Here is a 57,671-nt window from a genome sequence, read left to right as displayed (position 1 = left end):
TTACAAACGGCATTTGAGGCTTTTAAAAAAAACAGTGACGTTTGTCAGAAAGCGGAACTGGATATGCAAATTCAAGCGGTCGAAGTCTTTTGTTTAGGGTGTGGTGAAACTACCCTGCTGTCGGAGCACCATTATGTCTGTCCGGCTTGCCAGAGTGATCGGGTGACGATAACGGACGGTAAAGAGATGTTTTTAATGCAGCTGGAAATGGCGTAGTATTTATTTCAGGTGAGTTGAGTTTTTAAAAGGCGTCATCATTACGAGGGGAGAATCATGCGAATTGTCATTATTGGCGGCGGGATCGCAGCGGATTATTTAGCCAACCAGATTTTGGAAAAAGATCCAGCCACGGAAGTGCTGATTCTGTCCAAAGAATCTTACGCGCCTTATGATCGTATTCATCTATGTGATTTGGTTTCGGGAACGTCTTGCATTCAAGACATTACGCTGGAACTGAACCCAAATGTGACAGTGAAGCTGAATCAGGAAGTCACCGCCATTGATCGGCAAGCCAAGCAAGTCATTACTGAACAAAGCCGATTTGAGTATGATTATCTGATCATTGCCAGTGGTTCCAAGCCCAAAACCCTGTTTGATATTGAGCATATTGATAACGCCGTTACCTTCCGCAGTGCGGATGACAGTTTTAAAATCGCTAAAAATTTGCAGGACCGCAATGTGGTAATTGTTGGTGCCGGTCCAATCGGCTTGGAACTGTTGGACACACTGATGGACATGCCCGCACCGAAACGTATTTATCTGATCGTACGGGACGAATCCCTCTATTCCGGCGATTTGGACCCTTCCAGCGTCGCATTGATGCAAAAAACTTTTGAAGAAGATCCCCGAATTGTTCTGTCGTTCAATGATGAAATCGTCGATAAAACGGTTGAAAAAGGGCATATGACGGTGCTGCAAACCAAGCACCACCAGATTGAAGATCCGTTGCTGGTCTTTGGCATTGGTATTCGACCCAACATCGACTTTGCTCGCTCTTCGTTGGAATGTGATCGGGGCGTTTTGGTGGATCGAACAATGCGCACCTCAGATTTGTTTATTTACGCCGTTGGTGAAGCGGCACAAATTGATGAAAGTGGTTTCAGTGCCGGGCATGCCAAAGAATGTCGACTGGAAGCCGATGTGGCCGTCAGTAATATTTTCAAAACTGAGGTTGCAGCGTTTCATCGCGAAGTGGCGATAGATGGTTTGAAAGTCGGCGCGTTTGAATTTATCGACGTGGTGTCTCCTCGTTACAATATGCACGATGAAGACAATGAAGTGGTGTTGTTGCGTTCTAAAAAAGAAGGCCGCATCGACCAATACATTCTCAATAATGAGAAGCTGATGCGCTTTATTGGCGTCAATTCCAATGTCGATGCGTTGTATCTCAAACAGCTCATCATTGAAAATGAAAATGTCGATGCTTCCTATTTGTACAACAATCGTCATGAAAATGAACGAGGACGCTTGGTGTGTAGTTGCACTGGCAGTTATCAAAAAGACCTGATTGATATCATCGAAACGCAAGCGGTGACCAGCTTTGCGGAACTGAAACCCTATTCCGAAGCGGGCCGTGTTTGCGGGCGTTGTAAAAAAGATGTCGCTAACCTAATTGCACATGCCCATGTTGATAAAGCCGAAGTCGAACGCAAGAGAGCTGAGCGTGAAGAAGTGGCAAAAGCGGCGCAAATCGAGAAAGTAGAAAAAAGACTGGAAAAGTTCAATCGTTTACACCCGTCGAACCAGATTGATATGGCGGATTTTGAGGCGGCTTTACAGTCGTTTGATAAAGCCCAGGATTTCAATGGCTGGGTGTCAATGATGACGCTGAACTTACAGTTGCCTCCAGAGTATGACAATCTGGTCTATCGAAGTATTCAGCATTTGAATAAGGTGCCGGTCATTTGGCTTGAGTTGGCGGACTGTACCGGTAACTCCGAAGCCTTTATCAAAACGGTCAACCCGACGATTGACGAATTAATTTTGAAATTCATCTCACTCGATTATCATGAATTGTTAATGGCCGCTTCCGGCCCACAGTCCGAAAACAGATTGGATCAATTGATTGAAGAAGATCAGGGTGACTATATTTTGATTGTAGAAGGCGCAGTACCGTTAGGCATGGGCGGAAACTTTCTGCGAATCGGCCCGCAAGGCGAAACGGGGGAGGCTTTGTTAAAACGTGTCGCGCAACATGCCTCCGCGGTCATGGCGGTCGGCTCCTGTGCGTTTGACGGGGGCGTGGTCGCGGCGGCTCCAAACCCTACCGGCGCGGTTGGAGTGTCCGAAGCTTTAGGCCGTGAGGATATTATTAATTTACCCGGCTGTCCGGTGAATCCGATCAATGTGGTCGGAACCTTATTGCATTACATTATGTTTGCAGAAATGCCCGAATTGGGCGAAAACAACAAACCGGTTTGGGCGTATGCGCCGCGCGTGCATGACAATTGTGAGCGCCGTGGTCATTATGATGCTGGAGAATTTGTCAAAGAGTGGGGTGATGAAGGTGCCAAAAAAGGCTGGTGTCTTTTTGAAATGGGCTGTAAAGGGCCTTATGCTGATATGAATTGTGCTCAAATGAAGTTTAATGAAGGAACGTCCTGGCCGGTGCAAGTCGGTCACGGCTGTATCGCCTGTGGTAAAGGTAAAGTCGCCTTCGATGAATTTGCCAATAACCGTAAAGTAATCAATGTGCCAAAAGAGTTGACGTCATGACAGAATCCACTAAAAAACAGAAAATCGTAATCGATCCAGTTACCCGAATTGAAGGCCATTTAAGGGTTGAAATTGAAGTGGATGAACACAATACCGTGACCGAAGCCTGGGCGTCTGGTCAATTATTTCGGGGTATTGAAACCATTCTGAAAGGTCGGGATCCGCGGGATACCGGTTTGATTGCTCAGCGTATCTGCGGCGTCTGTACTAATTCGCATTATCGTGCGTCGATCAGTGCGGTGGAAAACGCTTATGAAATCGTTCCGCCGCGTAATGCTGAAATCGTCCGGAATTTGGTTTCTCTGGCATTGTTTGTACAGGATCATCTGGTGCATTATTACCATCTGCACTCTTTGGATTATGTTGATGTTACCAGCGCATTGGAAGCTGATTGTCACAAAGCCAGTGAAATAGCTCATCAATGGCATAAACACCCGTATAACTGTTCACAGGGCGATTTGGCCGCGGTGCAGGAAAAGTTGGCGAACTTTGTTAACGCAGGGCGTTTAGGGCTTTTCGCTAATGGGTATTGGGGTCATGCCCAGTACAAATTGTCACCGGAAGAAAATCTGATTCATATGAATCATTATCTGGAAGCGCTGCGGATTCAACGGGAAGTGAGCAAGGCCATCGCCATTTTCGGAGGCAAAACACCGCATCCGCAAAATTTGGTGGTCGGGGGTGTCACCAGTGTGATGGACATGTTGAACCCTCAGCGTTTGAATGACTATCTTTTCATTATTAAAGACACACAAGAATTCTTGAAACGTGCCTATTTGCCGGATATGAAAATGGTCGTGGCCGCCTATGGCGACAATATCAAAGCCGGCGAAGGTCGTGGTCATGGTAATTTTATGTGTTCGGGCGGCTATCAATTGTCAGATGACGAACCGTTATTTGCCAGCGGCATTATTTGGGGGCATGATTTCTCGACAATAGAGCCGTTTGATGACACTCAAATCACGGAAGAGGCCTCTCGTTCCTGGTATGCCGATGAAGCGCCGACCAATCCGTATGATGAAACCACGGAACCGGACTACACCGATATGAATGCGGACGGCACCCTGAAAACCGAAGGCAAATACAGCTGGATCAAAGCACCGCGTTATCAAGGTCAACCCATGGAGGTGGGGCCCGCCGCACGAATGATCATTGGTTATGTCAAAAATGCCAAGACGGTGCGCCCGTATATGCAACATTTTATGAATGATACCGGCTTGGAACTGATCGATTTTTCTTCATCCATTGGTCGAAATGCGGCGCGCGCCGTTGAAGCTGAAGTGGTGTGTGATCTGATTTTTGCATTTGTCAGTGAGCTGATTGAAAACATCAAATATTACGATGAAACCACTTGGACGAAATATGAGTTTGAGGCCTTGCCTCTTGAAACCAAAGGGCGAGCGGTTTTGGAAGTGCCTCGCGGGATGTTAAGTCATTTTATCCGTATTCAGGATGCGAAGGTCAAGAACTATCAGGCGGTCGTGCCCACGACTTGGAATGCGTCTCCTAAGGATGGTCAAGGGATTCGAGGGCCCTATGAAGAAGCCATTGTTGGCCTCAAGTTGGCCGACCCACAACAACCTTTGGAAGTGCTTCGTGCGGTGCATTCTTTTGATCCGTGTTTAGCCTGTGCGGTACATGTCATTGATGCACAAGGGCAAACCTTATCGGAACATCGCGTGAATCCCATCGGAACCTTTTAGGGCTTTTATGGCATTTTCCGAAGTTTCTTCCAGTCATCCGCGCATTGCTGTCATGGGGGTGGGTAATATTTTGTTCACCGATGAGGGTATCGGTATCTATGCCACAGAGTTTTTAAAGCAGAATTATCAGTTTTCGCCCGCCATTGATTTGATTGATGGCGGCACGCTTGGCATGAATTTGATTCATTATTATCAAAGTTATGATTATCTATTGTTGCTGGATACCATCAGTGTTGGGGATGCCAAAATCCCGGGAGAAGTGTATTCCTTAAGTTCTGACATACTACAAGGCATGGGGCAATATCGACAGACTGCACATGAAGTAGAAGTTTTGCAAACTTTGGAATTAGGCGCTTTGGCAGGTGAAATCGCCCAAGTACAAATTATTGCGATGGTGCCGCAAGACATCGAAACCGTTGCGTTTGAATTGACCCGACCCGTTCGGCAAAATATTGGGTTGTTGATTAACAGCGTGATTCAGCAATTGAAAACCCTAGGCGTGACGGTCACGCCGAGCACCACTGCTGCGACTTTGGATGCGATTATCGAACAGTTTAGCCAAGTCTCAGCCAGCGCCTAAGGAGGATGGTTTGACTCTTGAAGAGACTATCCAACTTCGATTACACATCTTTGGCCGTGTCCAGGGTGTGGGATTTCGTCCGTTTATTTTTCAGCTGGCGCAGTCGTTAGGGCTGTTTGGCTCGGTCGCCAATAATACGCAAGGTGTTGTGGTACTGTTACAGGGAACGCCGCAAGCCATTAAACAATTTCAACAATATCTCACCACTCAGAAACCCGATTTTTTTCCTAAGCAAGCGGTGATTGACTGCATTGAAACCGACTCTGTGCCACTGGTAGATCAGGCGATGTTTGAGGCTTTCTCCATTATTGACAGTAAGTCAAATAACGAGGGCGCTCAGGCCATTCAAATTTCGCCAGACCTGGCGGTGTGTGATCGCTGTCTTGAGGAATTTCATGACCCGAATAGCCGGCGTTATCATGATCCTTTTATCAATTGTTCTGACTGTGGGCCTCGTTATTCTATTTTGTCACACTCGCCTTATGATCGATCGCATTCCAGCATGCGGCCTTATAAGATGTGTGAAGCCTGTGCGACAGAATATTATGACCCAAACAATCGTCGTTTTCACACCCAAGGCATTTGCTGCCCAGACTGTGGTCCGACAATACAGTTGTTTGATGCTATGCGACAGCCAATTGCCGAAGGTGAAACGGCGATTCAAAAGGTGGCACAGCGTTTGAAAGCGTCAGGCCTGGTCGCTTTTAAAGGGGTAGGTGGGTTTCATCTTTTATGTGATGCGACCGAACCTGAAGCTGTGGTTAAGCTTCGCCAGAGAAAACATCGCGCCGCCAAACCGTTTGCGGTTTTATGTGCCGATGTGGAAATGGCACACCAAATAGCGCACCTGACGCCACATGAAGTCGACTTGCTGACATCTGATACTAAGCCGATTGTTCTGGTTGAAAAAAAGTCAGGTTCCTCTCTTTGTGGTGAGGTCGCGCCCAATATAAATCGGCTGGGCGTGTTCTTAGCCAATACGCCTTTGCAACATTTGTTGTTTCAATATATCGATTTTCCAGTGGTGGCTACCAGTGCCAACCTGAGTGGCGAGCCCATTTTGTATGAGACGTCTACTGTTTTCGATGCACTTTGCCAAATAGACCGCGCCATTGTCGATGTGGTGCTTGATGTTGACCGAGAAATCGTAAACCCTTGTGATGACAGCATTATGCAAAGTATCAATGGCAAACCAATGGTGTTGCGGTTGGGGCGAGGCTTAGCACCTTACTACCAATCCTTCTTGCATACCGATACAGATGGTTCTCAAATGGTTTTAGCAGTAGGCGCACAACAAAAAAGTGCCATGGCCTATGCGAATGATGCGCGAATGGTGTTGTCTCCGTATCTCGGAGACTTAGGGTCTTTAGCTGCTTATCAACGTTTTCAACAAACCATTCAACGCTTCGAAACCTTGCATCATCTATATCCTAATCACGTGGTGAGTGACTTTCATTCGGATTATGCCAGTAGCCAATGGGCAAGGGCGTTTGCTCAGCAAAACCAATTGCCTCATACAACCGTTCAGCATCATTATGCCCATGCATTGGCCTGTATGGCGGAACATCAGTTGGACTCGCCGGTGTTGGCCTTTTGTTGGGATGGCACCGGGCTGGGAGACGATCATACTAGCTGGGGCGGGGAAGTATTGGTGGCAGACACAACAAGTTATGAACGCGCTTTTTATGTGAAGCCTTTTAAACTGTTGGGGGGCGACCAAGCCAGCCGACAGCCGCGACGAGTTGCTTTAGCCATGTTGTTCGATCATTATTCGTTAGAAACGGTTTTAGGGTTAGCGTTGCCGACCGTCCAAGCGTTTACTGAGCAAGAAATAGAACAGTTTTATCATATGTATCAACAAAATTTAAACAGTCCTTTTTCCAGTTCAATGGGGCGTGTGTTTGATGCCGTTGCCAGCTTGTGTGGCGTTATTCAAACACTGAATTATGAAGGACAAAGCGGTCTTTGGCTGGAAGCCCTCTATGACGAGGTGGTTACTGATGCCTATGACTATCGAATCAAACAGAACCAGATTGATTTTGAGCCGATGATTAAACAACTTATCCTCGATCACCAACAAGACGTGTCAACCTCCGTGCGAGTCAGTCGATTCTTGAATGGCTTGGTGAATATCATCGACGACATTGCCGATCAATTTAAAGCGCTCCCTGTCATCGTCACGGGAGGCGTGTTCCAAAATAAAACCCTTATGGTATTACTTGAAAAACGTTTTGCTCATAAGTCGCAACCGCTCTATTTTCAACAGCAAACACCGGTGAATGATGGTTCGATTGCTTTGGGTCAACTTATTGCGAGCAGAAAAACGTCTAATTTATAGCCAGGCCTGATCATTTTTCTATGATTTTGCGTATTTATCTGTAAAATCGAAAGTGAGAATCTGATTTCAGCTAAGAGGAAAAGAATCATGTCCGAAGAAGAAACAGTTAAGTCTTACAAGGATCGTAGTGTGTGGATGCGTGGGTTGTATATGGTGATATTTATGGTTTTTTGGTGGGTAGCCGAATTCGTTGCTGTATTTGTCGTGTTAGTACAGTTTCTGACCGTGCTGTTTACTGCCAAGACCAATGATAATTTGCTCAGGTTTGGTAAAAGTTTGAGCCTTTATCAATATGAAGTTCTGTTGTTCCTCACCTATAACAGTGAAGAACACCCTTATCCGATGGGTGAGTGGCCCCAAGCACCTGAAGTTGAAAAAGCAACTGATGAAAAGGAATCTACTCAGAAAAGCGATGTTTCTGAAAAGTAATCATGTGCATTAACGTGTTATCAGTCAATTAAGATGGCCTTTAAATGGCTTAGACATCTTCACACGCGTTATATTCTACGACGCCATCCGATTTCGCATGAAATCTGGCATCGTTTAATGCAGGATAATGCCTTATTTTATGACCTGACTTCAGTAGAAAAAGCGCATTTACGTGAACTGACCACCTTGTTCCTCCATCAAAAATACTTCAAAGGCACCCAAGGGCTTGAAGTAACGCTCGACATTGGCGTCGCAATCTCTGCTCAGGCCTGTTTGTTGGTTTTAAACTTGGGGTTGGATTATTACGATGAGTGTGTCGATATCATTGTTTATCCTGGCGCATTTAAAGTGGTAAGACAGGCGCCAGACGAAATGGGCTTGGTCGCACATGAAGACAGGGTGTTGGCGGGAGAATCCTGGTTACAAGGACCGGTGATCATCTCTTGGGATGTGTCTCAAGCAGAAATGGGCGAGCTGATTCCAGGTCACAATGTCGTGTTACACGAATTTGCACACAAGTTGGATATGTTAAATGGCCGTGCCAATGGCATGCCGCCTTTGCATCAAAATATGGTGCGAGAAGTCTGGACAGAAGTATTTACCGAAGCATTTGAGCATTTACAAAGACGTTTGGAGCACCAACACCACACTGAAATTAGTGAATATGCGGCAACTTCCCCGGCAGAGTTTTTTGCTGTGACCACCGAGTATTTTTTCACCGCACCGAAAAAGCTGCATCGTCATTTTCCGAAAGTGTTTACTCAGTTGTCTTTGTTTTACCGACAAAACCCCGCCAAACGGAAATCAGCTTAATTGATTAAGCGTTTCAGCCATTTTGTCGTATACCGCTTGGCTACGTTCTTTGAGTTCATGGTTAAGAATATGGTCATTTTCACTGTAATCCACCGGCACTTCCACTAGATGGACACCACCGGCTTCAAAACAAGCCTCCATTTTTGGGATTAAATCGTCTGCTTTTGTGATGCGGTGTCCATGTGCGCCATAACTTTGGGCATACATAACAAAGTCGGCATTGCCGACATCCAGCCCGAAATCGTCAAAGCCCATATTCGCTTGTTTCCATTTAATCATGCCGAACGCATTATCGTTGAGCAGTAGAACAACCAAATCCAATTTTAGGCGGACAGCGGTTTCCATTTCCTGTGAATTCATCATAAAGCCTCCATCGCCACAAATAGCCATTACGCGGCGTTCGGGGTGAACCAGTTTGGCTGCAATAGCCGAAGGCAAGCCTGCTCCCATGGTTGCAAGGGCGTTGTCGAGCAAAATGGTGTTGTGATGAAAAGCGAGATAATTGCGTGCAAACCAGATTTTGTAGATACCGTTATCCAATGCAATCATGCCCGTATCCGGCATTATTTTTCGAATGTCCGCCACCACGCGTTGCGGATACATCGGAAATCGCCCGTCGTGGGCACCCTCCATAATTTGTTTATCAATCAGACGTTTGGCTTGTATAAAACAATCAAAATCCCACGTTTCCTGGCGTTCAATCCGTTCTTTGATTTGATAAATGCCATTTCCGATGTCTCCAACTACTTCGGTTTGTGGAAAATACACCGGGTCAATTACCGCGTTGGTGAAATTGACGTGAATGACTTTAAAGCCATCTGGTTTCATGAAAAAAGGTGGTTTTTCGACGACATCGTGTCCGATATTAATAATAAGATCGGTGTAGCGAATGGCACAATGCACAAAGTCATGATCGGATAAGGCGGCGCAACCTAAGTAGAGGTGATGGCGCTCATCCACCACACCTTTGCCCATTTGCGTGGTGAAAAAAGGAATACCGGTTTTATCGATAAACTGGCGCAGCATTTTCCCGGCTGTTTTTCGATTGGCAGCGGCGCCCACTAAAATAAGGGGGCGTTTGGCTTTTTGAATCATGTCGACCGCGGTTCTGACGGCCTTTTCTTCTGCCAAAGGGCGTCGATGCATGCCTTTTTGAATGACGACCGAATTGGTTTCTTCCGCAGCGATATCCTCAGGTAATTCTAAATGACTGGTGCCGGGACGTTCGGCATGGGCGGAACGGAAAGCTTCACGAATACGTGCAGGAATGTTATGCCCGCTTTGAATCTGGCAACTGTACTTCGTGATGGGATGCATCATATCCACCACATCGATAATCTGGAACTGGCCTTGTTTGCTGGTTTTAATCGGTTTTTGACCCGTAATCATTACCATTGGCATGGCGCCAAGTTGTGCGTAAGCGGCAGCGGTGACTAAGTTAGTGGCCCCCGGCCCGAGAGTAGATAGACACACGCCTGCATTACCGGTAAGACGGCCATAGGTTGCAGCCATAAAGCCGGCAGCCTGCTCATGACGGGTGACGATGAGTTTGATTTTGGAGTCTTTCAAGGAATTGAGAAGATCGAGATTCTCCTCACCAGGAATACCGAAAACATATTCGACTCCTTCCGCTTCAAGGGCTTTGACAAATAAATCAGAAGCTTTCATAGACCTAACTCCCTTCAGGTTCTTTTAACTCGAATCATAGCATTACTTGAAGAGAATGTAAGTATTTTGCCCTTTGTCGAGGAGGTGAAGCTAGTTAAAAAGCGTTCTAATTTTGGTGAATTAAAAGGCCTAAGAGCATTAAAAAAAGTATGAAACTGGTTGATTTCCAAAATAGAACAGGGTGCCTTTCCATCAGAGGGGCGCGAGTTTTGTTAAGAAATGTGCGGTTAGGGTGACGTAAATCAAAAATGAGCTCGGACAACTCACCATAACGGCGATAAGGGTCAGGATGAAGTGCTTTTTTTAAAGCGTCATCTATCCATGCCGGGATTTCCTGATCGTCATTCAATACGCTTCGGTAAGTGAGGTTGCGTTGCGCGGTTTTGGTTCTGGCTTTGGCAACCTCTGTTCCGTAAGGTAGTTTTCCTGAAAGCATTTGATAAGTAATGACTGCCAAAGAAAACAGGTCGGACTTCGAAGTGCCTGCTTGTCCCAGAAAATATTCCGGCGCGGTGTAGGCTGCAGTACCAAGTATTTCGGGCTGAGTGTTGTTTATTTCTGCCAGGCCTGCTACATGCGTTGCACCAAAATCAATGATTTTAACGGTTCCCTTTTGATCGATCATAATATTATTGGGTCGAAGATCTTGATGAATCATTTCCTGACGATGAAAGGCATTGAGACCTTTAGAAATTTGCTCGACAATATCCCGTACGGTTTCAATGTCCGGTTTCGGGTGATCGCGCATCCATTGATCCAGTGTTTGGCCTTCAATAAATTCTGTGGTGATGTAGAAATAATGACGTTTTCGGGTGGGGGCATAAGCCTTTAAAACATGGGGGTTATTAAGTCGTCTTGCAATCCATTCTTCCATTAAAAAACGTTCAAGATAGTGTGTATCAGAACGTTTTTCAACCGAGGGCAATTTAATAATGACTTGTTGTTGTGTATCGATATCTTCTGCTAAGTAGACATGGCTGCGGCTACTGATATAGATTTCTCGCAAGATGTGATAACCATCCATTTCAGTGCGTGGGGCAATCTGCTGAGGAAAGGGCAAGTGGTTAATTTGTTGATAAAGTTCGCTTTTATTACGACTTGGTAAGCTGTCGATCCGGACGATTTGAATGGTTAAATTATCATCGCTACCATGCTCATAGGCCGTATCTAAAATCAGTTTTGCTGCTTTGTCCAGGTCGTTCGAATGGTGGTTAATGATTTTGATGATTTGGTTTTCTTCCACAAACTCATAAATGCCGTCGGTGGCTAAGATGAATAAGTCGTTAACCTCAATGAGAAAGCTTTGGTAATCAATTTCGCAATAGTCATGAACCCCGAGCGCTCGGCTCAAATAGCTTTTATTCTCCGAAACGACCATACGATGGTCTTCGGTCAGTTGTTCCAAGTTTTGCTCGTTCAATCGATAAATACGACTGTCACCGGCATGAAATAGGTGGGCAGTATTGGATTTCAAAATTAGGGCACTGAAGGTACAAACGTAGCCTTTGTTTTTGTCGAAACGATATTGGCTGCTGCGTGTCTGAGCGTGTAACCAAGCATTAATGGCTAAAAGAACTTTATAGGCTGACGTTTTGACTGACCAGGCATCTGATGTGCAATAGTAATCTGCTAAAAAACTACTCACTGCGGATTCACTGGCTTCTTGACTTACTTGGCTGCTGCTGATCCCGTCTGCCAAAGCGATCGAGATGCCTTTTGTGCTAAGCAAGGGCTCTTTGGGCGTGTAAACACCATAGAAATCTTGGTTGATGGGTTTACGACCTTTATCACTGTGTTGTCCGATACTGATGTTGAGAGTATTTTCCATAGTCTTTAAATTAAAAAGCCCCTGTAGAAAACAGAGGCCTTTTCCCTTAATTAAGTTGGAAGATTAACCGATTTTACGCTCTGGACTGGTTTTAACATGCGTGTAGTAAAGTGGTAGAGCGACAAATAAAATACCGCCAACCAAGTTACCTAACGCCGTTGGCAGTTCATTCCAAAGTAGGTAATCAGACACTGTAAAACCACCGCCCATAATCATTGAGAATGGGAATAGGAACATGTTTACAATTGAATGTTCAAAGCCCATGAAAAAGAAGAGCATCACTGGCATCCACATCGACAATATCTTACCGGTTGCCGACGTTGAAATCATAGCGCCAACCACACCCATTGAAACCATCCAGTTACATAACATGCCACGCATGAAGATGGTTAACCAGCCTTCCAGTCCATGTTCTTTATAACCGAGAGTTCTGGCTTCACCAATGTGTCCGACTTTTTCGGCAATGGCACCGCCATCAATACTGTAACCAAAGGTCAGCACAAAGGACATAATGAATGCCACGGTCAAGGCACCCAAGAGGTTTCCTATGAATACCAGACTCCAGTTCCGCAGCAGTTGATTCATGGTGGCGCCGGGTCTTTTGTCTAAAATGGCCAGTGGTACCAGCATAAAAACACCGGTTAACAGGTCAAATTTCATCAGGTAGAGCATAATGAATCCGACTGGGAATAAAACCGCTCCCAATAATGGAGAGCCGGTTTTTGTCGCGACAGTGATGGCAAAGATGGCTGCAAGACCCAGCACCGCACCAGCCATAAATGCGCGGATGACAGTATCTTTGGTCGACATATATATTTTGGATTCACCGGAATCGACCATTTTGGTGACAAACTCATTCGGTTCTAAATAAGACATTTTGTTATTCCTTAAATAAACATGTAACACTTTGACAAGCTGATTAGAAAGCCGTTTTTCTACGCTTGCCAAACCGAAAATTCATTTAGAGTCTTCAAAAGGAAGGCAAAAAAAACGCCCACAGCAAACGGACTACTGGTTGGTATAGTCCGTTTGTTGTGAGCGTCATTACTCTTAAATCAATTTATGTGTTTTAAAGAAATAACTGTGCCAAAATGTTTTAAGCCCTTTAGAATAGGCGATGCGGGTTTTTGCTTAGCTTACGTGGTTTATAAATTGCACCAAAAATAATTTTTTGCACCAAAAAACAATAATTTAAAAACAGCCTGGCCTGACCGTTTTAGACGTCAACAAAGACCCCCTAGTTCAATTTTTGTGATACGGGGTTAGGTAATTTTTATTTGCCGGCATCGTTTGAAAGCGTATACTCAGGCTTAGAAAAACGCCTGTTTTTCAGTCTAATTATAGAAGTAAGCGGGAGATTTCTAATGTACCCACGGCATGACAACAGACCTGTGTACTTGAATCTGTTCAAGTTTCATTTCCCTCTCAATGCGATTATTTCGATTTTGCATCGAATTACTGGTGTTTTATTACTGCTGTCTTTTTTACTGGGATTGATTTGGCTACACAATCTTGTGTTGTATCCTGATGCATATGCACAAAATCTGAACTTGCTGTCGCATCCCTTAGGACAATCGGTATTGAGTCTTGGAAGTATCAGTCTTTGGTTTCATTGGTTGAGTGGGATGCGGCATTTGGTGATAGAGCATAATCTGGGTGGCTTGCTGTCTCATCTTGAAAGAAGCCAACTCTCTGGCAGGATAATGCTATTGGGGTTTGTGATCGGTGCCGTAGGATTGTTGTGGGAGATTTGGTTATGATGCCTTTCTTAACAGGTTTGAGAGCACATCTATGGCAACGTATCAGTGCCTATTATTTGCTGTTTTATTTTCCTTTTAGTGTGCTGTATCTCAGTAACCATTCTTTTGAAAGCTATGATTTGTTTCAGTCCCATCTGTTACAAGCTGAATTTTGGGTACCGACTTTTCTAGCGTTAGGACTGTTGATTGTGCATAGCTGGATCGGACTGCGTGATATTTTGTTGGATTATCTTCCACGCCGGTTTACGGTACTTGGCTTAGTCGTATTAGGTGGCGTTTTATTATGGGTAAGTGCGGAATTAATTTACCTCATGTTTCAATTGATACGTTAAATCATTTTTATTCAAATTAAGCGAGTGTAACGCATGGTTTCATTAGAAAACGTGGATACCTTTCATTTCGATGCCATTATCATCGGCGCAGGTGGCGCGGGATTAAGAGCGGCTTTACAGCTGGCGAAATCCGACCAACGAGTGGCGGTGGTGTCAAAAGTATTTCCAACACGGTCTCATACTGTGGCGGCACAAGGCGGCATTAACGCCGCCTTAGGCAATTTAACCGAAGACAACTGGCACTGGCATATGTACGACACCATCAAGGGGAGCGATTATCTGGGTGATCAGGATGCGATTGAATTCATGTGCCGAGAAGCCTCGGAAATCGTGCGAGAGTTAGAGCACTTTGGCGTCCCGTTTTCCAGAACCGAACAAGGCAAGATTTACCAGCGTCCATTTGGTGGTCAAAGCCGGAACTTTGGAGAAAGTCAGGCTACACGGACGTGTGCTGCGGCCGATCGCACTGGGCATGCCATTCTGCAAACTCTCTATCAACAGAATATTCAAACCGGCACGACTTTTTTTGATGAATTTTTTGCCATTGATTTGGTCAAAGATGAGCTTGGGCATATTGGTGGCATGGTGGTGATGAATATCCAAACTGGGCAATATCAATTGTTGCGAGCGCATGCGGTGATGATGGCAACCGGCGGTGCCTGTCAGTTGTTCAAAACCAATACCAATGCCAAGATTAATACCGGTGATGGTCTGGCGATGGTGCTACGCGCCGGGTTGCCATTGCAAGATATGGAGTTCTGGCAGTTTCATCCGACTGGGGTCGCCGATAAAGGCATGTTGTTGTCGGAAGCGGCCAGAGGGGAAGGCGGCGTATTGCGTAATGGCAACGGCGAGGCCTTTATGGTCAATTATGCCCCGCATGTAAAAGATTTGGCATCGCGCGATGTGGTCTCTCGTGCCATTGCCATTGAAGTGAAAGAAGGGCGTGGCTGCGGTCCGAACAAAGATTATGTGTTGCTGGATTTAACGCATCTGAATGCCGAGGTGATTAAAAAACGCTTGCCCGGCATTCGAGAAATCGGTTTGACCTTTATGGGGTTGGATATGTGTAACGATCCAATTCCGGTTTACCCCACGGCACACTACATGATGGGCGGTATCCCGACCAATTTTAATGGTCAAGTGGTGACGTTGGACGGCAGTGGTCAGTCCGTCACCGTGCCTGGACTATATGCAGTGGGAGAGTGTGCTTGTGTGTCGGTTCATGGAGCGAATCGATTGGGTGGGAATTCGTTATTGGATATTGTGGTATTCGGCCGCGCTGCTGCAAGCGAAATCGAACGCATTTTGCAGCTGCAAAAACCGTCCAGTTTTTTTGATAAAACATTGGATTTATCTGCGGTGGAAGCGCGTCTGAATAAATGGGAAACGAAACAAGATTCTGAGAATGCATCAGAGTCTACGGCGCAAATTAAACGCGATTTACAACAGGTGATGCAGGAAGGGTGTGGCGTTTTTCGAAATCAGGAATCGATGTCCACCTTAATTGAGCAATTAGAACCGATTCAACAACGGATTGAACAAGCAGTGTTGCAAGACCACAGTCAGGCGTTTAATTTAGAAAGGCTGGAAGCATTTGAATTGGAAAACCTGATGACGTTGGCGTATGCCACAGTGCATTCCGCGATTGAGCGACAAGAGAGTCGTGGCGCCCATTCAAGAGTGGATTTTCCAGAACGCGATGACGCACACTGGCTACAGCATAGTTTGTATTTTCAAGAAAAACATCAGTTGCGTTATAAGCCTGTATGTCTAACGCCTTTAACTGTGCCAGGATTTGAACCTAAAGCACGTGTTTATTAATTTGTCGGAGATAGAGATGTTGTTTTCCATTTATCGTTACAACCCTGAGATAGATGCCGAGCCTTATCTGCAAGACTATGAGCTAGACGATGCGTTGGTCGGACACGACATGATGTTGCTGGAAGCCTTGGAGAAAATACGAGAACAAGACCCGGGTCTGACGTTTCGGAGTTCTTGTAAAGAAGGGGTTTGCGGGTCAGATGGCATGAATGTCAACGGTGACAATAAACTCAGTTGCATCACACGTGTTTCAGAATTACGGCAGCCAATAAAAATTCGACCTTTACCCGGGTTGCCGGTGATTCGAGATTTGGTGATTGATATGGCACAGTTCTATGAACATTACCATGCCGTTGATCCATTTTTAAAACCAGTGCCGGACGGTGTGTCAATTGATTTGGACCATGAGCTCCTACAAACACCGGAAGAGCGCGAAAAGTTGGATGGCAGTTATGAGTGTATTTTGTGTGGATGCTGTTCGGCCAGTTGCCCGTCTTTTTGGTGGAACCCGGATAAATTTCATGGCCCCGCCGCATTATTGGCGGCACAGCGTTTTGTGGTTGATAGTCGAGACATTACCACGCGTGATCGCTTGGAAGAATTGGATGATCCATTCAAAACGTTTCGTTGCCGTAACATTCAAAACTGTACCGCGAGTTGCCCGAAAGGGTTGAACCCGAGTCAGGCGATTAATGAATTGAAGTCAATGATGTTGAAGAAGCAAGTGGATTAATGAACAATTTTGATTTATCGACGAAAATAAAAGCCATTCGACTCAATTGTCGACGTGGAAATTCAGAATCGGAACTTTTACTGCAGGCTTACATAGATCTTTTGGCCGAAAATCCTGATCCCGAAGCACTGCATGAGTTATCAATATTGGTGGCGGAAAATGATCAGGATTTATTTCATTGGTTGATGACCCCAACGGACGCGCCACAACCTTATCAAGAGTTGATTAAACGCATTCGACAGACGTATTTAAAAAGTCCTTGATTCTTTTTTTTACCGGCGAATAATGACCAGGCCTGGCTATTATTTTTTCGCCAATTCAGCAAAATAGATTTTGGCTGCAGCGTTGACTTTCGGTGCCAGCAGTAAGGTGGCAACCATGGTTGGAATGGCCATCAAGCCATACATGCCAATCATAAAGTTGAAGATGACTTCCATCGACATCACCGCGCCCACGACGATCATACCCAAATAGAGGTATTTGTAAAAATCAGCATATTCTGCACCCAGCAAGAAACTGAAACATTTACTGCCGTAATACCAAAACGTGAAAATAGTGGTCAGGCTTAAAACCAGTACCATCAACGCTAAAAAGATCTCACCAAAGAGCCCCAATTCCTGATTGAAAGCCAGCATCGTCATTTGAACACCTTGGATACCTTCTGCATCTTGCCAGACGTTGCTGGCGATGATAATCAGCGCGGTACAACTACAAACGATTAAGGTATCAATAACGGGTCCTAAGCTGGCAACCAATCCTTCTCGAATCGGTTCATTGGTTTTGGCGGCACTGTGTGCCATCACTTCGGTACCGATGCCCGCTTCATTGGAAAAAGCCCCGCAGCTGACACCGACAATGATCACGCCGAGTAATCCGCCACTGAGTGCACTGGGTTGCCAGGCTTCGCTGAAAATGAGTTGAAAGTAATGCGGAATGTCGCTGGCATGTTGCCCTAAAATCCAAATCGTAATGAGCAAGTAACCGATGACCATAGTCGGTACCAAAGCCACCGATAAATGCGCCACCCGTTGTAACCCGCCCCAGATCACGGAACCAACCAGTAACGCTAAACCAATACCGAAAGCCCAGCTGAAAAAAGGAATTTGGTTGACCCAGTCTTCCGTGAGGGTTTGGGTACGCATCACTTCAACTAATTGATTGACCTGAAAAGACGGGAAGGTGCCGAACAATCCGGCAACGGCAAATAAAACCGCCAATGCTTGCCATTTTTTTCCTAACCCTTCCTGAACGATATACATCGGCCCGCCTTGCAGTTGGCCTAAGCTATCATGACCACGGTACATAATCCCTAACGAACAGGTGTAATATTTAGTTGATACACCCACGAGCGCAGTGACCCACATCCAGAAAATCGCTCCGGGGCCACCAGCACTAATCGCTAAGGCAACGCCGGCAATATTTCCCAGTCCCAGCGTTCCGGCTAAGGCGGCAGATAAGGCTTGTCGATGGGTTAAGTCACCTTGAGCATAGCGGCGGTCATAACGACCAGTGAGCAATGCTAAGCTATGACCGAAATAGCGAAAGGGTTGTAGACGAGCGTACAGCGTGAACCAGAGACCTCCGCCGACCAATAATATCAGCATGGGGACGCCCCAAATAAAGCCAACAAATGCATTTACCCAGTCATTGATCACATGATTCACCGTTGATTAAAGTTTGGTCGTTATGATACCTACCCTTGAACCGAATTTAAACGACCAGGTGCATTTATTCAGGTATTCAGTTTTTCGGCAATTGCCTGCACCACTGCCCCGATTCCAAAGTGATGCGTGCCTTCTTCAATGTTACGTTCCAGTTCGGCCAGGTGTTTGAAATACATGCCGTTGAGCTCTTCCAAAAGTAACGCTTTCGACATCATTAAACTGGTATCTTTGGGGCCGCCGGTTTCGTGTTCCAGTTGTTTGGGGGTATAAGCTTCCAGCAAAAAAATGCCGCCAGGTTTTAAAGCGGTGGTGATGTTCTGATGTAACGGTTTACGGATGGATTCCGGTAAATGGCAGAAAATAGAGATGATGCCATCCCAACGGTTTTCACCTAGGTTAAAGGTCGCTAAATTGGCGTGGATGAATTGGATTGAGACATTTTCAGATTGCGCCAACTTCCGAGCTTTGGCGATTCCGACTAAAGAATTGTCAACAGCCGTGACCTGATATCCTTGCTTGGCAAGAAAAACGGCGTTACGGCCTTCACCTTCTGCAAGGCATAAAACTTCTCCACGCGGAATGGTCTCAACATTCTGTCGTAAAAACTCATTCGGTTCTGTACCGTATATGTAGTGATTTGCACTATATCGTTCATCCCACATGCATTCATCTCCCGTCTCATCAATATGTTGAGTTATGGCTATTGTGTGTTGATGTGGCGAAGCTGTCAACTTCCTTTGAATGGGTTGGTTTTTTTGGTGGGCTTAGGTGGTTGAACGTTCTTTCATAAATGCCTCAAATTCTGCCACTGGAAGGGGCGCAGAGCAGTAATAACCTTGATAGGTTTCACAGCCTGTTTTTGCGATGTAATTCAACTGCGCCTCTTGCTCAATGCCTTCTGCGACGACATTCAACTCCAGTGTGTGGGCTATTTTGACAATGGTTTCGATAAAAATGGCACCTGACTCGGTGGCATAATCATCAATAAAGCTCTTATCGATTTTTAAGGTATCAATTGGAAATTTCTTCAAGTAGGCCAATGAAGAATAGCCCGTTCCGAAATCATCCAAAGAAATGGTCACGCCTTGTTGCCGCATTACCGTCAGGCTATTCAAGTTTTGTTCTGTGTTCTCCATAAACTGCGATTCGGTCATTTCGATGTCGAGTTTTGCAGGGTTGATGCCCGATTGATTAATGAGGGCTTGAATCTTACGGTCGAAAAGGGTATCAAGTAACTGAATAGGTGATAAGTTCACCGAAATTTGTAGATCACCCAATCCTTGTTCTTTCCATTTGATTTGTTGCTCAATGGCCGTTTTTAATACCCAGTCCCCTAAAGGAACCATTAACCCGGTTTTTTCCGCTAAAGGAATAAAATCATTGGGTGGAATAATACCTTTGTCTGGATCAATCCAGCGCACCAAGGCTTCCGCACCAACCACTCTGTCATTATGAACCGATACTTTAGGTTGAAAATACAACTCGAATTCGTCGTTTCGTAACCCGCGTTGCATGTCTTGTTCCAGCTGAATTTCTCCAATGACTTGCTTGTGTAACGACTCCGTAAAGAATTTAAATTGGTTTTTACCTAGGTTCTTAGCTTCATACATGGCAATGTCGGCATTTTTCATCAAGGCGGTGATATTGTTACCATCTTTTGGAAAGCAGACCACCCCGATACTGGCAGAGACTTTCACCGGATGCGTATCGACCATGTGTACTTCGCTGATTCTATCCAGAATACGATTAATGACATGGGTCAGTTCAAAGTTGGACTGAAAATAGTTCAAGACAATGACGAACTCGTCTCCTCCGACGCGAGCAATAATGTCGTAATCTCGTAGAACTTCTTGGATAATTGTAGACACATTTTTTAATAAATTATCGCCGACTTCATGGCCCAGCATGTCGTTAACCGTTTTAAAGTTATCCAAGTCCATAAACAAAACCGCAAACTCTTGTCCGGTACGAGAATATTCTGAAATCAACCAATTGATACGTTCATTTAAATGGTTTCGGTTGGCTAATCCAGAAAGATTGTCGGTTCTGGCTTGACGATACAGTTCATTTTTTTCGTTATCCAATCGATCAAAGGTTTGCACCATGGAAGAACGGATATATTCCAATTCCCGTAATTTAAACTTAGTAGGAACGTTTGATTGGTAATAGGCGTACTGACGTAGCAGTTCAAGCGGTAAGGTGACATATTTTTTTAGGACAAACCATAAAAACATTATCATTAAAAACGGGACGAGACCGAAAAACAGCAAAAAGTTATGTTGGCTTTCAGCAAAGTATTTTTCAATATAAGGTCGGTCAACGTAAAGAAAAAGATTTAGACGAGAGGGTTTATCTTGAATAAAGAAATGAATATCCGTTTCGAATATTTGGTGCTGAGTGAGTTGCTGAGGTGACAGCTCCATCAGTTTTTTTTGTATGGTAAGTTCCGTCGGTAGCGATTGAATTGACGGATCTGTTGTGAGGACAATTTTGTTTTCATACCCTACAACCAAGGCAGATATCAGAGGGCTGTTGGCCACTTTTCGGTGTAAAAAGGATTTAAACCCTCGAATCGATTCAGGCGTTTTCAGTTCGCTGGAAATAACATAGGCGGTTTCGGACAAGTCGTGTCGGATACTTTCAACAATCAAGTCGGTCTTTTTTTGTTGGTCATTTAGATAATAATAAAAAAAGACGCCGTAAAAAACGGTCATGATTGTAAGCAAGGAAATTACAAAAAAGTAACGGATCGAAAGCATGCTATAACAAGTCCCTTATTGGAAATTGAGCCTCGTTGATTCGATCAATGAGCGATGGCGAAATACCGCCATTCAACCATTCGATGGTTTGAAGGCTTTGTTGAAACTCGGCGTAGCTGGCACTTTCCAGATAAGGACTGACCTTTTCATAATAGTGTTTAGGGTTTTGTTTCAAAGCGTTGATGGCTCGATTCACCAGTGTTTTTAACGCTAAAAATTGGTGCTGATGTTTATGGTAACTTTCTTTATTGGTATACAGGGCGTCCAATACCAATAAATCGAGTCCTTCGCCGGTCGACGCGAGAGTATTAAATCCCTTTTTTTTCAATTGGTGATTGTAAGGGGAATAAGTCACGATAATGTTGGGAGTACTCTTTTGAGTAATCTCGTGCTGCATTTTTAAATGATCATTGTTGATCAAGTTAAAAGACTTGTTTGCAAGGCCATAGCGCTGAATGAAATCCTTAAAAAGCGGGTAATTAACACTGTCAATTTCCAGAAAAACGTCAATCGGTTGGTCTGCAGGAATCGATTTAAGCGCCTCGATACTACGGTTGCTCATAACCATATCGCCCCCAACAGAGCGATCGAGCATCATAATTGGAATTAAGGTTGGATCGATTGCATACGCTTTATGAAATTCATACTGCGTTCCAGTGAAGCCATCAAGATTCGAAGTATGGTAGATATGATTGCTCTCACCTAAAGAGACCACTGTAGACAGCTTGATATTGTGTTCCTCTAACCAGCCCTGTTCTTTGGCATAAAAAAGAGGGGAGTTTCCAATCCAACTGTTGGTAATGATTTTTAACGGTTCATCAGCTTGAGAACTGCAACCGGAAATTAAGACCACACAACTGATCAAGAGTGCTTTTAAGGCGTTCATTTATATTATGAGCTCATCTATTATTTTACCTTAAATCCTACCATATAAAATATAAGAGTTTAAGCGTTTTAATTTTTGTGAATAACGGACTTTTGGCATGATTTTTTTAATCTATATCAATATGTTAATGATGAATAACAAATGTCATCTCAAAAATCATTGTCTTGATAGGTTCTCGTTCTGAAGATAATAAAATTGTGTTAGTATTATTTCGAATCAATAAAAAAGGGGAAGTTCTATGTTGTCATGGTCTCTTACGTTTTTAGTTCTTGCAATCATTGCAGGGGTATTTGGTTTTACAGGTATCGCCGGCGCATCGGCGGAAATCGCAAAAATTCTTTTCTTTATTTTTCTCGTTTTACTGATTGTCTCGGCCGTTTCTCGTGCTGTTCGAGGAAAATCGCCATAAATTTTTTGCGATAAAAAGCGATAAAACATCGCTGACAAATCTAGATTAAAAGGCGCATTTAAATGCGCCTTTTTTGTATCCACTCAACTTATTCAAAATTAGCCAGGCCTGGCTAATTTTAAGCTGAAGCGGCATTCATTGGTGCGAGATAACGATCACGTTTTTTGGCTTTGATTTTATCAATTTCAACCAGAATCAAGCTGTCGATACAATCGTTGAAATCTGGATCGACACTGAAGTCGATAAAACGACAGCCACCCGGTTCACACAACTCAGCATACTGTTTGAACAGGGTCGGCACTTTCACCCCTTCGGCGGTTAACAAAGCATTGAGCTTTTTGTAACCGGTTTTATAATCGCCAGTGAAATCTTCTTTGGCGGTGGCTTGTACATCATCGCTGGGAATAAAAGGCCGTTTTCCAATGGCTAAATCTTGTTGTGATCCCATCTGAGTTTGAAAAAAAGACACAATTAAATCTTTCGAACGAGCGGGATAAGCATCGGACAAACTCACTGGGCCAAACAGATATTTGGTTTCCGGATGGCGGGCAACATAAGCGCCAATGCCATACCAGAGATAATCCAAACTGCGTTTGCCCCAGTAACGTGGCTGCACAAAGCTACGCCCCATCTCCAAAGCATTCGGTAAATAATCGCCCATTTCTGGTTTGATGTTAAATAAAGTGCTGGTGTAAAGCCCCTCAATGCCTTGCTGTGCAACGATATGTCGACACTCTCCAATACGGTAAGCACCGACAATTTCCAAGTCTTCATCATCCCATAACACCAAATGACGGTAATCGGCATCATACTTATCCAAGTCAAATGAATGGCCAGTCCCTTCTTCCACCGTTCTAAACGTTAATTCACGCAAACGGCCGATCTCATGCATTACTGGCGAATCGGGTTCATAATCAAACAGAAAAATCTTTTTGCCATCGGCCGTCTCTCCAAGCAATTCAGCATTTTTTAAATCTTTTTTTAGCGCCTTGCGATTCACCGGATGCGCAATGGTGTTTTCGGTTTTAAACGGGAATTTATTCGCCGCCTTGGCAGGGTAATTCAGGCGGTAGATATGTTTGCGGAACAGCTTTGCAATGGTCAACGCGGGCAAATCACAGTTCGCTAACGATTTCCAAGGCACGGGGGCGCCGACATGAAAAGCGATTTGCTGATCATGCTTATTAAACATTTCCTTCACCAGCATCAAAGTGCCGAGGGGTTTGTAAAGCGTCGATAAGCCATAAAACAACGCCGAATTTCGGGCATCGATATACACTGGCACAATCGGTGATTGGGTTTTTTTCGCCAGTTTTAGAAATCCGGTTTTCCAGGCACTGTCCCGCACACCACTAGGGCGAATACGAGACACCTCTCCTGCGGGAAATATAATCACCGCTTCTTCATTTTCCAACGCCTCAATCATCGCTTTGAAGTGTGCTTTGTGGCTTGCCTGGCTCGACATATTATCGATGGTTAAAAATAAAGATTGGAACGGTTTGACCTTTGCCAACAGTTGATTCGCCACCACACGAACATCTGGCCGAATGCTGCGAATAAACTTCAATAATGCCAAACCGTCCAAAGAACCGATCGGATGGTTCGCCACAATCACCACACGACCATCTGCTGGAATATTATTAAAAGAGCGATTATTCACTTGATAGGTGAAGTTATAATGCTCTAAACTCTTGTCCAGAAAAGCAAAGCCGCGCAGATGTTTGTTTTCTTCAATAAACTGATTGATCTCTTTTTCAAACGTCAGTTTTTGTAAAAACGAAATCAGTTTTTTTGCCCCGGTCTTTTGGTGAAAATCAGGGTATTTTTCCAGAATGGTCTGTTCAATATTCAGCATCAAGTGACTCTTTTAGTAATGTCATGTAACGGCCTTATTTTGCAAGGCTTACTTGACTTGAATGTGACAACTGCGTGAGTTTGTGATGACCGTTATATAACAGGAATATGACAATGATAACCTTAGGGTATATGGATTTAGCCAGTCTGGCTGGCATGGTATTTTTACTCGGCATTTTATTGATGCTGAACGGATTCAAAGAAACCCGACAACTTTGGGTTGCGTCTGTTCGCATGGTAATCCAACTGCTCTTGATGGGTGTTTGGTTGAGCTGGGTGTTCAATGCAGGCAGTCTGTTATTAGTGGGGCTGGTCAGTGCGATTATGCTCTCCTTTGCCGGTTATGAAATCCTCAAACGTCAGACCTATCGATTTCAAAAAGCCGGCTCATTTGTGGTTGGCTTGATGTCGTTATCGATGACCGCATTGGTGTTGACAGTGTTTACATTGACCTTGGTGGTTCAACCAGAGCCTTGGTATGAAGCGCAATACGCCATTCCCTTGTTAGGCATGATTTTGGGCAACAGCATGACCGCTATTGGGTTGGGGCTGGACGCTTTAACCAAAAGCGCGGTGAAACAGAAAAACCAAATCGAAGCGCAGTTGGCATTGGGCAAAACCGCCAAAGAATCCATGATGTTTTTAAAACGCCAAAGCCTGCACACGGCAATGATTCCCGTCATTAATATGCTCGCTGCCGCTGGGATAGTGTCGCTCCCCGGCATGATGACTGGGCAAATCCTTGCCGGCATTGACCCGATTGAAGCGGTCAAATACCAAATCATGATCATGCTGTTGATTACTGTTTCCACCGCCTCCGGTGTGTTAATTGCGCTGTGGTTGGCGCAAAAGCGTTTATTCGATCAGCGCATGCGTTTAACGCTGGATCATTTGATTCGAAACTGATTTAATTTCTTTTTTCTGACGTTTTTCAAAAATAGCCAGGCCTGGCTATTTTTTATTCGATGTTAAACCACTTTTTCCGGTGCTTTTCCTTGTGCTTTGTCCGGTTAAAATCGCCTGTTTCTTAGGTGAACACCCACACGTCCGTTATAATGAAACCCAATCAATAAGGCGTTGAAATCATTTTTATTTCAGGGTTTTTAATAAGGATTCAAGGTGTATGCAACAAAGCGCGTTTTTAAAATTGCCCAATGATTTTTATGAATTGGTTCTTCCCGAACCCCAGCAAAATGCTCGACTGGTCACTGTCAATCGCAGCCTGATGGACGAGTTGAATTGTGAGTTGAATGACAAGCAATTGCTGGCGCTGGCGTCGGGCAATTTAACTGATGACAGTCTGATTAACTTCAATCTGATTCCATTGGCGCAAAAATACACCGGCCATCAATTCGGCTATTACAATCCCGATTTGGGGGATGGCCGTGGCTTACTGCTAGGGCAATGGCGTGATCAAAATAACCAGGCCTGGGAGTTTCATCTTAAAGGCGCCGGACGCACACCGTTTTCACGTCGCGGCGACGGGCGCGCCGTGTTGCGTTCCGTCATTCGGGAATACCTCGCTTCCGAAGCTTTGCACGGCTTGGGCGTGCCGACGACGCGTGCCTTGGCGATTGCCAGTAGCCAAGAACAAGTACAGCGTGAAATCTTTGAACCGCGCGCCAGTCTTATTCGTGTTACCCCCACGCATATTCGTTTTGGTCATTTTGAATGGGCCGCTTCGTTGGGCAAAGACGCGTTGGACGCTTTGATTGCGTTTGTGATCCAACATCATTACCCCGAGTTGGCCGACCTGCCTGAAGACGAGCAAGCCGGCGCTTTATTGAAAGCCGTGTGTGGTCGCACCGCCAAGTTGATGGCGAAATGGCAGGCGGTCGGCTTCAATCACGGCGTGATGAATTCCGACAATATGTCGATCATCGGTGAGACCTTTGATTTCGGGCCTTACGCCTTTTTCGATGACTTTCAAATCGAATACATCTGTAACCATTCCGATGTGGAAGGGCGCTATGCCTACAATCAGCAACCTAAAATCGGCGTGTGGAACTGCCAGGTGCTCGCCGCCGCGTTTGGGCAAAGTGTCACCAACGCTGAACAAACGGCTGCGCTGGATCATTTTGTGCAAACCTATAACCAACAGTATGTGAGCGAAATGAACGCCAAACTCGGTTTGGCAACCCAACAGGAGACGGATAAAGATTTGATTGGGGATTTGCTGGTGCTAATGGACAAGCAACGGGTCGATTTCAGTTTGTTTTTCCGCCGCTTAGCTAAGCTAGGGCACACGGATGAAAATGAGCTAAGACGCTTGCTCAGTCAGCCAGAAGAATTTGAGCCTTGGTTTGAACGCTACCATCAACGCGTGGCGCAAGAAGCGCTGGGCGAAGACAAAAGACAACAACGTATCCTCGCCAACAACCCGTCGATTATCTTACGCAACTACATTGCACAACAGATTATTGAAGCCGCCGAAGTGGGTAGTTTTCAACCGCTGAATGATTGGATTAAAGCATTACATTCGCCATTTGAAAATCACCCAGGCCTGGCGGAATTTCAACAGCCGCCGACGCCTGAACAAAAAGGGTTACAGCTTAGTTGTTCTTCTTGATTGCGCTTCTCCTTAATTTCTTAACCTCTTAACGGTTCCTGTTTAGGTGCGCCTTGCTATTAACTTGTGATTCTGCTTTTTAAATGCCAAGCACAGCACTCTTGGCTTAAAATTTGTAATTCATAAACTATTCGTTTTTCTATTATTAATTATTCATAAATTAAAGTTTTTATTTCATAACTCATTGTAAATAAAGGGTAGTTGACAATATGTGTTTATAATATAAACTATTCATAAAACTATTCAATAAGTTAGAAAAGATACTGAGATGACGCATAATGAAGAATTAATCAGGCATGCCCTAAAGTACGAGAACTTGAGTTCGTCCGCTATCGCAAAAATGACAGGTGTTAGTCAGCCAACGGTGAGCCGTACCCTGAAAAAAATGCCAGTCATTAAGTTGGGAGGAGGGCGTGGCACTTTGTTTGCCTTGGTTGAGACAAATGCGCCAAAGTCATTGTATGAAATAAATAAGGCAGGGCTTGTTTCACAACTAGGCTATTTGTATCGCCAGCCAGAGGGCCGAATGCTATTGGTGCAAGGCACGGAATACCTCGCTTATGAAGGGGTGCCGTTTTATTTCTATGATGCGGTACCCTCCGGTTTTCTCGGGTCTATCCACCTTAAAAATATCGTGGAAAGAGATGCTCGCCTGACGACTAAGAGTCAGGATTGGTCAGGTCTGCAAGTTTTGCATTATATGGAGAACTACGGGGATGATTTGGCTGGAAACTTAGTGCTTGGGAGTCGCATGGCTGAACAGGCTTCAGCAAAAAAATATCTCAACAAAGGAAGAGCGGATTACGCAACGATTGCAGGTTCTATCAATAAGATTCCCGAAAACATGGGGTCTTCCATTGCAGGTGAACAACCCAAGTTTACTCTGTATAACGGAAAAGATCATCTGATCGTTAAATACTCTCCATTGCTTTCTGAAAGCAATCCTGTTGCTACCCGGCATCGTGACCTAATGGTCTGTGAGCATCTGGCATTAGAAACTTTGCGCTCAAATGGCATGGATGGTTCTGAAACAGACTTGCATCTAAGTGATCGTGTCTATCTTGAGGTAAAGCGATTTGACCGCATCGGGCTTCATGGGCGCAGAGGAGTGGCTTCGCTTAAATATATTGACGCTGAATACTCAGGGCTGAATGGGACTTGGCCAGAAATTGCACAGGACTTATTCAGACAGGATGTTATCAGTGAAAAAGATGTCTATGACATTGAGGTCGCTTACGCCTTCGGCAAGTACATTGCCAACTCCGATATGCATAACGGAAACTTTTCATTCTTTATGGAAGATTTGACGTTATCGGGCGCAACGCCGATTTATGATATGTTGCCAATGGCTTTTATGCCCGTGCAGGGCGAATTACGTAACCCAGAATTAATGGCTCCGAAATTCATTGATGTTTCAAATGAAGCAAGAACAAACGCTTTAAGCATGGCGATACAATTTTGGGCACGGGTGGCCGAGCATGACTTAATCTCGCAAGATTTTAAAAAAACCATCACGCCGTTTTTTGAAAGCTTGGTTGAGCTGTCTAATTTAGAATAAAGAATTAAAATTGGGGTGTGGAACGATCAGGTGTTCTCTGCCGCTGAAGTGGGTCATTTTAACCGTTGAATGACTGGGTTAAAGCGTTGCATTTACCATTCGAAAATCACCCAGGCCTGGCCGAATTTCAACAACCGCCAAACCTATGAGCAGTAATGCCTGCAATTGAGCTGTTCTTCTTAATTATCCCTATTTCTATACAGAAATTTTACAAGATTTAAGAGAGAAGGTTAAAGCGATATTATCGGTTTAAATTGGTTAGCGATCTCAAGTTTATTCAGTTTTCGTTAACTCGCTTACAAGTCTTGATGTTATTGATTGGTTTCAGGTGTGATTTGCTTCAGCTCAATGTTTTTTACTTCAATTGTTGCAGATTTAATTTTGTACTCTGTTTTGTGCCCGTCACTTTTTGGCTGAATCTTTTTTTCAAGTACTGGTAATGAAAGACTAAAACAAATGATAGCAATAAAAAAAGTCATTAACGGGGTAAGTAAATCCATACCTATAAGATATTTAATTCCAGAACGTTGGAAATAAAGGCTTCTAAGTTTTTGTTTGTTTTCTAAAATCTTGTTTTTCCTATCATCAATCCGTGCTTCAATTCCGGAAAGTCCATCAAATTTGTCTTCCTGTGGTTCCCCATTCTTTTTCTGATTTAAGAACTCGTTAAGTTCTTTTTCAAGATTGTCTATATTGGTTTTTGTTGAAAGGATATGATTAGAGTTATCGCTTGTTTTTAAGTAAATTTCATTTAGTGCTTTATGTGGCTTTAATAACAAACTGCTGTCTTCGAATATCGTTGAGAAGATGCTTATATATCTTAAAGCAAGCCAACACAGTCCAATAAATATTAGGCTTAAAAAAAGAAGTGGGTATTTGCTAATATTGATTGAAAAATTTCCCAAAAACCCAGTAAATGAAGGTTCAAATACTGTAACGAAGATAATTATTAAGCTAAAGTAAAACAGTTTGTTTTTAGCTTTTTTTAGTTCTTCTGGAAGAGTAGTGAGGGTTGGTTTTTCAACTTTAGATGGGGGTTTGCCAATATAACCTGCCATAGAAATTCCTTTTCATCAAATTACGGCTTATGAAATTTGCCATTTAGTTTTATTCTATAAAATTAAAATAAGTATTTATTGAGGGTTCTTAATTATTAAGTGCATCCGTTACAATCGCTTGCGCTTCTTTTAGAATTTGATCCAAGTGCGATTGGTCTTTGAAGCTTTCGGCGTAGATTTTATAGATGTCTTCCGTGCCGGAGGGACGGGCGGCGAACCAGCCGTTTTCGGTGGTGATTTTCAGGCCGCCAATTGCCGCGCCATTGCCGGGTGCATGGGTGAGTTTGTCCACAATCGGTTCGCCCGCTAAAGTATCGGCTTTTACCATGTCTGGAGACAAGTTTTTCAGAATGGCTTTTTGTTCCCGGTTGGCTGGCGCATCAATACGACTGTAAACCGGGTTGCCGAATTGTTCGGTGAGCTCCTGATACAGTTGCCCTGGGTCTTTGCCGGTGACGGCTGTGATTTCCGCGGCGAGCAAGTTCATGATGATGCCGTCTTTATCGGTGCTCCAAGTGGTGCCGTCCATCCGCAGGAATGAGGCTCCGGCGGATTCTTCGCCACCGAAGGCAAAATCGCCCGAGACCAGTCCGTCCACAAACCACTTAAAGCCAACCGGCACTTCCGACAGGTTTTTGCCTAATGATGTCACCACGCGGTCAATCATGGAGCTGGATACCAAGGTTTTGCCGATTTTAACGGAATCCGACCACTGCGGGCGGTGGGTGCATAGGTAATGAATAGCCACTGCCAGATAATGGTTTGGGTTCATTAACCCGACCGATTGGGTGACGATGCCGTGGCGATCAACATCAGGATCGTTTCCGAAAGCGATGTCGTAGTTGTCTTTTAAGGCAATCAGCCCTGCCATGGCGTAAGGCGAGGAACAGTCCATACGGATTTTGCCGTCTTTATCGACACTCATAAACGAAAAGGTCGCGTCCACTCGGGTGTTGACCACTTCCAAGTTAATGCCGTAATGCTCGGCAATCGGTTGCCAGTAATCAATCGCCGCGCCGCCCATTGGGTCAATCGCCAGTTTCAGCCCGGCGTTTTTAATCGCTTTCATATTGACGACGTTTTTCAGGTCTTTGACATACGGCATAATCAAGTCTTCGGCGGAGACAAATTCCGAGGCTAAGGCGTCGGCTAACGGCATGCGGTTGATGGCACTCATGTCGTTTTTCAGAATGTCATTGGCGCGGTCTTGAATCACCGTTGTGGCATCGGTATCCGCCGGACCACCATTGGGTGGATTGTATTTAAACCCGCCATCTTGCGGAGGGTTGTGCGATGGGGTGATGATGACGCCATCGGCCAAATCTTGGGTGCGGTTTTGATTGTAGGTCAAAATGGCGTGGGAAACGACGGGCGTGGGGGTATAGCGTCCGTTGCCTTGGATGATGACGTTCAGGCTGTTGCCGGCAAACACTTCAATGGCGGTGGCGTGCGCGGCTTCGGATAACGCATGAGTATCCATGCCGATGAAGATGGGGCCGCTGATGCCTTGTTCGTCACGATATTCGACAATGGCCTGTGCAATTGCAGCGATGTGGTTTTCGTTAAAGGCGGTGTTGCTGGCACAGCCACGATGCCCCGACGTGCCGAAAGCAACGGCTTGATCTGGGTTGCTGGCATCGGGAATCAGGTTGTAATAGTCGGTCATCAGTTTGGGAATGTTTTCCAATAAGGATTTTGGAGCGGGTTTTCCTGCATACGGTGAGAGCGACATAGAACATCCTTTATTTAAATTCGGTTGAATTCATTATAGACAGATTATTTGAAAAATTCAGGTGGGATCGGCTGAATTCATTCAGTCGTCATAAAACTGATAAATTGAGTGGAGTCTATTCATTGAACAGGCTAGAATAATCTTCATGAAACAGGATATGAAACTGAACCAAAATACCGCTGTCCATTTGTTGGGCCATTGGCGACGCTTATTGCTCGTCTTTGTGTTGGCGTTTGCGCAATTCAGTGCATTGATCCATTCGGAAGTCCATCCGTTTCATGAACACAGTGAACTGTGTGATATCTTTACCGGGGTCGAGCATCAATCCAGTGATGTCACCCCTGACTTTGCTCTGGCTGAGCGTCCTATTCAAGGGCATTTCTGGTCATCCGAACCGGTTTTTGCTTATGTGGGTGAAGTCACTCCTGTTTATTCCAGTCGCGCCCCTCCGGCGGTTTCTTAATTTTAGTGACGTTAATCCTTTAATTTAAGAAGCAATTCGGAGAATCCAAATGATTCGATATCAACTCGTGTCTGCCGTGCTTGTCGCTGGCAGCAGTCTGTCGTTTGCCTATGCAGACGAATTAGAACAGAAAAAAAATGTTACCCAACTTAACAAAATTTCAGTGGAATCTTCACAGGAACCGGTTTTAGAACCGATTGAAATCAGTACGTCGACCCACTTGGCGGTTGACCCGAAAGACAAGGAACGCAATGCAACGGCGTCGTTAGGCGCTTCTTTGGAGACGTTGCCGGGCGTGAATAATTTGGGCTCGGGGTCACAGTCGGGCAAGCCGGTGGTGCGAGGCGATACGTCGTTACGTTTACCGGTGTTGTCTAATGGAGTGGCAATGGAGTATCAAGCGGAAGGCACACGACATAACCCTAATGTGGATCCGGCGTTGATGGAAAAGGTGGAAGTGATTCGCGGTCCGCAAGGGCTTAAGTATTCAAGTCAGGCGGTGAAATCGGCCGTGAATGTCGAAGGGCCGCAATTGGATTATGCCGCACCGGGGAAGACGCGGACATCCGGTGCATTGATGGGGGAAGTGAACTCCAATAACCATGAAACCATGCTGGGTGCAAAAGCGAAATATTCTTCCAATGGCATTGCGCTGATCGGTGGTGTGACGAAAAGAAAAGGGGAAAATTATGTGTCGCCGCGCAGCACGGAAGCGGGTGACGTGAAGCCGGGAGACCCGGCGGGCACAAAGCCGTTGGTGACCGGTACCATTCCCTATACCAATTTTGAAGGGCAAAGCGCGGTGTTCGGCGTGGGGTATCTGGGCAATTGGGGCTCGGTAGAACTACACCATTCGTTTTGGGAATCTAAACAGAATTATCTGGGCGTGGAAGCCGATCCAGCTGGTTATGAGCTGATTCCCTCTGCGGGGCAGAAGTTGAAGAATGAAGAAACGCAGTTGAAGGCGGAAATCTTTCAAGGAGACTGGGTCTTCAAGCCTTTGTATGCACACTCTCGAAATCAGCGTGAAGCGATGCACGATGTGACCTATGAAGACATGGATGTTTATGAAACAGATCCGGAATATTTAGATTTAGTGGTGCACCGTAATGACTATCAACTGGCGGTGGAACACCCCGATTTTAAAGGGTGGTCAGGTGAATTTGGAGTCAGCTTTTTGGACAAAGACCAGAAGCTTCGCTCGGGGCATTTGAGCCCGAGCGCCACGGAAAATGGGACGGGCATCTTCATGGTGGAAAAGCAAACATTTGGTCAATGGGATGTCGAAATCGGAGGGCGTTATGATTCGCATCGTATCAAAGCACCGCTGAGTCCGGAAAATGCGCATTTCTGGGATGAGACTCAAGTGTATGATGCGTCGAATAATGAGCGGTCGTTTTCGGATTGGTCCGGTGCTTTGGGGGTGGCATTCCATGCGTCGCCAAACTGGACGTTTACCGGAAATCTTGGGCGCAGTTTCCGGGCGCCTTCGGTGTTTGAACTGTATGCTTCTGGTGCGCATGGCGGTGTGCAGGCTTATCAGGTCGGAAACCCTGATCTGAAAGCTGAAACATCCATTAACAGTGAGTTGGCGGCAACCTGGCAGTCGGCGAAACTGCATTCCACCTTGGCGGTTTATTCTAATTGGGTCGATAACTATATTGTGTTGGAAAACACAGCAACGGAGTTGTATTGTGACCACGAAGGCGTTTGTCAGAGCACGCAGAGCTTGGCATTTCCTTATCGTAAAATGGTAAATGCGCAAACTAATGCGTTGATCCAAGGGGTTGAGTGGTCGGCTAAATATCAAATGACATCTCAGCTACAATGGCGTGCCACAGCCGAAATCATGCAGGGGCGAGACACACAGAACAATCGTGAATTACCGTTGATGCCGGCACCGAATGCGACGCTGGATGCAAAGTATACCTTTAAAGAAATCGAGCGATTAAAGCAGCCTTATCTTGGGTTAGGCACGCGGTATGTTGCTGAGAAAAAAGCGGCAGGGCTTTATGAGCCTTTTAGCCAATATGACAATTTGCCTTTTGGAACGGCTTCAACGTCGGATTATTGGTTATGGAATTTGAGCGCTGGGACGGGCATTCGGTTTGACCAACGAACATTATGGCTTGATTTAACGGTGGAAAATATGCTGGACACGCCTTATCGCGACTTCCTTGATACTTATAAAGGAATTGCATTAGGCATGGGACGAAATTTCAAATTGAATGCGCGCATGGATTTTTAAAACCGTATCTTCCAGACATAAAAAAACCGCCAGGCCTGGCGGTTTTTTTATTGAAAGCCTTAGAAATGTGTTCTGGGATTGAACGGCATTTCTTCAGCCATTTTTTCATAAAAGGCTTTGGCTTCATCCGTATCTGCTGGCGGCGTATGGATTTGAATTACGATGTATTGGTTTCCGGCTTTATCACCTTTACCTAAACCGCGGCCTTTAATTCGCAGCTTCGCACCGGATTGCGTGCCCGCTGCAATGTTCATATTGACTTTACCTTTCAACGTCGGAATTTCCGCTTTGGTACCCAACGCGGCTTCCCATGGCGTTAACGGAAGATTTAAAATGATGTCTTCGCCGTCGACTTTATATAATGGGTGGTTCTGTAAATCCACTTCCAGATAAAGGTCTCCGTTCGGGCCGCCGCCATACCCCGGCGCACCTTGTCCGCTTAAACGAATACGCGACCCTTGTTTGACGCCAGCCGGAATTTTGACTTTCAGTTGTTTTGGCTGCTGAGAGACTTGGCCGAAATTATTGGCGGTTGGCACCTGAAGGTTGAGCGATTTGGATGCACCATTCATCGCTTCTTCTAAGCTGACTAGTACTTTAACAATTTGGTCATCCCCTTTTTGCTGGAACCCGCCTTGTTGACCGAAGCCGCCTTGACCACCAAAGCCGCCGCCTCCGCCGAAACCGCCTCCGAACATCGATTCGAAAAAGTCACTGAATCCACCTGCTTGGCCGCCGCCTCCGAAGCCGCCACCGCCAAAGATATCTTCATAGCCTGGTGGCGGTTGGAAGTTCTGGCCATTATGATAGTTAGGACCTAGTTGGTCGAACATCTGGCGTTTTTCTTTGTCGCCCAGTACTTCATAGGCTTCATTGATTTCTTTGAATTTAGTTTCGTCGCCTGATGGCTTGTCGGGATGATATTTCCCTGCCAGCTTGCGGTATGCTTTTTTGATATCTGCTTCCGAAGCGTTGCGGTCGACACCTAAGATTTCATAGTAATCTTTGTATTCCATTATTTTTCCTAATTAATTAAGCTACTTTAGCTTATGGGGGCAAAGCGACTGTTTTTCAAGGGAAAACATGAAAAACTGACAGTCTTTTGAACGGTATCACGGTATTTTATTACTTTCAACAGTATTGAAATGTGAATTGTTTTTACATTTACCCCTTGGATGTTGAAGCATTTTTGTCTATATTGGGATAAGTTAAATCTTATATTTAAACCTGTCAGAGAACAGCATGTTTTATAGCACACTTGAACAAGATATTATTCATTCCGACCCGGTGGCCACACCGTTCAGTTTTCATTATGGTGAGGATGTACTGGTCGGGCGCTGTCTTTTTAAAGAAGGCTTGAGCGTTTATTGTCCAAATAAAGGCACTAAGGCATTTCACTATAGCCGACAGCAAAAATTAAAGGACTGCTACATTCAAGTGGATGGTGTGACGGTTTATATTTGTTCTTTGGTTGTCTCGCAACTTCAAGAGATTGGCACCGAGTACGTTTATCGCTTAAAGATTAAAAGCATTTTGCCCGCTGAAAAAGAAAAACTGCTGCATCTTTATGAGAAAAAATCGGTTGATCCGGAAGCCTGTAGCGCCTCTTAACCTTCTTTAATTGGTTAAGACGCATCGACGATTCAGTTATTTAGGCTGTAGTGCTTCCGATTCAAACCGAATGCCTTCCCAACCATTATCAACAAAGTTACGAATGTTCGCATGATCGGTACCTGTTGGGTTTTGCATGACATCCACCGTATAAAAGTTTCCGAACGCATTCAATGTGGCTTGTTCGCTTAAGTCATTTAATTGAGCGAAAGCGAAAATCTTACAGGAACCATTATTGGTATTGGCTTCATTGACCTGTTCACTATTGATGAATTTGGTTGGTGTAAAGTCATAATGCGCATCAATGGTTTCCATCACCTCTTCAAAATTGACAGGGTGGCGATTGAGTTGTTTGATGAGTTCTTCAACAGTCATTTTGTTTTTCCTTTATTCCGTGGGCGACTCTGATCGTCAGAATTTTATCGGCCTATTGTACTGATATCAAAGCAGTCGCGTTATTGAAAATCCATTCCTTTTAAAATTAACCCAGATAAGCAATTGAAAAAATGGCAAAATATTCAGCAATTAAATTGATTGCAAGGAAACAGCATGAAAAGACGTGATTTTATTGGCGCCATTGCCGGCGCCACCGCAACGACTGCATTAACTGCTTGTGGCCAAAAAGATGAGCCGAAAGCGCAGACCGCACAACCGATGGAAACCGTTGAATGGAAAATGGTGACCACCTGGCCTAAAAACTTCCCAGGCCTGGGAACGGGTGCTAACCGCGTGGCAGAACTGATTAATGAAATGTCGGGCGGACGAATTCATGTCAAAGTCTATGGCGCAGGTGAATTGGTCGGGGCTTTTGAGGTGTTTGATGCCGTGTCACGTGGCAATGCGCAATTAGGACATGCAGGCGCTTATTATTGGAAAGGTAAAATTCCATCTTCGGTTTTCTTCTCTTCGGTTCCGTTTGGTCTAACACCGGATGAAATGAATGCATGGCTTTATAATGGCGGCGGTATGGCGCTTTGGGAAGAAGCTTATAAACCGTTTGGTTTGATTCCGAATCCTGCAGGAAATTCCGGTACGCAGATGGGCGGCTGGTTTAATAAAGAAATCAATTCGGTGGCGGATTTGAAAGGCCTGAAAATGCGCATTCCAGGGCTGGGTGGAGAAGTCTTGAAAAGAGCCGGTGGTGTGCCTGTGACGTTACCTGGTGGGGAGCTTTTCCCTGCCATGCAATCTGGGGCGCTGGATGCGACAGAATGGGTTGGGCCCTATAACGATTTGGCTTTTGGATTCTACAAAGCGGCGAAGTATTACTATACACCGGGTTGGCATGAGCCAGGCACGACGATGGAATGTATGATTAATGAAGAAGCCTTTAACCAATTGCCGGCTGATTTGCAAAGCATTGTTCGCAATGCGATGAAGGTCGCTAATTTAGAGATGCTGTCCGAATATACGGCACGTAATCAGCAGGCGTTGCAGACGTTGATCGAAAAACACGGTGTGCAATTACGTCACTTCCCGGATTCGGTGTTGAAAGAATTGAAAACCCTTTCGGCTGAAGTGGTGGAAGAGGAAGCAGCAAAAGATGCTTTATCGTCCAAGGTCTGGGCTTCACAAAAGGTCTTTAAAGAGCAAGTGACAAAATGGACGAATGCCTCTGAGTATGCTTTTATGAGAGCTCGTAATTTGTAATATGAGATAAGGTGGGGAGACCCATAGAAAACGATCTGAAAATCACAAAGAACCTCCTAAATAACCACCTAGTAGGTGGTTTTTTTGTGTTTAAAATTCATAGAATTACATCCGTAATTTTTCCAAATTTAAAAAATGGTACTATTTAGTCATCTCTATAAATTCCTATGGCTTTTCGGACAGGAGAAACCGATGATTAAAAAAACGTTAATTGCATTCAGTGTCGCCAGTGTTTTGTCGGGCTGTGCCACCATTAAACTGGGGCCTTCCTATAATGAACCTTTAACAGAACAAACGTTGATTGAAACGCCGAATGCAGATGCGAAAGTGCTTATGATTCCGCTGGAAGGGATGATTTCAAATGAAGAAGGAGATGGGTTGCTATCGAAAAGCCCTGGGTTACTCGATAAGGTTTCGATGCAATTGCGTAAGGCAGAAAAAGATACCAGTATTCGAACCATCTTATTACGAATCAACTCGCCAGGCGGCGGGGTGACGACCAGTGATATTTTGTATCATGAATTGCTTGCATTTAAACAGAGAACAGGTAAGAAAGTTTTTGTGCAGATGATGGATCTCGGCGCCTCGGGAGCTTATTATATTTCGATGGCGGCTGACACCATTCAGGTACATCCAACGACTCTGACTGGGTCGGTAGGTGTGATCACCGTTGTGCCGAATGTAGTAGGCCTGTCCGAAAAAATCGGCGTTGAAGTCAATACCTATAAAACCGGTTCCAATAAGGATACCGGGTCCCCTTTTCGCCGTATGACAACAGAAGATGATGCATATCTTCAAGCCATTATTGATGCAATGGCAACGCGTTTTTATGACATTGTTCAAACCCACCGTGGCTTGAGTGATGCGCAGATGCAATCGGTTAAAACGGCTCGAGTTTATTTAGGAAAAGACGCGGTAAAAGCAGGCCTGGCAGATTCAGTTGGGTATTTATCCGATGCAAGGTCCAAGGCTTGTGAATTGGGAGGGGCAAAGCGTTGTGACTTACCGTTTTGAACCGAATGTGAATGCCAATATGTATAGCCCGAGTATGGAAAACCCCAACGAATCACCTAATATGAGTTTGGTTAAAACAAAATTATTGAGCCCGGTGATGGATTTAAAACCTGGGTCTTACTATCTTTATTTAGAGTGAAGTATTACGTGTAGTTGATTAAATAACTCAAAGCTCAAAATAAAAAAGGCCAACATTTGTTGGCCTTTTCGTTGGTTATCGACGGGTTTAAAACTCGCTCCATTCTTCTTCTTTAATTGGTTGAGGAGCAGGGTTGTTAGGGCTTTTTATCGGTTCTTGTTTCTGAGCCGGCGCCGCTTCTTTTTGTTTCTCGTTTGGTTTTTCTTGTTTAGGTGATGGTAGCGCTGCAGGTGAAGTTTGTGACTGTTGGGCAGGCTTTGTGTGTGAGATTTGAGCAACATTGCCGGTTTTAAAGAAAGCCATGTCTTTTTCTAGAATGCCCGCTTGTTCACTCATGCTTTCTGCAGCAGCAGAGGTTTCTTCCACCAAGGCCGCATTTTGTTGCGTCACTTCATCTATCTGGCTGATCGCTTTGTGGGCCTGTTCAATACCTTCTGTTTGTTGAACAGAGGCTTGAGCGATGTGTTCAATCATTTGTGCGACGTTATCAATCGATTGATTGATGGTCGATAATACTTCACCGGATTCAGATGCCAGTTTGGTGCCTTGATCAATACGTGTCACGCTTTCATTGATCAGGTTGGTAATGTCTTTTGCTGCATCGGCTGACTTCTGCGCCAAGGCACGTACTTCCCCGGCAACCACTGCAAAGCCGCGACCATGATCACCGGCACGAGCTGCTTCAACCGCGGCGTTCAACGCCAATAAGTTGGTTTGGAAAGCAATGCCATCGATCAAGGTGACGATTTCAGAGATTTTATGACTTGATTCTTGAATTGCATTCATGGCTTCAATGGTTTGTTGCATGACGCTTGAGCCTTCAGTGGATTTCTGCTGAACATCATGCGCAACATCGGTTGCTTGCTTGGCATGTTCGGCATTGTTCTGAACGGCAGAGTTCATCTCTTCCATCGTAGAAGAGGTTTCTTCCAGTGCAGCAGCTTGTTCTTGAACACGCTGGCTTAAATCCATTGACCCTTGCGCGACTTCGGTGGCACCACTGTTAACAATATTGGTGGCATTGATCGCTTTCGTAACAACATCAGTCAGTTTGGCAGCAGAGGAATTGATGGCATTTTTCAATGTCTTCAACTCACCATAGTAATCTGCGGTGATGTTTTGCGTTAAGTCTCCTTCAGACTGTGCAACGACCACACGCGTAACATCTTCAATCGCGCTGTCTAATGCCGTCATTGATGTGTTGATGCCTTCTTTTAAGGTCAGTAGATCCCCTTTGGCTTCGGCTTCCACTCGTTTGTTGAATTGACCTTGTTGCATCGCATCCATGACATTGATGATGTCAGAAATGGAGCTGTTAAGTGCTTTCATGGTGGCGCTGACATTGTTGACCATTCTGAGGAAGTCACCTTCCACATCCGCATTGACGGTAATGTTAAAGTCACCGTTGTTCATCGATTCCATGACTCGACCGAGTTCTTTCATGGTTTCATCAATTGAATCGGCCGAGTCGTTAATCCCTTCTTTCAAGGTATTTAAGTCACCATTAAGATCCGCAGTCACACGCTGATCAAACTGACCTTTTGAAAGGGCTACGACCACTTTATTCGCTTCAATAATGGCTTCTTGCATATTGCTGAGTAAGAAGTTGACAGAGCGTCCCATCTCACCGATTTCATCTTGACGTTTTTCATCGGCACGAATTGAGAAGTCTCCCGTGTCACTGACCTTGGAAAGGGTGTTTTGAATGCCGGAAATACCACGCGCAATGGAACGAGGAATAAAGATAGCAATAATGGTTGAAAGCGCGGTAATGATGATTGAAATAATAATCATCGCACTGATAATGCTGTCATTCAACGCCTTAACTTCAGGTCCAATACGGTCTTGATCTTTTTTGATAGAGAGTTTGACATCTTCTGCCCAGTTGGCAATTTTAGGACCGATGACATTTAAATCATTCTCGACAATCTGATTACGATTGCTAATAGCTTGATTCAACTCATTTACACCGGATTGGTATTCGGTGATTAACTGTTTTGCTTGTCCGAGTTGTTCAATTCGCGTTGGGTTCTGGATGGAAGCTTCCAATTCGATTACCTGTTCATTCAGATGGTCGAATTCGCTTAAGGTGCGATCCATATCGGATGCTTGATTCGATTCTATGAATTTAATGGCATAAATACGCGCTAACAATAGGGTACGAAGTGACTCGGATGCTTTGAAAGCCGCTTCAAAATCTTGGTCCTGGTAAGCACTTCGTTGAACACTGGTCAGCAGGTGTTCCATTATTTTGCCATTTTTGTTGAGGTTGTTAAAAACAATGTCGTTACGCTGACTCATCAGGTTTTGAACCGATTCGAATTTAGCGTGATAGGTGGTTAAGCCTTCTTCCAGTTGATCGACCAGTTTGGCGCGCTCAGGGTTTTTAATTTCTTTTTGAGCCGCTTGGATCAGTTCAGCGGTTTTATCAAAGTAGCCGTTAAATTCATTTACTTCTTTCTCAACGGGATTCACCAAATAGTCTTTGACGTTCATTCGAACCATCAGCATGTTGCTTTGGACTTCACCCGCAAGGACAGAATCTCGTGCCATGCCCCGATAATCTTTAAAACCATCTGCAGAATCAAAGATTTTGCTGACACTGAAAATGGACATAAAAATAACGAGAATGGCGACGAGTATGAAGCTGCCTAACAACTTAGCGCGAATGGTTTTAAACATGAATGATTCCTCAGGGGGCTTTGTAAAGTAATGTTTTTTATTTTATGGGGTTTTATGACATATTAGATGATAATGAAATATACCATGCTATTCAAGCGGTTTATAGAAACTCATTAGTAGAGGTGCTAGGAAAGATAGAATTGAAATGAAAAAAAGCCAAACAAAGTTGGCTTTTTTATTTAACAGAACTTATAAAATTGAGCGCTTGATTGCACTCAATTTTATTTATTTTTTGCGAGGCTTTAAACGGCGCTTCGCACTTTGCGACACGTCATTAACCGGGTTGATTTTAAGCTGTTGACCACAAACCCATGCACCTTTCAGTTCATTGAAGAGTTTTTTAGGCATATCAGTTGGTAAATCCACCATGCTGTAGCTGTCTTCAATGGTTAGCTTTTGGATAAACTCACCATCTAAACCTGCTTCATTGGCAATACAGCCAATGATGTTGCCAGGTTTGACACCATGTTGACGACCGACTTCCACTCTAAAGCGAGCCATGCCCTCATTAGGCGGTGTTTGACGACGACTACGGTTGCCACGATCGCCACGTTCACTTCTTTCGCCTTTGGCGCGACGTGGATTTCTTTCACGGCCACCATCACGCTCTTTAAACTCTTTATGTTTAATTGGCTTTTCGTCTAAGAAGAAAGGCACATCCCCTTGAAACAACTTGGCTAAGCCAGCAGCAATTTCAATGGCTGGAATATTGTTGTCAGATTCGATAGATTCGACCATTTTTTGATAGAAATCGAGATCTTTACCTTGCGCCGCATCAACGATTTTATCTTTAAAGCGCGTAATACGGCTATCGTTGATTTCTTGTGCGGTTGGCAATTCCATTTGGGTGATTTTTTTCTTGGTGGACGCTTCAATTGAGCGTAATAAACGACGCTCTCTTGGTGCAACGAATAAAATGGCAGTTCCACTTCGGCCTGCACGACCGGTACGACCGATACGGTGAACGTAAGATTCGTTATCATAAGGAATGTCATAGTTGATGACGTGACTGATTCGTTCAACATCCAATCCACGTGCCACAACATCCGTGGCAATCAAGATGTCTAACTTGCCTTTTTTCAGTTGATCGACGGTACGCTCACGTTGATTCTGTGCCACATCCCCATTTAAGGCTGCGGCAGCGTAACCACGGGCTTCTAGTTTTTCCGCTAACTCAACGGTAGCCGTTTTTGTACGTACAAAAATAATAATGCCGTCGAACGTTTCAGCTTCTAAGATACGTGTTAAGGCATCTAGTTTATGCAATCCACTGACCAACCAGTATTTCTGATCAATCAACGAAGCGGTTGCGGCTTTTTGCTTGATGATAACTTCGGTTGGAGATTGTAAGTAAGTGTTGGCGATACGGTGCACTTCTTTCGGCATCGTTGCAGAAAATAGGGCGATTTGACGCGAGTCTGGCGTATGTTTCAAAATCCATTCAACATCATCGATAAAGCCCATGCGAAGCATTTCGTCTGCTTCATCCAAAACCATCGACGTTAAGCTATCCAGCTTTAACGTGCCTTTTTTAATATGATCCATAACACGACCAGGCGTACCAACGACGACATGCACGCCGCGCTTTAAAGCACGGATCTGTGTGCCATATTCAGAACCACCGTAAATAGGTAGAACATGTAGGCCTTTGATTCCGCGAGAGAAGGTTTGGAACGCTTCAGCGACCTGAATGGCAAGTTCTCGAGTAGGCGCAAGTACTAAGACTTGTGGATCTTTTTGCTTAAGGTTGATATTGGAAAGAATAGGTAATGCAAATGCAGCCGTTTTACCTGTACCGGTTTGCGCCATCCCTAAGATGTCACCGCCTTTTAGCAAAACCGGAATAGCTTGTTCCTGGATAGGAGAAGGGGTTTCATACCCTATTTCTTCAAGGGTTTTTAAAATGGGCGCAGAAAGCCCTAGATCTGAAAATTTGATCTCTGTATTCATGAGGAGTCCTTTTTAACATGAGTGGCGACTTTGTGTTTCTTCACAAACAAAGTCTAATAAGCAAATGCCACCCTGTTGCTCAGCGTTATGCTGGCTTTTAATCCCCAAAAAGAGTGTTTTGTTAAAAAAAACAAAATACTCATAAATAATGAATAACAGTACAGGCAGGCATTTAGAAAAGAGGCATTCTACAGTAAATTGAAATAAATATCTGTTTTTGTTTACAAATGACGTCAAAAAGACCAGGCCTGGTCAAATATTAAGCGGTTTTGTGACGTGCGTCAGATTTAATCAGTTCTTGCTCAAATTCAACGGCGGGAAGCGGTTGGCTGAAGAGATAGCCTTGTAAGACCATTTCTGGATTACGATTGATCAGGTATTGTGCTTGTTCTTGGGTTTCAACGCCTTCAGCAACAATTTTAAGTTGCTTGCTGGACGCTAATTGAATGATGGAATTCACAATGGCTTCATCATCGATATTTCCAGGTACTTGGTTGATGAATGTTTTATCTATTTTAAGTTCGTGAATAGGAAGTCTTTGCAGGTAACTCAATGAAGAATAACCTGTGCCGAAGTCATCTATCGAAATTTCAAATCCTAAGCTAACCAAGTGTTGAATCTTTTGCAGCGCCAGCTTGGCATTCTTGATTAAGACGCCTTCCGTCAATTCCAGGGTAATGGTTTTTGGTTCGACTTGAGTGAACTTAATCAGGCCGATAATCATCTCAATGAAACTTTGTTCATGAAACTGAACCGGGCTGACATTAATGGCGATGCGAATATTACGATGTATTGTATTCCAGGCTTTCGCTTGTAAAAACGCTTTATGCAGTACCCAAAGGCCAATTTTAATGATCTGACGCCCTTCTTCCGCCACTGGGATAAACTTGCTTGGAGACACCGCCCCAAGCTTTGGATGCACCCAACGTAAAAGCGTTTCCGCAGAGACAATTTTTTTATCTTTATCGACTTGTGCCTGAAAATAGATTTGGAATTCATCGTCCAGTTCGGAATGATTTAATGCTTCAATCAATTCAAGGCGGCGTTTTGCTTTTTGGATCAAGGTGTCTTCAAATAAATACGCCTGATTGCCACCTAGTTTTTTAGCTTCATGCATGGCCATATTGGCATAACGGGTCAGCTGGTCACTGTCTAAAGAAACAGGTTGGTTCAGCGCAAACGTGCAAACTCCGATGCTGGCGGCACTGTGTATAGAGTGTTTTTCCAGTTTGTAGCGATCATCAATGGCTTCTAAGAGCTGTTCACCATATCGGTTAATGTCTTCTTTGGCGAATTGCAGATCTTGGGTCTTACTCGTGTAGAGAACAGCAAAACTTCCGCCGCTCAAGCGGGCAAGCATTGATTCTTCGGGGAGTTGCTGTTTTAACTTTTGTGCTACTTGAGTGAGAAGTTGATCGCCTGTTTGATGGCCAAAAGTGTCGTTAATAATCTTAAAGCCATCTAAATTAACCAGATAGAGAGCTCGATAAGGTGTGACAGACGTTTTATCTTGTAACGTTTTTTCAATTCGATCATGCAACAAGGTTTGGTTGGCCAAGCCAGTCAGCTTGTCAAAATAAGCCAATTGTTGGATTTCAGCCTGCGCAGCGCGAATGTCGGTGGTGTCCTGCAAAACACCAATGAAATGTTCAACGTTTTTTGATGTATCTAAAATCATGGAAAGACTTAATACGGCGTAAAAAGTACTTTCTCCTGGCGTGTGAATTTGCACTTCACCGGTCCAAAACTGTTCTTTTAATAACGCTGAAACCACCTTTTCAAAAGGGACTTTAAAGCTGACTTGTTGCTTTAACCAATCCAAATACGTCAGATCAGTCAGTTCTTGATGGGAAAGCCCAGTATAAGCGCAAAAAGCATGATTCGGTTGGGTGATATATCCCTGAGAGTTGGTGACGAATTGGCCGGCATAACTTGCTTCCATCAGTCTGTTTTGTGCAGTGATTTGTTTGGAAAGGCTTTGATCTGTCACGATTAGTAAAATATGTGGCGTTGTATGTAGATCAATCCAGTAAGCTTGTAATCGAACGGGAACAGCAGCGTCTTTTTGTGTGGTTTTCAACCAGACCTGGCGGTGTGGCGCTTCTTTATTTTGGTGTAGGATGGTTAACCAGTTTTTTAAATCAAAGGTTTCTCCGCGATGTTTTTGCTTGTATAAAACAATCTCTTGATAAAATTTTTGTGGAGATTCTAATTCCAGTGCGGGATAGTAATCTTTAAACGGCTGGTTGAATAAAATTGGGCTGGCATCGGCGGTGAAGAGAGCGACCCCTTCATCGAAACGGTTAATGATTTCGAGGGTTTGAGTGTGTGAGGTTTTTAGAGCTTTTAAATGCTTTTCTTCAAGTTCAGTATGCATTTGAGTCTAAGTTTATATAAACATCCATAATTAACTTAATCATAGCGCATTTTTAGAGTGCTTAAAGACTTTTTTAAGCAAATCTATTTTTAACTGAGTTTTGATGAAAACCGGCACGTCATCCGATTTAATTATCATAGATGACGCTAGGGAGCCAAGTGGCCAGTTCAGGCCAAATAGCGAGCATAACCAATACAAAAAGCTGAATTAGAATGTAGGGCAGTACCCCTTTGTAGATGTCGGTGGTTTTAACCGACGGCGGAGTGACGCCCCGTAAGTAAAATAATGCGAAGCCAAATGGCGGCGTTAGGAAGGCCGTTTGTAAATTAATCGCAATCATAATCCCCAGCCAGATAGGGTCTACACCCATCATAAGTAAGATGGGGGCAACGACCGGCACAATAATGTAAGTGATTTCAATGAAGTCCAAAAAGAACCCGATGATAAACATCAATACCATAACAATGAGTACTGCTGTAAAGACACCCCCTGGTAAGTCCGTTAAGAACTCTTGCATGAGTTCGTCACCACCAAACCCTCTGAATGTCAGCGAGAAAAAGGCTGCACCGATAAAAATCAAAAAGATCATGCTGGTGACTTGGAGCGTGCCGCGCATGACGGTTTGAATCATGTTGAGGTTCAAGCGTTTTTTTATGGCTGCGAGTAGCATAGCGCCTAATGCCCCTAATGAGGCAGCTTCGGTCGGCGTCGCATATCCGCCTAAAATCGATCCTAGAACCAATAGAATTAAAGCCAGAGGAGGTAGTAAGCTGTTGATGACGCGTTTTCCTAAGCCAGGAGGATGTTTCACCATGGTGTCTGCCGGAACGGTTTCGGGTTTCAAGATGGCCATGGCAAAGACGTATAACATATAAAGCACGACCAGTAACATGCCCGGGAAAAGGGCGCCGATAAATAAATCCCCGACCGATAGAGTTTCTGGCGAAAAAATGCCTTGATTGAGTTGGGCTTGCTGATAAGACGAAGACAATACATCTCCAAGTAAAATCAAAATAATGGACGGCGGGATGATTTGCCCTAATGTACCTGAGGCACAGATGGTGCCCGTTGCAAGCTTAGGGCAATACCCTTGTTTCAACATGGTTGGCAACGCCAATAATCCCATTGTGACGACGGTCGCACCGACGATACCGGTGCTGGCTGCCAGTAATGCGCCGACCAGAATAACGGATAACCCTAACCCGCCTTTAAACCCGCGCATGACTTCATCCATGGTGCTGAGTAGTTGCTCTGCCAATTTCGACTGTTCCAGCATGATGCCCATAAAGACAAACAATGGCACCGCGGTTAAGGTTGGGTTGCTCATGATGGAATAGACTCGGTTTGGAATGCTTTGTAAAAAAGCCATATCAAACCAGCCGAATTGGACTGCTACCAAAGCGAATAACAATGAAACACCGGAGAGGGTTAACGCGACAGGAAACCCGATCATTAAGGCGATAAAGACCAATCCGAACAAAATTAAAGCAAGGAATTCCATTAAAACATCTCCTTGCTTTCTGATTGTTTTTGCGCGAGCAATTGTTTGACGCCTGCATTTTCCGGTGCGGTTATCTGTAAATAAGATTCCGCAACCATGGCAGTGACTTGTAAAAGCATCAGTGTGCCCATGATTAGGATGAAAGTTTTCAACAGATAAAGATACGGGAGTCCACCGGCTTCAGAAGACCCTTCTTGTATGGCCCAGCTGCCACTGACATAGACCCAACTAACCCATAATAGAAACACAAGCGTTGGGAGAGCGAATAACACCCCTCCAATTAAATTTACCCAGGCCTGGCGTGAAGCCGACATTTGACTGTAAAACACATCGACTCGTACGTGACGGTCTTGTTGCAAGGTATACGCCATTCCCATCATAAAAAAGATCGCATGGTTGTACAGAATGGTCTCTTGAAGTGCGATGGAGCCAAAATTAAAGCCGTATCGTAACACCACAATCAGTGCGGACAGTAAGACCAACGAAAGAGCGAGCCATGCAGTAAGGTGCCCGAGTGATTTTTGAAATTGGTTTTGTTTGGTTACAAATTGAACAAGGGCGGGCGTGATGTTTGTCATTCGGGTCTCATTTTAGATGCTGGGAATCGTGTTTTTGCAGCACCAGTATTGTTTTTTTAATGGCGAATATTTTACCTTAATTGACGTAAAATTCGCAAATAAGGGCTTCATTTCGCTTGAAAAAACAAAAAAAATGACCAGGCCTGGTCATTTTTTAATGAAAATAAACGAAGACGACTTTTTGCCACCTTATTGCCGTTATTGAATTTTCAGGTAAGCAAATCCTTCACTCTGCAGCATCGCGATCTTAGCCACCCCTGAAGCGGTTAATTCAATGCCTTTATACACTTTGGCTTTGTCTAGCCCAACTTCCTTCCGGGTTTTGTCACAAAGGTGAACTTTCACCCCGCGAACATTGATTAAAGCATCCAAACGGCCTTTCAGTTCATCGCGACGATCCAATAGCGCTTTGTCTGCTGCATAAGGCGTGCCCTTGAGCGCATCGTCTGTCGTGAAACGTAAGCCATAGCCAACAAAAACTAAATGGATTTCCGCTTCCATTAATTGGGAATCGTAGAAATTAATAATGTTGTTGATAGACGTTAATGTGGCGGAGTAACGCGTTGGGTCTTTAAAATCAACGTGATAAACCACTTTGGCACCGTCATCAGCGGCTTGAGCCGTTATGCTGTTTAGCAGGAAAAGACTGGTAAAGAGTAATGGGAGTATTTTAAAAAAACGCATGGCAAAATCCTTTTATAAAAATCAATTACATTTCAATTGTTAGCGTAGACCGAAATTTTCTCAATGTCCAGCAAAGAGATGACAAAGCATTTTTATAGCGAAAGCTGTTTTTTTTATTGCGTTTTTGCCGGTAATGTAAAGTTGTACGTGTTTGTACAGTATTTGTATAAGTTGTTAATTTGTGCGATAATTTTTTTCAGACTGATTGGAATCAGTTATTCGTTTTAAACGATGAAAGCAAACATTAAAAATGCCAGGAGTTTCCATGTTCCACCATAAAATAAAACAAAAATTAAAGGCTTGTGAACAAGAAAAGGTTGAGTTGCAGGGCGTTGTACAAGCGATGCATCGTTCGATGGCGATGATCATGTTTACGCCTCTGGGCGAAATTTTGGACGCGAATGAAAATTTTTTAGACGTGGTTGGATTTTCTTTAGCAGACCTTAAGGGGCAGCATCATCGATTATTGGTGCCGGAAGAGATTCAAAAATCAGCAGATTACCAACGATTTTGGAGCAAGCTGGCACAAGGCGAATATTTTCAAGACCGTTTCTTGCGTCAAGATGTACAAGGAAATTCGGTTTGGTTGGAGGCCAGCTACAATCCCATTTTTGATGAAAACGGACAGGTCATTAAAGTGGTTAAGTTTGCGACCGATATTACCGCTCAAGTTGAGCAGGAAGTAAAAATTTCCGGAAAATTAGACGCAATTGATAACTCCATGGCGGTGATTGAGTTTGATTTAGAGGGGCACATTCTTGATGCAAATGATAACTTTTGTCAGGCGATGGGGTATGACCTGTCTGAGATCAAGGGACAGCATCATCGTTTATTTGTCGAACCCGGTTATGCTGAAAGCCAGGCATATAAATCATTTTGGCAAGATTTGAATAAAGGTGAGGCACAAATTGGAACGTATGAGCGTTTCGATAAAAATCACAACGCTATCTGGCTGGAAGCCAACTATAACCCCGTTTATAACCAAAAGGGAGAGTTAGTTAGCTTTGTAAAATTTGCCACGGATGTTTCCACCAATAAAAGTACCTTAATGTTAACGACTGTGGTCGCGGATGCGGTATCCGTACTAGATGAGTTCAGCCAAGGAAATATTTCTGCGAGAATGAAAAACCATTTGGATGTCGACAATAAAACCATGTTTGATGACAGTGTGGCGCGATTAAGTCAGGGGTTTGAAGTCGTCGCAGATCGTTTAAGTGAAGTCGTCTCAACCGCAATGGATGCGTCGAAAACCGTAAGTGCTGCCGCTCAGGAAGTGGCAGAAGGCTCTGCGTCTTTGAATCAGCAGGTTCAAGAGCAGGCGGCTGCACTGGAAGAAACGTCTGCCACAATGGAAGAAATGAATTCAGCCGTGCAAAATAATACCGATAACGCACAACAAACAGCTAAGGTGGCTTTAGAAGTGCAGCTAAAGGCTGAAGAAGGTGCAAACGTCATGCAGCAAACCATTGACGCGATGAATGCCATTCAGGCTTCCAGCCATAAAATTGCAGAGATCGTTTCCTTGATTGATGGCATTGCATTTCAGACAAACTTATTGGCACTGAATGCCGCGGTTGAAGCCGCTAGAGCGGGAGATCATGGTCGTGGGTTTGCTGTCGTAGCAGGTGAGGTACGTGCTTTGGCTCAAAAATCTGCAGAAGCCGCGCGGGATATTAAACAACTTATTGAAGAAAGCGTGGAGCGTATTGATACAGGAACGGATTTGGCTTCAAGCTCTGGAGAAGTATTACAAGGCATTCATCAATCGGTTGATCGGGTTGCAGAAATGATTGAACAGATTGCAACAGCTTCAGTTCAGCAAGCACAAGGCATTAATCAAGTACGGCAATCGATTGCTCAAATTGAATCGGTGACACAACAAAATGCGGCGTTAGTGGAAGAAACCAATGCATCGTCTGAAAGTTTAAGTCATCAGTCTCAAATCTTGCAGAAAGACATGTCATTTTTTACGGTTTCACCGCAATTAGAGGCCCCAGAAACGACAATGAATGAAACAGGGTATCTGCATCGAATTGCTTAATAAGAAAAATGAGGTAAAACAGTGTTGGTTAACGGCGCTGTTGGCACAAAAAAACCGCCAGGCCTGGCGGTTTTTTATTGGAAAGATGACTGCTTTAGAACCGATTGTTTCGAAAGTCATCAAACGCTTGATGAAGCTCTTCTTGGGTGTTCATCACAAAAGGGCCTCCTTTAGCAATCGGTTCACGAATCGGTTGACCGGAAACCAACAAGAAACGCCCGGATTTGTCTCCGGCATTCACTTGAATACTTTCTCCCTCAGATAGAATGGCCAGCATCCCCTTTTCTAAAGGCGTGGCTTTGCTACCGACTTTAACGGTTCCTTCGATGATCAGGATAAAGCTGTGACTGTCGGTTGCGAGCGGCTGAGTAAACTCACTGTTGGCAGAAAGTGTTACATCCAAGTAAGTCGGGTTAACGTAATTGTTTTTAACCGGACCTTCTGTTCCTTGTTCGGTTTTACCCGTTATCACACGAATTTCGGTTCCATTGTCCCATTTTTCAACTGGTACTTGTTCAGGCGTAAACTCTTGGTAAGCGGGAGTCGTCATTTTAGCGTGGCTAGGAAGGTTGATCCAAAGTTGAAATCCTCTAAGCAAACCATTTTCCTGCTCCGGCATTTCCGAGTGAATCACGCCTTTTCCCGCAGTCATCCATTGCACCCCACCGGATTCAATCACTCCTTCATTGCCTTGATTATCTTGATGTCGCATTCGACCATTGAGCAAGTAAGTGACGGTTTCAAACCCTCGGTGTGGGTGAGGTGGAAACCCTGCGATATAGTCATCAGGATCATCTGATTTAAATAAATCCAACATCAAAAAAGGATCTAAATCCTCAATTTCTGGCTGACCAATGAGCCGTGTTAAGCGAACGCCTGCACCATCTGATGCCGGCATGCCGCGGGTAACTTTCACAACTTCTTTGGTTGAGTTCATCGGAGTCTCCTTTAATTCTTTGAATTTAATGTTTTTGTTATGTATAGATTAATGCTTGATTTGATAATAAAAAACCCGCAAAATTCAAAAACACTGTTCTAAAAAATAGAACAATTTCACGTTAAGTGTTGAGGGTTATAGAAGTAATGGGGCAGTTAGAAGATATTCAGGTATTTGTTCGAGTGGTTGAAGCCGGTGGGATTGGTAAAGCTGCAGAACAATTGAATTTGGCAAAATCGGCTGTGAGCCGGCGATTAGCGGATTTAGAAGATCGACTGGAAACGAAGTTGATTAATCGTACCACTCGAAAATCAAGCTTGACCGAAGCCGGCCAGATTTATTATGAAAAAGCGCTGTCGGTTTTGGATTCTGTGACAGAAATGAATCAAATGGCGGTTGCGAGAGAGGCGAGTCTTGAAGGAACGCTCAGATTGGCGCTACCGCTTTCTTTTGGTTTGGAGCATTTATCTCCTGCCTTAGATTGCTTTGCACAGGAACATCCGAATTTAACCTTACAAGTCGACTTTTCAGACCGTGAAGTGGATATTGTTGAAGAAGGGTTCGATTTGGCGTTTCGTATTACCGATTTAAAAGATTCGACGATTCAAGCACGGAAAATCGCACCGATCCGATTTGTGATGTGCGCGAGTCCGTCCTACTTAGAAAAGCATGGAACACCGAAAACTGCAGAAGATCTTAAACAGCATAAAATTTTACGATATGGTTCAAAAGGTGCCGACAGTTGGCATTTAATTGGGCCGGATAACAAAGAACGGCATTTGAATTTGCCGAGTCACCTTTATTCAAATAATGGCAGCTTTTTATTGAATATGGCAAAAGCCGGGCACGGTGTTGCATTAGAACCGACTTTTATCGCTTGGGAAGCTTTGGCGACAGGTGAGTTAGTTCAGATTCTAACGGATTATAAAATTCCGATGATGCATGCTTATGCGGTGTATCCACAAAACCGGTTTTTATCTCAGAAAGCCCGAGCCTTTATTGATTTTCTGGTTGCCCGTTTTGGCAATAACGCTTACTGGGATCAAGATTAATAAATCCTCTTTATTTGCATAATACGCAAGAATTTCTCGTCATAATAGAATTCTATAATTCACCGTAATTTGTTTAAAGGCAATAAACATGTTGAACGTTTTTTTAAAGTGGCGTGGGCACTACATTTGGCTGATGTTGCTCACGAGTTCGATTTTCGCAGATGACGCTAAGCCGGTCAAACCAATGAATTCTGCATCAAAGGCGGTCCCTGTCATCGCCTATAGCGTGAAGCCGGTGAGTATACCGGTGAACTTAAAGGTATTGGGAACGCTGCATGCAAAAGAGTCCGTCGACATTACCGCTAATGTCACGGAAATTGTTCAAGCGATTCATTTTAAGGACGGTCAGAAAGTTCGGAAAAGTCAGTTGTTGGTTGAGTTGAATTCGCAAGAAGAGTTGGCGTTATTGGAAGAAGCCAAGGAAGCCACTGAAGAAGCGAAACGTCAATATAAGCGAGTGAAAGAAATTGAAGGGCGCGGATCTGTCACCCGTTCTTTGATTGATGAGCGTTATCGTTTGTGGAAGACGACGGAAGCGAAGCGAAAAGTGATTCAAGCACAATTGGCGGATAGAAGAATTTATGCACCGTTTGCTGGTCAAGTTGGTTTTCGACAGTTAAGTGTGGGTGCTTTGGTGCAGGCCGGAACAAAGATTGTGAGCTTGGATGACACCAGCCAAATGAAACTGGATTTATTGCTTCCGAGTCGATATTTGTCCAATTTAAAGATAGGACAAGCGGTTGAGATAAAAACCAACTCTTATCCAAAACGTCGTTTTAAAGGAACGCTAAGAGCGATTTCTCCACGAGTTGAATCCAATTTGCGCATGATACAGGCCAGGGCGTTAATCGTGAATCCGAAAGCGGAATTGAAAACCAATATGATGGTGCAGGCCTTTTTGCACTTGCCGCCACAAGCCAAATTAATGATACCTAACAGCGCGATTCTGATGCTGGGAGATCGTCAGTTTGTTTATCGTTTAGTCCCTTCCGAGAAACCAGAAATCTATCATCTTCAGAAAGTGGAAATTGACACTGGCGAAAGAAAAGCCAAACTTACCCAGGTGTTAAAGGGACTTCAAAAAGGCGACCTTATTGTCAGCCAGGGGTTGATGCGAATTTCGTTGAACAAACCCGTGCAGATTAAAGCAATGCAGTCGGGACAATCTCAAGCGGATTTGCTTAAGAAATCGTTGCCTAAAAGAGAGATGCCCTAATGTGGTTGTCTGATACATCGATTAAGCGTCCGGTTTTAGCAACCGTGGCATCCTTATTATTGGTAGCCTTTGGGTTGATGGCTTTTGATCGCATGAGTTTGCGAGAATACCCGAATGTTGATCCGCCTGTTGTATCGATTGAAACCACTTATTTGGGCGCTTCTGCCGAGGTGGTTGAAAGTCGTATTACTAAGCAGATTGAAGATCGTATTGCGGGGGTTTCGGGCATTGAATATATCTCCTCTCAATCCACTGATGGTCGGTCGAATATCACAGTGGAGTTCAGTATTAATCGAGATATTGATGCCGCTGCCAATGACATCAGAGATCGAGTTTCACGGATTGCCGATAACTTGCCCGTCGCGGCTGATGCGCCTGAAGTTGAAAAAGCCGATGGCGATGACAGTCCTATCATCTGGTTCAATTTGGCTAGTGATCGTATGACCATTCCAGAGCTAACGGATTTTGCCGAGCGTTATATTGTGGATCGTTTTTCTGTACTGGAGGGTGTTGCGCGTGTTCGTGTCGGAGGTGGGCAGTCTTTTGCCTTGAGGGTTTGGTTAAACCCTCAAAAACTTGCGACTTATGGTCTTTCGTCCACTGAGATTGAAAATCAGATTCGTGCTTCAAACATTGAGCTGCCTGTGGGGTCGTTACAGGGCGATGATGTGATGTTGACGCTGCAAGCCGAAAAACCGCTTCAGAGTGTTGAAGATTTTAAGCAACTGGTCATCAAGCAAAATAAACAAATCGGTCAAATCACATTAGGGGATGTGGCTCAAGTTCAGATGGGGGCGATAGAACGGCGTCGTTTCTTTAAAGGGAATGGCATGCCGATGGTCGGGATTGGTATTATCAAGCAATCTAATGCCAATACCTTGACGGTGGCGGAGCTGGCTAATCAGCGCAAAGAGGTGATTAATAAAACCTTGCCGGAAGGCCTCAGCTTAGAAGACAGTTATGATGCGTCTGTCTTTGTGCACCAAGCCGTGAATGAAGTGTTCAAAACGTTGTTCATCGCCTTAGGGTTGGTGGTATTGGTGATGCTGGTGTTTTTGAAAAATGTACGGGCGGCTTTAGTGCCTGCTGTCACATTACCGGTTTCATTAATAGCCACTTTCTGGGTATTGTGGATGCTCGGATTTTCGGTCAATTTGCTGACGTTATTGGCATTGGTGTTGGCAATTGGTCTGGTGGTGGACGATGCTATCGTGGTGCTTGAAAATACCCAAAGACATTTAGATTTGGGATATAAACCCATTGCCGCTGCCTATCTCGGAACCCGGCAAGTCGGCTTTGCCGTGATTGCGACCACCGTGGTATTGGTTGCGGTCTTTTTACCGATTGGGTTTTTAGAAGGTAATATAGGCCGACTTTTTTCAGAGTTTGCCATAACCTTAGCGGTTGCCGTACTTTTTTCAAGTTGGGTCGCGTTAACGTTATCTCCCGCGCTCGCTTCAAATATTCTATCTGCATCAAAGCCTAAAAAAACAAATCCGCTCAAAAAAACACATTCACGGCATCGGTTTAAAAAATTGCTGGTTAAGAATTTACGTCACCCGGTTTGGGTGTCGCTGATTTTTATCGGCGTGGTGGCATCTATGATTTTTTCTGCGCAAAAAGTGCCGCAAGAATACGTGCCTAAAGAAGATCGTGGGGTGTTTTTTGTCATGGTGAAAGGACCTGAAGGGGCAACCTTTGATTATATGCAAAGCTATATGAATGAAATTGAAAGCCGGTTGATGCCTTTATTGGAAAAAGGTGAAGTGAAACGCTTGATTGTTAGAGCACCCCGTTCATTCGGGTCTGGAGAGGTCTTTAATTCAGGCTTTGTCATTGTGGTGCTGGATGACTGGGCGCAACGACGATCCGGGTTTGAAATCATGCGTTCGGTTCGAAAAGATTTGGCAGACCTTACTGGGGTAAAAGCTTTTCCTGTGATGCGCTCGAGTATTGGAGGACGTATTCAAAAACCGGTGCAATTTGTCATTGGCGGACCCAGTTATGAAGATTTGGAACAATGGAAAGAATTGATGGATCAGGTGATCGAGAAAACCAATCCTGGGCTGAATAGTTTGGACTGGGATTATGAACCCAGTAAACCACAACTCAGACTCAAAGTGGATTATGCACGAGCTCGCGCATTGGGTATTTCCCATCAAGATATTACAGAGACGTTACAGATTTTGCTTGGCTCAAAAAAGGTGACCACGTTTCAGTATGACGGAGAAGAATATGACATTTTGCTGAAAGCGGACCCTAAATGGTTTAGGGCTCCAGATGACTTGAATCAAATTTATTTGAACGCCGAGGACAGTGAGAAAATGATTCCGTTGTCGAGTCTGGTTTCAATGACCGAGGATGCAACGGCTTCAAGCTTGAATCGATATAACCGAGTGCGAGCGATTACCCTGTCAGCCAAACTAGATGATGATTTATCGCTGGGCCAGGCATTAAATTATTTGAATGATTTAACCCGTAAGACGCTTCCCGCAGAAGCCACTATTGATTACAAAGGGCAGTCCAAGGAATTTCAGACCGCAACCGGTTCGCTTTATTGGGTCTTTTTATTTGGTGGGTTGGTTGTCTTTTTAGTATTGGCGGCTCAGTTTGAGAGCTTTATTCAGCCTTTTGTGATTATGCTGACAGTGCCATTGGCATTTGCAGGCGGCATTTTTGCTTTATTGTTTTATGGGTTAAGCCTTAATATTTACAGCCAGATAGCTTTAATTATGCTGCTCGGCTTGGCAACCAAAAATGGCATTTTAATCGTAGAGTTCACCAATCAATTACGCGATAAAGGATTGCCGGTTTACCATGCATTAGTGTCGGCAACACAGTTACGATTACGACCGATTGTGATGACGGCTTTTACGACCTGTGCCGGAACCATTCCTTTGATATTGTCAGAGGGAGCGGGGGCAGAAACGCGCCAGATATTAGGGTACGTATTGTTGTGGGGGGTAATGTTTTCAACGTTGTTGAGTTTGTTTGTGGTGCCCGTGGCGTATGCCATGGTGGCAAAAAATACCGGTTCGCCATTGGCTAAGACTCATGCCCTTAAGCAGGCATTGTCTAAGCCATAAAAACGGTTAAGAAAAGGCTATTTGCGTGTTTTAAACTGGCCAATAAGCGTTGAAAGTTGGGCAGCATAGTTGTCCACTTCCTTACTTGCATTGTCAGTTTTAGCGGCCCCTTGTGCTACGGTTTGTGCAATGTCATTAATTTGATGGACACTGTTGTTAACAACTTCGGTTTGCTGACGCTGATCTTCTGCTGAATTGGCAATTTGATTGTTCATTTCCGTAATGGTGTTCACCGCAGCGGCAATGTGTTTAAGGGATTCTCCCGCTTCATTTGCCTTTTTAACACTTGAACAGGCTTGTTCTCTTCCTTTGTTCATGACGTCCACAGCTTGTTGGGCAGCCGTTTGTAGATTGGCAATCATGGATTCAATTTTCTTAGCGGATTCTTGTGTTTTACTTGCCAGGGTTCGAACTTCATCAGCAACCACAGCAAACCCGCGACCATTCTCCCCTGCACGAGCCGCTTCGATGGCAGCGTTTAGGGCGAGTAGATTCGTTTGTTCGGCAATGTCTTTAATAACATCCAAAACAGTGGCAATATTTTCACTGTCTTCTTTCAGTAATTGGATGGCATTTGCCGTTTTTTCGACTTCATCAGCCAAGGCTTGGATCGAACTCACGGTGTCTTGTACCACCATAGAACCGTCATGTGTGGCGGTATTGGCTTTTTCAGCCGCTTCAGAAGCAGCAAAGGTGTTATTTGACATGACCGTTACGGTATCAGTCATTTTGCCAATGGCCGAGACAACCATTTGTGTCCCTTCTTGTTGGCGACTAACCCCGTTTTGGGTTTCATGGGTAACCGAAACCATTTCATTAGCAGATTGATTTAAATGGCTTGAAACGTCAGAGATTTGACTGATCATCTTTCTGAGGTTTTCGGACATCAGGTTAAAACTATTTGCCATGTCACCAATAAAGTCAAAGCTGATCAGACTGCAATTGTGAGAAACATCGTTGTTACTGATCGCATTGGCAACCTCTCCGATACGCTTTAGGCGATTCAAAAGCATGTAGTTTAACAACCAATAGTTGAAAACCCCGATACTGATCCCGGCAATAATACAGGAGAGAACGAACCATGCCAGCATGCCTTCTTTCCATTCAACGAATAGGTTGGCAAACAATGGAAATGAAACGCCCATAAAAAAGCCGAAGCCGAGGAATACAAGCAGCATCTTTCTTAAAATGCTGGGTTTGTTATAGTTCAAAAATGCCATATTAAAATTA

Annotated in this window: 46 protein-coding genes (1 of these 46 only partly in view); 26 read left to right on the top strand and 20 right to left on the bottom strand. The window is 44.4% G+C overall.

What is annotated here, in order from left to right:
• From hypA to P8629_RS00465, 7 genes are all read left to right on the top strand, one after another.
• Positions 1-216 carry the 3' portion of a hydrogenase/urease nickel incorporation protein HypA gene (hypA, locus tag P8629_RS00495; RefSeq protein WP_278163452.1) on the top strand. Its footprint begins 129 nt before the window's first position, so only the last 216 of its 345 coding nucleotides appear in the window; the start codon falls outside the window, past its left edge; the stop codon is at positions 214-216.
• 57 nt (positions 217-273) lie between these two features.
• Positions 274-2,715 (top strand): hydrogenase small subunit, encoded by a 2,442-nt coding sequence (locus tag P8629_RS00490; RefSeq protein WP_278163450.1) that lies wholly within the window; start codon positions 274-276, stop codon positions 2,713-2,715.
• Positions 2,712-4,418, top strand: a complete 1,707-nt coding sequence (locus P8629_RS00485) for a nickel-dependent hydrogenase large subunit (protein ID WP_278163448.1) — start codon at positions 2,712-2,714, stop codon at positions 4,416-4,418. Before P8629_RS00490 ends, P8629_RS00485 begins: the two co-directional genes overlap by 4 nt.
• Positions 4,419-4,425: 7 nt before the next feature.
• A complete protein-coding gene (locus tag P8629_RS00480) occupies positions 4,426-4,998 on the top strand; it encodes a HyaD/HybD family hydrogenase maturation endopeptidase (RefSeq protein WP_278163447.1) in 573 nt (190 codons plus the stop codon).
• A gap of 10 nt (positions 4,999-5,008) precedes the next feature.
• On the top strand, positions 5,009-7,336 hold the full coding sequence (gene hypF / locus P8629_RS00475; RefSeq protein ID WP_278163445.1) for a carbamoyltransferase HypF: 2,328 nt from the start codon (positions 5,009-5,011) through the stop codon (positions 7,334-7,336).
• An 87-nt stretch (positions 7,337-7,423) separates the two neighbouring features.
• Complete coding sequence (locus P8629_RS00470) at positions 7,424-7,765, top strand: DUF4389 domain-containing protein (RefSeq protein ID WP_278163443.1); 342 nt, start codon at positions 7,424-7,426, stop codon at positions 7,763-7,765.
• A 33-nt stretch (positions 7,766-7,798) separates the two neighbouring features.
• Complete coding sequence (locus P8629_RS00465) at positions 7,799-8,578, top strand: zinc-dependent peptidase (protein WP_278163441.1); 780 nt, start codon at positions 7,799-7,801, stop codon at positions 8,576-8,578.
• Here P8629_RS00465 and P8629_RS00460 read toward each other — a convergent pair.
• The 3 genes from P8629_RS00460 to P8629_RS00450 form a co-directional block, all read right to left on the bottom strand.
• Positions 8,570-10,246 (bottom strand): acetolactate synthase large subunit, encoded by a 1,677-nt coding sequence (locus P8629_RS00460; RefSeq protein ID WP_278163439.1) that lies wholly within the window; start codon positions 10,244-10,246, stop codon positions 8,570-8,572. The genes P8629_RS00465 and P8629_RS00460 overlap by 9 nt on opposite strands.
• A 106-nt stretch (positions 10,247-10,352) precedes the next feature.
• Complete coding sequence (locus P8629_RS00455) at positions 10,353-12,074, bottom strand: bifunctional protein-serine/threonine kinase/phosphatase (RefSeq protein WP_278163438.1); 1,722 nt, start codon at positions 12,072-12,074, stop codon at positions 10,353-10,355.
• Between the two features lie 63 nt (positions 12,075-12,137).
• Positions 12,138-12,950, bottom strand: a complete 813-nt coding sequence (locus P8629_RS00450; RefSeq protein WP_278163436.1) for a formate/nitrite transporter family protein — start codon at positions 12,948-12,950, stop codon at positions 12,138-12,140.
• Positions 12,951-13,438: 488 nt separating this feature from the next.
• Here P8629_RS00450 and sdhC point away from each other — a divergent pair, with 488 nt between their 5' ends.
• The 5 genes from sdhC to P8629_RS00425 are packed head-to-tail and all read left to right on the top strand — an operon-like array spanning position 13,439 to position 16,986.
• Positions 13,439-13,834 (top strand): succinate dehydrogenase, cytochrome b556 subunit, encoded by a 396-nt coding sequence (gene sdhC / locus P8629_RS00445; protein WP_278163434.1) that lies wholly within the window; start codon positions 13,439-13,441, stop codon positions 13,832-13,834.
• Entirely contained in the window at positions 13,816-14,166 is a 351-nt protein-coding gene (sdhD, locus tag P8629_RS00440) for a succinate dehydrogenase, hydrophobic membrane anchor protein (protein ID WP_278163432.1), read from the top strand. Before sdhC ends, sdhD begins: the two co-directional genes overlap by 19 nt.
• 33 nt (positions 14,167-14,199) lie before the next feature.
• Positions 14,200-15,990, top strand: a complete 1,791-nt coding sequence (sdhA, locus tag P8629_RS00435) for a succinate dehydrogenase flavoprotein subunit (RefSeq protein ID WP_278163430.1) — start codon at positions 14,200-14,202, stop codon at positions 15,988-15,990.
• 10 nt (positions 15,991-16,000) lie between these two features.
• A complete protein-coding gene (locus tag P8629_RS00430) occupies positions 16,001-16,723 on the top strand; it encodes a succinate dehydrogenase iron-sulfur subunit (protein WP_278163744.1) in 723 nt (240 codons plus the stop codon).
• Positions 16,723-16,986, top strand: a complete 264-nt coding sequence (locus tag P8629_RS00425) for an FAD assembly factor SdhE (protein WP_278163428.1) — start codon at positions 16,723-16,725, stop codon at positions 16,984-16,986. Before P8629_RS00430 ends, P8629_RS00425 begins: the two co-directional genes overlap by 1 nt.
• 39 nt (positions 16,987-17,025) lie before the next feature.
• On the opposite strand, the gene P8629_RS00420 is transcribed toward P8629_RS00425, so the two are convergent.
• The 4 genes from P8629_RS00420 to P8629_RS00405 all read right to left on the bottom strand — a co-directional run bounded on the left by P8629_RS00420 (position 17,026) and on the right by P8629_RS00405 (position 22,032).
• Positions 17,026-18,378, bottom strand: a complete 1,353-nt coding sequence (locus tag P8629_RS00420) for an alanine/glycine:cation symporter family protein (RefSeq protein ID WP_278163426.1) — start codon at positions 18,376-18,378, stop codon at positions 17,026-17,028.
• A 77-nt stretch (positions 18,379-18,455) separates the two neighbouring features.
• Entirely contained in the window at positions 18,456-19,118 is a 663-nt protein-coding gene (locus tag P8629_RS00415; RefSeq protein ID WP_278163424.1) for a class I SAM-dependent methyltransferase, read from the bottom strand.
• 33 nt (positions 19,119-19,151) lie between these two features.
• Positions 19,152-21,038 carry a putative bifunctional diguanylate cyclase/phosphodiesterase gene (locus tag P8629_RS00410; RefSeq protein WP_278163422.1) on the bottom strand — a complete coding sequence of 629 codons (1,887 nt, stop codon included), beginning with the start codon at positions 21,036-21,038 and terminating at the stop codon, positions 19,152-19,154.
• A 109-nt stretch (positions 21,039-21,147) separates the two neighbouring features.
• Positions 21,148-22,032, bottom strand: coding sequence for a hypothetical protein (locus tag P8629_RS00405; protein ID WP_278163421.1), 885 nt, complete (start codon positions 22,030-22,032; stop codon positions 21,148-21,150).
• A gap of 238 nt (positions 22,033-22,270) precedes the next feature.
• On the opposite strand from P8629_RS00405, the gene P8629_RS00400 reads away from it, so the two are divergent.
• Positions 22,271-22,441: a DUF1328 domain-containing protein gene (locus tag P8629_RS00400; protein WP_278163419.1), complete on the top strand. Its 171-nt coding sequence runs from the start codon at positions 22,271-22,273 to the stop codon at positions 22,439-22,441.
• Between the two features lie 118 nt (positions 22,442-22,559).
• Here the strand turns inward: P8629_RS00400 and P8629_RS00395 are convergent, their stop codons facing one another.
• Entirely contained in the window at positions 22,560-24,296 is a 1,737-nt protein-coding gene (locus P8629_RS00395; RefSeq protein ID WP_278163417.1) for a lysophospholipid acyltransferase family protein, read from the bottom strand.
• Between the two features lie 107 nt (positions 24,297-24,403).
• Between P8629_RS00395 and P8629_RS00390 the strand changes: the two genes are divergently transcribed.
• From P8629_RS00390 to P8629_RS00380, 3 genes are all read left to right on the top strand, one after another.
• The gene (locus P8629_RS00390; RefSeq protein ID WP_278163415.1) at positions 24,404-25,201 is read left to right on the top strand and encodes an ABC transporter permease; all 798 of its coding nucleotides are present in this window, start codon (positions 24,404-24,406) and stop codon (positions 25,199-25,201) included.
• Between the two features lie 217 nt (positions 25,202-25,418).
• Positions 25,419-26,864, top strand: a complete 1,446-nt coding sequence (locus P8629_RS00385) for a protein adenylyltransferase SelO (protein ID WP_278163412.1) — start codon at positions 25,419-25,421, stop codon at positions 26,862-26,864.
• A 268-nt stretch (positions 26,865-27,132) separates the two neighbouring features.
• The gene (locus P8629_RS00380) at positions 27,133-28,422 is read left to right on the top strand and encodes a HipA domain-containing protein (protein ID WP_278163410.1); all 1,290 of its coding nucleotides are present in this window, start codon (positions 27,133-27,135) and stop codon (positions 28,420-28,422) included.
• Positions 28,423-28,733: 311 nt separating this feature from the next.
• On the opposite strand, the gene P8629_RS00375 is transcribed toward P8629_RS00380, so the two are convergent.
• Together P8629_RS00375 and pgm are read right to left on the bottom strand one after the other, a co-directional pair.
• The gene (locus P8629_RS00375) at positions 28,734-29,480 is read right to left on the bottom strand and encodes a hypothetical protein (RefSeq protein ID WP_278163408.1); all 747 of its coding nucleotides are present in this window, start codon (positions 29,478-29,480) and stop codon (positions 28,734-28,736) included.
• Between the two features lie 88 nt (positions 29,481-29,568).
• Positions 29,569-31,212 carry a phosphoglucomutase (alpha-D-glucose-1,6-bisphosphate-dependent) gene (pgm, locus tag P8629_RS00370; RefSeq protein WP_278163406.1) on the bottom strand — a complete coding sequence of 548 codons (1,644 nt, stop codon included), beginning with the start codon at positions 31,210-31,212 and terminating at the stop codon, positions 29,569-29,571.
• Between the two features lie 145 nt (positions 31,213-31,357).
• On the opposite strand from pgm, the gene P8629_RS00365 reads away from it, so the two are divergent.
• Entirely contained in the window at positions 31,358-31,675 is a 318-nt protein-coding gene (locus P8629_RS00365; RefSeq protein ID WP_278163404.1) for a hypothetical protein, read from the top strand.
• Between the two features lie 49 nt (positions 31,676-31,724).
• Positions 31,725-33,923 carry a TonB-dependent receptor gene (locus tag P8629_RS00360; protein ID WP_278163402.1) on the top strand — a complete coding sequence of 733 codons (2,199 nt, stop codon included), beginning with the start codon at positions 31,725-31,727 and terminating at the stop codon, positions 33,921-33,923.
• 59 nt (positions 33,924-33,982) lie between these two features.
• On the opposite strand, the gene P8629_RS00355 is transcribed toward P8629_RS00360, so the two are convergent.
• Positions 33,983-34,939, bottom strand: coding sequence for a DnaJ C-terminal domain-containing protein (locus P8629_RS00355; RefSeq protein ID WP_278163400.1), 957 nt, complete (start codon positions 34,937-34,939; stop codon positions 33,983-33,985).
• Positions 34,940-35,165: 226 nt separating this feature from the next.
• Here P8629_RS00355 and P8629_RS00350 point away from each other — a divergent pair, with 226 nt between their 5' ends.
• Positions 35,166-35,534, top strand: a complete 369-nt coding sequence (locus P8629_RS00350) for a hypothetical protein (RefSeq protein WP_135796625.1) — start codon at positions 35,166-35,168, stop codon at positions 35,532-35,534.
• A gap of 36 nt (positions 35,535-35,570) precedes the next feature.
• Here P8629_RS00350 and P8629_RS00345 read toward each other — a convergent pair whose 3' ends face one another.
• Positions 35,571-35,909, bottom strand: a complete 339-nt coding sequence (locus P8629_RS00345; RefSeq protein WP_135796624.1) for a HopJ type III effector protein — start codon at positions 35,907-35,909, stop codon at positions 35,571-35,573.
• Between the two features lie 174 nt (positions 35,910-36,083).
• Here P8629_RS00345 and P8629_RS00340 point away from each other — a divergent pair, with 174 nt between their 5' ends.
• The 3 genes from P8629_RS00340 to P8629_RS00330 all read left to right on the top strand — a co-directional run bounded on the left by P8629_RS00340 (position 36,084) and on the right by P8629_RS00330 (position 38,337).
• Positions 36,084-37,184, top strand: coding sequence for a TRAP transporter substrate-binding protein (locus tag P8629_RS00340; protein ID WP_278163398.1), 1,101 nt, complete (start codon positions 36,084-36,086; stop codon positions 37,182-37,184).
• A gap of 192 nt (positions 37,185-37,376) precedes the next feature.
• Positions 37,377-38,198, top strand: coding sequence for a signal peptide peptidase SppA (sppA, locus tag P8629_RS00335; RefSeq protein WP_278163396.1), 822 nt, complete (start codon positions 37,377-37,379; stop codon positions 38,196-38,198).
• On the top strand, positions 38,182-38,337 hold the full coding sequence (locus tag P8629_RS00330) for a hypothetical protein (protein WP_278163394.1): 156 nt from the start codon (positions 38,182-38,184) through the stop codon (positions 38,335-38,337). The genes sppA and P8629_RS00330 overlap by 17 nt, the downstream gene beginning before the upstream one ends.
• A gap of 87 nt (positions 38,338-38,424) precedes the next feature.
• Here P8629_RS00330 and P8629_RS00325 read toward each other — a convergent pair whose 3' ends face one another.
• The 6 genes from P8629_RS00325 to P8629_RS00300 form a co-directional block, all read right to left on the bottom strand.
• Complete coding sequence (locus P8629_RS00325) at positions 38,425-41,019, bottom strand: methyl-accepting chemotaxis protein (protein WP_278163392.1); 2,595 nt, start codon at positions 41,017-41,019, stop codon at positions 38,425-38,427.
• Positions 41,020-41,244: 225 nt separating this feature from the next.
• Positions 41,245-42,969, bottom strand: coding sequence for a DEAD/DEAH box helicase (locus P8629_RS00320; RefSeq protein WP_278163390.1), 1,725 nt, complete (start codon positions 42,967-42,969; stop codon positions 41,245-41,247).
• A gap of 259 nt (positions 42,970-43,228) precedes the next feature.
• Entirely contained in the window at positions 43,229-45,346 is a 2,118-nt protein-coding gene (locus P8629_RS00315) for a putative bifunctional diguanylate cyclase/phosphodiesterase (protein ID WP_278163388.1), read from the bottom strand.
• A 127-nt stretch (positions 45,347-45,473) separates the two neighbouring features.
• Entirely contained in the window at positions 45,474-46,847 is a 1,374-nt protein-coding gene (locus tag P8629_RS00310) for a TRAP transporter large permease (protein ID WP_278163386.1), read from the bottom strand.
• A complete protein-coding gene (locus tag P8629_RS00305) occupies positions 46,847-47,425 on the bottom strand; it encodes a TRAP transporter small permease subunit (RefSeq protein ID WP_278163384.1) in 579 nt (192 codons plus the stop codon). Before P8629_RS00305 ends, P8629_RS00310 begins: the two co-directional genes overlap by 1 nt.
• 198 nt (positions 47,426-47,623) lie before the next feature.
• Complete coding sequence (locus P8629_RS00300) at positions 47,624-48,109, bottom strand: DsrE family protein (RefSeq protein ID WP_278163382.1); 486 nt, start codon at positions 48,107-48,109, stop codon at positions 47,624-47,626.
• Between the two features lie 265 nt (positions 48,110-48,374).
• Here P8629_RS00300 and P8629_RS00295 point away from each other — a divergent pair, with 265 nt between their 5' ends.
• Positions 48,375-50,150, top strand: a complete 1,776-nt coding sequence (locus tag P8629_RS00295; RefSeq protein ID WP_278163380.1) for a methyl-accepting chemotaxis protein — start codon at positions 48,375-48,377, stop codon at positions 50,148-50,150.
• 94 nt (positions 50,151-50,244) lie between these two features.
• Here the strand turns inward: P8629_RS00295 and P8629_RS00290 are convergent, their stop codons facing one another.
• Positions 50,245-51,087: a pirin family protein gene (locus P8629_RS00290; protein ID WP_278163378.1), complete on the bottom strand. Its 843-nt coding sequence runs from the start codon at positions 51,085-51,087 to the stop codon at positions 50,245-50,247.
• A gap of 146 nt (positions 51,088-51,233) precedes the next feature.
• Here P8629_RS00290 and P8629_RS00285 point away from each other — a divergent pair, with 146 nt between their 5' ends.
• From P8629_RS00285 to P8629_RS00275, 3 genes are all read left to right on the top strand, one after another.
• Positions 51,234-52,139 carry a LysR family transcriptional regulator gene (locus tag P8629_RS00285; protein ID WP_278163376.1) on the top strand — a complete coding sequence of 302 codons (906 nt, stop codon included), beginning with the start codon at positions 51,234-51,236 and terminating at the stop codon, positions 52,137-52,139.
• An 88-nt stretch (positions 52,140-52,227) separates the two neighbouring features.
• Complete coding sequence (locus tag P8629_RS00280) at positions 52,228-53,355, top strand: efflux RND transporter periplasmic adaptor subunit (protein ID WP_278163374.1); 1,128 nt, start codon at positions 52,228-52,230, stop codon at positions 53,353-53,355.
• Positions 53,355-56,441 carry an efflux RND transporter permease subunit gene (locus P8629_RS00275; RefSeq protein WP_278163372.1) on the top strand — a complete coding sequence of 1,029 codons (3,087 nt, stop codon included), beginning with the start codon at positions 53,355-53,357 and terminating at the stop codon, positions 56,439-56,441. The genes P8629_RS00280 and P8629_RS00275 overlap by 1 nt, the downstream gene beginning before the upstream one ends.
• 17 nt (positions 56,442-56,458) lie before the next feature.
• Here P8629_RS00275 and P8629_RS00270 read toward each other — a convergent pair whose 3' ends face one another.
• The gene (locus P8629_RS00270) at positions 56,459-57,661 is read right to left on the bottom strand and encodes a methyl-accepting chemotaxis protein (protein ID WP_278163369.1); all 1,203 of its coding nucleotides are present in this window, start codon (positions 57,659-57,661) and stop codon (positions 56,459-56,461) included.
• Positions 57,662-57,671 lie beyond the last annotated feature (10 nt).

The sequence above is a fragment of the Hydrogenovibrio sp. 3SP14C1 genome (genome assembly GCF_029625905.1).
GTDB lineage: Bacteria > Pseudomonadota > Gammaproteobacteria > Thiomicrospirales > Thiomicrospiraceae > Hydrogenovibrio.
This window is presented reverse-complemented; position numbering and strand designations above follow the sequence as displayed.

What these genes read in the sequence shown, in the direction of transcription:
- P8629_RS00315 (WP_278163388.1), bottom strand. Translation starts at nt 45,346, where the DNA reads ATGCATACTGAACTTGAAGAAAAGCATTTAAAAGCTCTAAAAACCTCA.
- P8629_RS00320 (WP_278163390.1), bottom strand. Translation starts at nt 42,969, where the DNA reads ATGAATACAGAGATCAAATTTTCAGATCTAGGGCTTTCTGCGCCCATT.
- P8629_RS00350 (WP_135796625.1), top strand. Translation starts at nt 35,166, where the DNA reads ATGTTTTATAGCACACTTGAACAAGATATTATTCATTCCGACCCGGTG.
- P8629_RS00485 (WP_278163448.1), top strand. Translation starts at nt 2,712, where the DNA reads ATGACAGAATCCACTAAAAAACAGAAAATCGTAATCGATCCAGTTACC.
- P8629_RS00395 (WP_278163417.1), bottom strand. Translation starts at nt 24,296, where the DNA reads ATGCTGAATATTGAACAGACCATTCTGGAAAAATACCCTGATTTTCAC.
- P8629_RS00275 (WP_278163372.1), top strand. Translation starts at nt 53,355, where the DNA reads ATGTGGTTGTCTGATACATCGATTAAGCGTCCGGTTTTAGCAACCGTG.
- P8629_RS00405 (WP_278163421.1), bottom strand. Translation starts at nt 22,032, where the DNA reads ATGAACGCCTTAAAAGCACTCTTGATCAGTTGTGTGGTCTTAATTTCC.
- P8629_RS00340 (WP_278163398.1), top strand. Translation starts at nt 36,084, where the DNA reads ATGAAAAGACGTGATTTTATTGGCGCCATTGCCGGCGCCACCGCAACG.
- P8629_RS00295 (WP_278163380.1), top strand. Translation starts at nt 48,375, where the DNA reads ATGTTCCACCATAAAATAAAACAAAAATTAAAGGCTTGTGAACAAGAA.
- P8629_RS00300 (WP_278163382.1), bottom strand. Translation starts at nt 48,109, where the DNA reads ATGCGTTTTTTTAAAATACTCCCATTACTCTTTACCAGTCTTTTCCTG.
- P8629_RS00470 (WP_278163443.1), top strand. Translation starts at nt 7,424, where the DNA reads ATGTCCGAAGAAGAAACAGTTAAGTCTTACAAGGATCGTAGTGTGTGG.
- P8629_RS00450 (WP_278163436.1), bottom strand. Translation starts at nt 12,950, where the DNA reads ATGTCTTATTTAGAACCGAATGAGTTTGTCACCAAAATGGTCGATTCC.
- sdhA (WP_278163430.1), top strand. Translation starts at nt 14,200, where the DNA reads ATGGTTTCATTAGAAAACGTGGATACCTTTCATTTCGATGCCATTATC.
- P8629_RS00425 (WP_278163428.1), top strand. Translation starts at nt 16,723, where the DNA reads ATGAACAATTTTGATTTATCGACGAAAATAAAAGCCATTCGACTCAAT.
- P8629_RS00460 (WP_278163439.1), bottom strand. Translation starts at nt 10,246, where the DNA reads ATGAAAGCTTCTGATTTATTTGTCAAAGCCCTTGAAGCGGAAGGAGTC.
- P8629_RS00310 (WP_278163386.1), bottom strand. Translation starts at nt 46,847, where the DNA reads ATGGAATTCCTTGCTTTAATTTTGTTCGGATTGGTCTTTATCGCCTTA.
- P8629_RS00375 (WP_278163408.1), bottom strand. Translation starts at nt 29,480, where the DNA reads ATGGCAGGTTATATTGGCAAACCCCCATCTAAAGTTGAAAAACCAACC.
- P8629_RS00465 (WP_278163441.1), top strand. Translation starts at nt 7,799, where the DNA reads ATGGCCTTTAAATGGCTTAGACATCTTCACACGCGTTATATTCTACGA.
- P8629_RS00270 (WP_278163369.1), bottom strand. Translation starts at nt 57,661, where the DNA reads ATGGCATTTTTGAACTATAACAAACCCAGCATTTTAAGAAAGATGCTG.
- P8629_RS00390 (WP_278163415.1), top strand. Translation starts at nt 24,404, where the DNA reads ATGACAATGATAACCTTAGGGTATATGGATTTAGCCAGTCTGGCTGGC.
- sdhC (WP_278163434.1), top strand. Translation starts at nt 13,439, where the DNA reads ATGTACCCACGGCATGACAACAGACCTGTGTACTTGAATCTGTTCAAG.
- pgm (WP_278163406.1), bottom strand. Translation starts at nt 31,212, where the DNA reads ATGTCGCTCTCACCGTATGCAGGAAAACCCGCTCCAAAATCCTTATTG.
- P8629_RS00365 (WP_278163404.1), top strand. Translation starts at nt 31,358, where the DNA reads ATGAAACAGGATATGAAACTGAACCAAAATACCGCTGTCCATTTGTTG.
- P8629_RS00355 (WP_278163400.1), bottom strand. Translation starts at nt 34,939, where the DNA reads ATGGAATACAAAGATTACTATGAAATCTTAGGTGTCGACCGCAACGCT.
- P8629_RS00290 (WP_278163378.1), bottom strand. Translation starts at nt 51,087, where the DNA reads ATGAACTCAACCAAAGAAGTTGTGAAAGTTACCCGCGGCATGCCGGCA.
- P8629_RS00480 (WP_278163447.1), top strand. Translation starts at nt 4,426, where the DNA reads ATGGCATTTTCCGAAGTTTCTTCCAGTCATCCGCGCATTGCTGTCATG.
- P8629_RS00380 (WP_278163410.1), top strand. Translation starts at nt 27,133, where the DNA reads ATGACGCATAATGAAGAATTAATCAGGCATGCCCTAAAGTACGAGAAC.
- P8629_RS00490 (WP_278163450.1), top strand. Translation starts at nt 274, where the DNA reads ATGCGAATTGTCATTATTGGCGGCGGGATCGCAGCGGATTATTTAGCC.
- P8629_RS00455 (WP_278163438.1), bottom strand. Translation starts at nt 12,074, where the DNA reads ATGGAAAATACTCTCAACATCAGTATCGGACAACACAGTGATAAAGGT.
- P8629_RS00305 (WP_278163384.1), bottom strand. Translation starts at nt 47,425, where the DNA reads ATGACAAACATCACGCCCGCCCTTGTTCAATTTGTAACCAAACAAAAC.
- P8629_RS00325 (WP_278163392.1), bottom strand. Translation starts at nt 41,019, where the DNA reads ATGTTTAAAACCATTCGCGCTAAGTTGTTAGGCAGCTTCATACTCGTC.
- P8629_RS00345 (WP_135796624.1), bottom strand. Translation starts at nt 35,909, where the DNA reads ATGACTGTTGAAGAACTCATCAAACAACTCAATCGCCACCCTGTCAAT.
- P8629_RS00400 (WP_278163419.1), top strand. Translation starts at nt 22,271, where the DNA reads ATGTTGTCATGGTCTCTTACGTTTTTAGTTCTTGCAATCATTGCAGGG.
- P8629_RS00280 (WP_278163374.1), top strand. Translation starts at nt 52,228, where the DNA reads ATGTTGAACGTTTTTTTAAAGTGGCGTGGGCACTACATTTGGCTGATG.
- sppA (WP_278163396.1), top strand. Translation starts at nt 37,377, where the DNA reads ATGATTAAAAAAACGTTAATTGCATTCAGTGTCGCCAGTGTTTTGTCG.
- P8629_RS00385 (WP_278163412.1), top strand. Translation starts at nt 25,419, where the DNA reads ATGCAACAAAGCGCGTTTTTAAAATTGCCCAATGATTTTTATGAATTG.
- P8629_RS00285 (WP_278163376.1), top strand. Translation starts at nt 51,234, where the DNA reads ATGGGGCAGTTAGAAGATATTCAGGTATTTGTTCGAGTGGTTGAAGCC.
- P8629_RS00360 (WP_278163402.1), top strand. Translation starts at nt 31,725, where the DNA reads ATGATTCGATATCAACTCGTGTCTGCCGTGCTTGTCGCTGGCAGCAGT.